This is a genomic window from Paenibacillus sp. ov031, from assembly GCF_900143165.1.
Lineage (GTDB): Bacteria > Bacillota > Bacilli > Paenibacillales > Paenibacillaceae > Paenibacillus > Paenibacillus marchantiae.
The window spans coordinates 115343-173013 of record NZ_FRDO01000006.1 but is presented as its reverse complement, the minus strand read 5'-3'; the positions used below and the strand labels follow the sequence as shown (position 1 = coordinate 173013).

The following is a 57671-nucleotide window of genomic DNA, read 5'->3' as shown; positions in this document are numbered from 1 at the left end:
CTGTTCCAGCAGGTGCATCGCCTTTTGCTTACGCCGTGATGGGCGAATGCCCTGAAACACGAGCGGCAGCTCCACATTTTCCCGAATTGTCAGGTTCGCCAGCAGCTCATACGCCTGAAAAATAAAGCCAATATGTGTCCGGCGGAATTCCGCCAGTCGGTTCTCACTCATACGCACAATATCCTGATCTGCAATAAGGATCTTGCCTGTGTCCGGCTTCATCAGACCTGCCATCAGATGCAATAACGTCGATTTGCCTGAACCGGAGCTTCCCAGCAGTGCAACCATCTCACCCTTACCCACGGATATGTTAATGTCCTGCAATACGGGAACAATCCCTTGTGCATTGCGGAACGTGTGTGATACCTGTTCAACTCGCAGCATGAATCCGGCTTCCTCTCATCGATGTAATAGAGGTAATTATAGCCATCAGATGTATCGGTCCAATCTGGACTTGTATCCAATTTGTAAAATCAGCCTTTTACACCATTGGATCGAATGGCCTTCTTTGGATTTATGCAACATGTTCAAATCACAAAAAGACCCTATGGGTTCAGTCCTTAACATAGCGACTTCATTCCATAGGGCCTAATTTCTGAGCATTCCATATTCACATCTTTACCAAGCTCGGAAGCTAAACCGATATAACTCGCTTTTTTCCATAGAGCTCCCGACAACAAAGAGATTGCTGTCATTCCATTTCAACTTGATAAAGTAATCGATATTCCGGTAAATAACCGTATCGGACCCCAGCTTCCGGTCATTCAGATAGGCAATGTGCACCTCATTCTTCTGTCCTTCGAGTGTCAAAAAATAGGCAATGCGGGACTCCTCCTCATCCAGATCGAAGCTCCAGATAGGCCCTTTGACCAGCAGCTCAAACTTTTTGGTATCCGCTCGATATCTGTACAATCCCTGTTCGTTGTTGATCATGCCTTGAATCAGCATGTCCCCATTCTTCAATACCTTAAACTGCTGTATATCCTGGGCAGGGGTGTATGCAGTGATATCATTTTTGTCGTTCAGAGAGAAGCTATAGACGGCGTAATTTTCTTTCAGTTTGACCAGCACATACACCCGTGATAAATCCCGACTGATCTCATATGAATCCAGCATAATCAGGGTATCATCCGGACTGGAAATGTTGCTCGTCTGTGCGACCTTGGCAACTAACTCATCATAACTGTACAATTCATGTTTCTTTCCTGTCTTTAGCTCCACCATGTTGAACACCAGGTCATCATATCCGATGTAGGATTCATTACCTACAAAGACGCGTGAATAGGAGTTGTCATTCTTCAGCTTGAGATGTTCTCCTGTTTTCAAATCATATTCATAGGTTGTCTTCTGCGCCTGAGTCGATCGGTACTGTGAATAAATCAGCTTGCTCTGATCCGGACTCAGAGTAATGCCATACTCTGTATTCGTGGCGATGTCCTTCAAGAGATTATCATCCATATGCAGCTGTGACAGCTTGATCCCGGTATAGGAACGATCCGGCCGATTCAATATGACCGTGTTGGGATCAGCTACCTCAAAATCATAGATGGCAAAGTCATTGGGCAGCTTGGTAGCCGACTCAATCTGAATGGTGCTGCTTGGCGGCGGGGCGAGGCGGCTATTGAACTGTTTATCCGGCAGAATGACGGTCCTGGGCTTCCCATGTCCAATGCTGAACAGACTACCAATGCCAAAGATACCTCCGACAAATACAATCAGCAAACCGGATAACATAAGCATATCGCGATGTCTGCTCCAAAATCCTCGTTTCTTCATACGTCCGATTCTCCAGGCAGACTGATATTCACCTGTGTTCCCTTGTTCAATATACTCTTCATTTCCACCGTTCCCCCATGCTGCTCCACCGTGTTTTTCACAATTGACAAGCCCAGCCCGGCGCTTCCCTTCTCTGTCCTGATCATCCCGTTATCCCGGTAAAAGGGTTCAAATACATGCTTCAGCGCTTCCTCCGGAATGCCTTCTCCTTCATCACGAATCAGTATGGCTACCGAATCCCCCAGCCGAAACGATTGGACCTGAATGATGGAATTCACATTCCCGTATTTGACCGAGTTATCCAGCACATTCAAAAAAACTTCCTTGAGCTTATTCCAGTCCCCCTGGACATACAGCAATTCTTCCAGCTCATAGCGAATGCCAATATTGTACTTGCCCGCCTTGATGGACATGTCTTCGCAGGCTTCCCGAATAATATTCGATACATTCACCCGCTCAAAACGGAAGGTCTGAATCGGTGTGGACGATACGGTCACTTCCAGGATATCCGCAACCATGACGTTGAGGCGTTGGCTCTCGTTGATAATATATTTCAACCCTTTATCGAAGAACGCTTGATCCGTAAATCCATTATCCCGCAGAATCTGGGCATACCCCAGTATCGTGGTCAGCGGTGTCTTTAATTCATGCGTCACATTGTCAAAAAAAACCTTGTTGCGTGCCTGTAAATGCTTGACCTCATCCCGTTCTCTCTCAATCACGTCAATCTGCTCCTTTACCCGAGCAATCATAACGGTAAAGCTGGAAGCCAGCTCTCCAATCTCATCCTTCGTTGAGATGTGGATGTCTGCATTCAGGCTGCCTTGTGCAACTTCGGCTGAACGTTTTGTCAGCACACGAATCGGCTTCGTAATCTGGCGTGAAATAAAGACAGATCCAATGAAAACAAACACAAAAATGACGGCTGCAAAGCCCTTGATGGTGTTCTGAAATCGCAGATGCCGTTTGAACAGATCCGTATAATCCCTTTCCAGCTGGATAATGCCAAGGATGCTCCCCTCCGACAGCACAGGAAAGGACAGATTCCCTGTTACTCTGCCTTTGTCCACCACGGTTGTAAAGGCGATCTTTGATTTCATGGCAGCCTGTAGATCAGAGGTTTGAGCAGCAGCCAGCTTCGCCTCCGCACCCACGTTGCTAAACGGAGTGCCATCAGACCGATAGACTATGACCTTGCCGCCTACTGCGGAGCCGATCTGTTCTGCGAGGTCCCGATTCCCTGTTCCCAGGGAGTCCTCACTAATCCGTTTATTATGAATCAGGAAGTATTGATTGAGCGCGATATCCAGATTTTTTTTGGATTGCACCATGTCCTCCTGCACTTCCCTGTACATGTTCTCCTCACCCACTTTATTCGAAATAATGAGCAAGGCCGAAAAACCAATAAATACGATGACCGAGAAAAGAACGACCATTTTGAACTGGATCGTCCACTTCATGTATGCACCTGAATATTCAGTTTGTAACCCACGCCGAAGACCGTCTCAATAAGTGAAATCCCCTGCTCCCCGCTATCCAGCTTCTTGCGGATACGCTGAATATGAATGTCTACCGTCCGGGTATCTCCGGGAAAATCAAATCCCCACACTTTATCCAGCAACTCGGACCTTGTATGTACTTTGCGGTGATGGTTGACCAAATATAAGAGCAGATCATACTCCTTATTGGTCAGTCCGGCTCGTTCCCCATCTTTCCAGACTTCACGCTCATCCTTGCGGATCTCAATGTGTCTACCAAGCCGTACCACTTCATAGGACTGATTCTCCAGCGTCTCGCTGATTAGATCAATCCGGCGGAAAATGGCCCGAATGCGCACAACTACCTCACGAATGTCGAATGGCTTGGTAATATAATCGTCCGCCCCCAGCTCCATGCCGAGCACCTTGTCCAGCATATCGGACTTCGCCGTAATCATAATTACAGGAATCTTCGAATTCACGGAAAGTTGTCTGCATACATCGAACCCGCTCATGTCCGGCAGCATCAGGTCGAGCAGGATCAAGTCTGGTCTAGACTCCCTGAGCAGATCCAAGCCCTCTCTGCCTGTTGCTGCTTCGGTCATCTCAAATCCTTCCTTACGCAACGAATAGGATAGGATGTCGCGAATGGACTCTTCGTCTTCAATAATCAAAATCTGTTTCGGTCTCATGATGAATCTTAATCTCCCTGCTCTATGAATTTCATCTGCCTTATATTCTGTATCTCTGCTCCTGGATTGAACAGAGGTTCACCGGAAATGTTACAACTCGGATACAAGTCTGGCGTCTTTGGAAACATCATCCCGATATACTTGGAACACAGAGAACAAACCAGACCGGACAAAGCCAGATCGGTATCCAAAGGGGAAAACATCACGTGAACAAAACAACCATTCATGATGCTTATGTAAACTATAAATCAGAAGTGACACGGTATCTATCTCAGATCGTCAAAAATCAACAGGATGCAGAGGATCTCACGCAGGAGTGTTTCATTCGAATGATGAATGTATCGGCAGACATTCCGGAAGAACGACTTCTCTACTACCTCAAAAGAATTGCCCGTAACCTCGCCATGGATACATTCCGCAAGCGGACCCGTACACTGAAGCGGGACAGTAAGTTGGAGATGCAGACGTATCACTGTGATACATCCGAATTGGAGATCTCTGAAGGTGTTAACGACCTTGTGTCGATCATTAACAATACAGAGCATCGCAAAATTCTTGAATTACGCGTGATTCACGGGTACAGCATCAAAGAAACCGCCCAGCTCGTTAACCGTAGTGAAGGCATGATCAAATCCTCGGTATTCCATGCTGTCAATCGGATTCGGGCCAAAGTCATCTCATAAGAGATGGCTTTTTTTCATGAGCAGAAATGACGTGAAATCAACATCTGATGTTAGAAAGTATCAAAATTTGTTAGATGGAGCATGACAAAGGACTCATTTTTACAAAAGTCGAGTTCGTTTTTACAAATTGTTATGACTATGTGAGATTTTGGTGTGTTAGAATATGGACGAACTCATGTTTCAACTAATATTTGGGAGGGATTTGGTTGGGTAAATTGACACGTATGCGAGGAGTATGGGTAAAATCACTCCTGGCATTGTCCATGGCATTGCCGCTTCAGATTGGATTGTGGAATGGAGATGCATCGGTTCAGGCCGAATGGGCAACAGACCCTGCACCGTTCATTCAGGCAAAGGTTGTTAACGGAAATGCAGGCAAGAAAGTATTGTTCGACAATACTCATGCACAGACAGCTGGAGCAGCTGACTGGGTCATTGACGGAGGCTTCTCAGACTTCGGCAATGCACTCGCGAATGATGGATATTATGTAAAGGAACTGCGCAAGACGACTCCTTTTACCTATGACGATCTGAAAGAATATAACGTGTTTGTCATTGCTGAACCCAATGTTCCCTTCAAAACGACAGAACAGGCAGCCTTGAAAGAGTATGTAGAAAAAGGCGGCAGCATCTTCTTCATTGGAGATCACTACAATGCTGACCGTAACAAAAACCGCTGGGACGGTTCTGAAGCGATTAACGGCTATCGTCGTGGCGCATTCGAAGATCCAGCCAAAGGCATGAGCACAGAGGAACGTAACTCTGAGGCTATGCAAAATGTAACTAGCAGCGACTGGCTGTCCGATAATTTCGGAGTACGCTTCCGTTACAACGCATTAGGCGATATTAACGCTACTAACATTGTGCCTGCTGGACAGGCATTTGGCATTACAGAAGGTGTATCTGCTGTAGCCATGCACGCAGGGTCCACTCTTGCGATCACTGATCCAACAAAGGCTAAAGGTATTGTATACCTGCCGAAAACGAATGACGCTTGGCCGAACGCTGTCGACCAGGGCGTATACAATGGCGGTGGAGTTGAGGAAGGTCCTTACGTAGCCGTTTCCAAGCTGGGTGCAGGTAAAGCAGCATTTATCGGCGATTCCTCTCCGGTTGAAGATGCTTCACCGAAGTATCTTCGCGAAGAGACTGGCGCTCGCAAAACAACGTATGACGGCTTCAAAGAAGTTGATGACGGCAAATTGCTGGTCAATACCGTTAACTGGCTTGCTAATCAAGAAAATTACACTAGCTTGACTCAAGTGAACGGACTTCAACTGGATAATGCAACAGCATTGCTTCCGTTCGAACAACCTGCTGCTTCCACAGAACCACAGGCTGAACCTTGGGCTGCACCAGCTGCAGGATACAAGTGGTATGATCGTTCCACGTTCAAAGCAGGTTCTTATGGTGGACCAGCTTCAAGCGCGAACGCTTCCTACAGCATCGTGAAGCAGGAAACCCTGCCTAATGCGGAGGATTTCCAGATCCGTGTGGTTGTAGAGAACATGCCTGCTAACACAACCGTTTCCGGTTACAGTGCAGGAATTTACCTGACTGGCGGAACACAGGTCGCCATGATTCAGAATGAAGGTGGTACATGGCCGACTTCGTACGGTTATAGCTCCAACTTTAGCGTAACTTCCGACAGCAAAGGTCGCGCAATCAAAGACCTGAATGTCCGCATTAAATCAGGTACAACGGGCGCTGCCAGCCTGCGTCTGCGTCTGAACGGCAGCAACCTGATCACGACTGCAGTTACCGTCGGCAATGTTCCGGCTGAGCAGCTTCCGGAAGAAGAAGGACCAATCCCGGCAACGATCAGCATTGCTGATGCACGCACCAAAGCAGCTGGTTCAACGGTTACAGTTGAGGGTGTAGTTACTACAGAGCCAGGTGCTTTTGGTGGACAATCCTTCTATCTTCAAGACACCACCGGTGGCCTTTATGTTTTCCAAAGTACTGCCGGCTTCCACGCTGGAGATGTGGTTAAAGTAACCGCAGCAACGGCGCTATACAACAGTGAATTTGAGCTTACGGATATCGTAGCGATCGAGAAAACGGGTACAGCCTCCATCCCTGCTGCCATTGAAGTGCCAGCAGTTACGGCTGCAAACCAGGGTCAACTCGTTCAATTGAAAGAAGTAACTGTTCAGAACATCATCAGTGCAACACCGGTAGGTTCGTTTGAATTCGATGCAGTTGCAGCGGACGGAACAAGCACGCATGTACGTGTGGATACACGCACAGGTGTAACGCAAACGACCTTCCCTTATGCAGCAGGCGATAAAATCAGCGTGACAGGTGTTGCCGCTATTTTCAAAGATGTATTTCAACTGAAGCCTAGAAGCTTGAACGATTTCGTAGCCGTTGAAGAAGGCGGCGAAGAAGGACCTTCGACGCCAGCTGTTGGCGCACCAGGTAAACCAGCGCTTACATCCAACAATGGTTACAGCAACGGTCTCTCTGAAGGGTCTTATACCGTTACTATGAACCTCTGGTGGGGTGACAATGGCACAAGCTATAAGCTGTATGAAGATGGCGTGCTGATTGACACACAAAAGCTGACAGACGCTACACCAGCGGCGCAATCGGCCCAAACAACGATCAATGGTAAAGCTAACGGTACTTATACCTACGTAGCTGAGCTGTCGAACTCCAAGGGTACAACTCGCAGTGAAGTACTCACGGTGCAAGTTGCGAATGCTGCCCCTGGCAAAGCAGTTCTCTCCCAAGACAATTGGGATGGGGACGGCAACTACAAAGTGACGATGAATCTGTGGTGGGGAACAAACGCATCAGAATACCGTCTCTATGAGAATGGTCAACTGATCGATACCAAAGCACTGAACGCAGTAACACCTAATGCACAAAGCGCTGTGACAGATGTATCCGGTCACGCGAATGGAACGTACACGTATCGTGCTGAGCTGATCAATGCAGCGGGTGTGACAAGCACTGAAACGATTACGGTACAAGTAACGAAATCCGCTGTATCTTTGCCAGCAGCAAGCTAAGTCTCAATAAGGAATGCCTAACGTTTAACCAAGCATTGAAAAACCGAAGCAAGTTTGCCGGGACTCCAGGCACTCGCTTCGGTTTTTTTTGGGTTATTTTTCTGATAAGATCAGTTTCTCTTCAAAATTGTTACCATTCATATCTGTCCACTCAATGACAATAGTTTGGTCTTCATTCCTACTAACCATTGAACCTTTTGTACTCGTTATAGGGAACTCTATAGATTTCGAAGTTAAATCGCTCTCCTTTCTAATTATTCTTCCTTCATTAATGTTAATTTTATATTCTTTAATATCTTCCAAATTATCTTTTTTATAAAATATAGTATATTCTCCATTTTCCGCTCTTTCATTTGTTACTGTCGTATCTAGCTCGCCTCTCCAATGTTCACTCTCTCCCATGAGATTAATTCTTGTTTGCATTTTGGAACAACCAGTGAGAGACATCGCGACTATTAAAATAAGTATAGATATAGACACCCATAATACGTTATTGTTTTTTCTCACAATTTACCTCCATTACTAAATTTATAACTATACAGTATCATAGTATGAGTCTACTTCTAAAACAGTAATTTCATATAGGCTCAACATTTTGCTGATATTAACTTCCTATAAAATACAAAAAGCAGCACCTGCTATTGCATGGGCTGCTCTTCCGATAGATCAACAATGGATTGAAACATATCCATCATGTTCTTTATTTTATTCGTCTTTATTAGCAAACAATCTTACCCTTTCTTCCTATACAAGCTTCTTGCGAATGTATCCAGAGATCAGATCAATGATCGTGATCATCACGATAATCCCCAGCAAGATAATCCCTACTCGCGGCCAGTTCCGAGTACTGAGTGCAAAGATCAGCGGTGTACCGATCCCTCCTGCCCCGATAACCCCCAGAATGGTTGCGGAACGCACATTAATCTCGAACCGATACAACGTGTAGTTAAGGAATCCGGGCAAAACCTGTGGCAGTACAGCAAACCACAACTGCTGCATACGAGTCGCCCCAGAAGCGAGCAACGCTTCAGAAGGACCATAATCAATATTTTCCACTTCGTCAGCGAACAGTTTACCAAGCATCCCGATGGAATGCAGCCCAAGGGCGAGTACACCCGCGAAGGAACCCGGACCCACCGCCTTGATGAACAGCAAAGCCATAATAATCTCCGGGAACGTACGGATAAAGCTGAGCACCATTTTGCCCGTACCCGATACAGGACGGAAGCTGCTCATATTTCGGGCAGACCAGAATGCAAACGGGATACACAGTACAGCGGAAATGACGGTACCCAGTACGGAGATCGCCAGTGTATCCAGTAATCCTCGCAGCAAATCCTCACCCTCAGGCAGATAAACAAAATCCCAATCCGGGGAGAAAATCCCGGCGACAATCGCCTTCATGATCTGGCCAGCCGTTTCCTTCAAACCGGTAAACGGTACACCGGCAAGTGCCCAAGCGTACACAAGTATAAGCAAGATTACAATGACCCAGCGAAGCGGGTTCTTCCGTGGTTTGCGCCGGATTACGCTTGTTTCATTTTTCATCATAACAATTTCTCCCGCAGCTTAGTACTTACATAATCAATGATCAGAACAATGACAAGGGTAAACAGAATGATTACACTCGTTTTGTCATATTCCAGGAATCCAAGTGTTGCTTCATAATACAGTCCGATGCCCCCAGCTCCAACCAATCCGAGAATCGCAGCGGCACGTACATTAATCTCAAAGGCATACAGTACATAGGAAGTAAACTGGGCAGCCAGTTGTGGCACCACGCCATAAACAATCAGTTGAATCCGGTTCATGCCGACAGCCGTCATCGCTTCAAGCGGTCCCTGATCAATCGTTTCCAGCGTTTCGTAGGTCAGCTTGGCAATCAGTCCCACCGAGAATACAGCGAGTGCCAATATACCAGGAATCGGTCCCAGTCCAAACACAGCAACGAACAACGCCGCAAGTAGCAGGTCAGGCACGGTACGGATTAGGTTCAGTACAAAACGCGCTGGATAGTAGATCCAACGGCTAGGCATTAAGTTGCCTGCACAGATAATCGAGACCGGAATTGCGATGATCGCACCGATCGTTGTACCGATTAGAGCCATACGGATCGTCTCCAGCATGCCCTGAACGATGTTGTCAAAGTAAGTCCACCGCGGCGGGAACATCTCACGCAGCAGATCCAGCATGTTGGGTAAACCTTCAAACAGCTCACTGAAGCTGGCATCAGTCTGTCTCGCACTTGCCCACAAAAGCAGCAGAATGATCACTAGCGTGAGCAGATGTTTGGTACGCCCTGGTGGTTTGGGACGATGGACAGCCGAACCTGAACCTGTGTCAGGACGCTTTCCCTTTCCTGATTCATTCTGCAATGATCCATCTATCGATACGTCTACGGGTTGCTTCATACCAGAACTTCTCCCCGCTGTTCCTGTACAGCCTGTTTATCCAGCAGCTCGTCTGCCAGAATAGGTCTGCCATAAATTTCTGCAAAACGCTCATCCGTTGCTTCGGATACCGGACCATCAAACACCACTTCGCCGGCACGCAATCCTACAATACGGGTCGCATACTCTCTGGCTAGGTCGATAAAGTGAAGGTTCACGATCGTGGTAATACCAAGATCCTGGTTGATGCGTTTCAGATCATCCATTACCTGCTTCGTTGTTAGTGGATCGAGTGAAGCGACAGGCTCGTCTGCCAGAATGATTTTGGCTTCCTGTGCAAGTACTCGCGCTATGGCCACACGTTGCTGTTGCCCACCGGACAGCTGATCAGCACGGGAATAGGCTTTTTCTGCGATATTTACCCGTTCCAGTGCTCCAAATGCGAGTTCTGTATCTTCTTTGGGAAAACGGCCCAGAATGGTACGCATCGTGGAATGATATCCCACGCGTCCAGCAAGCACGTTACGAAGCACACTGGAACGTTTCACAAGATTGAAACTCTGAAAGATCATACCGATATCCCGGCGAATCATGCGAAGTGACTTGCCATGAGCTTTCGTGATCGACTTGCCATTGATCAAAATCTCACCGTCACTGATATCATGAAGTCGGTTAATGGAACGCAGAAGCGTCGATTTTCCCGCACCAGACAAACCAACTACGGCAATGAATTCCCCTTGTTTAAATTTCAGATTAATATTATTCAGGCCCTTGGTGCCGTTAGCATATGTTTTCGTTACGTTGTGAAGCTCAATCATGGCTGTAATCCTTCTTTCATTAATATGGTATTTCGTAGGGTCACGCTGTAATGGGACAAGCCAGCGCAGCGTGTATCACGCTGAACTGGCCTGCCCGCTGAACCGATGAAGTTATCCAATGAAAAGATAATCAATGCAATACAATGCGATCAATCCATCACGATATTTCTTGAACAGAGAACTACTCGGTTTTTACTTTCTCCCCGTACTCACGAACGATATCAAACTTGCTGTCATCAGACTCTACATAACCTTCGTGTGTGTAGATTTCTTTGATAATTTCGTGACCTTGTGGATCTTTACCGATGTCGATGAATGCTTGTTTGATCTTCGCTGTCCAATCTGCATTCATGTCTGTACGTACTGTGATGGTATCGTTAGGAATCGGCTCAGTGAACGCCAGTACACGCGTATCTTCAAATACAGTCGGGTAGTCTTTCACTACAGTGTTACGAGCATCCTGGAAAATCGCTGCGGCATCAACGTCGCCGTTCAGCACTGCCAGCACACCTTGGTCATGGCCTTTAACCGTGATTGCCTGTACATCTTTCAAAGGATTAATGCCTCTGTCGAGCAACAGGGCTGCCGGCCATACATAACCTGCAGAAGAAGTTACGTTCTGGTAAGCGATTTTTTTGCCTTTCAGATCCTCAACGGATTGGATCGGCGAGTCTTTTTTCACAATAATCATGGATTTATACGAATCTGCCAGTTCCTCAGTTGGAGCGCCAGTCTCATCATTTACACCAAAACGTTGTGCCTGAAGAATAACTTCAGCTGCGCCTTTTTCTTTGGCAAGTACATAAGCCGTCGGAGGCAGGAAACCTACGTCCACTTTATTGGAAGCCATTGCTTCAATAATTGTGTTGTAGTCTGTGGATACGCTGACCTTCACCGGGATACCCAATTTGTCACCCAGCAGCTTCTCGAGCGGTTTTGCTTTGGCTTCGAGTGTATCTGCATTTTGTGATGGAACGAATTGTACAGTCAGCTCAGTCGGCACATAACCTTCAGCGGCTTTGTCTGTCTCTGCCGTGTCAGTACTGGATGAATCCGAGCTCGTATCAGCCCCGTTAGCCGAACCTGTTGTACTACTGTTAGACCCACAAGCACTTAGAAACAGAACCAAAATCAACAATGGTAAAAATAAAGCAGACTTCTTCAAGCGAACACCCTCCAAAGAGTTTCTATTTTTCATTACTTGTCTACTATAGTCGTCAATTATTTGCGCGATGTGAAACGAAATTTGGAGTTTTGTAAAGTTTCCTGTCAGGCTGTCAGAGCGGCTTTGATCTGTTAGAATAGCCTCATTACAGTTGATAATACAAGTAGAAATGGTGAATTCCCTTGTACTCTGCCGCTAGAATGACCTGTGATTTGATATGTTTAAACTTATATATTTAGAGGAGATTGTAAAATGACATCCATAACAACTACGGCAAACTTCGACATCATGGTAACCAGTGACCTTCATGGGGCCATTCGTCCCATACATTACAACACCAATGCCTATCGTCCAGCCGGACTTGCTTTGCTTGCTTCGCTGATCCGGCGTGAACGGGATCGTTCACCCGAACTGCTGCTCGTGGATAACGGTGATCTGTTGCAGGGCTCTCCTTTGGCCTCGTATGCTGCTTCCTTTGTTTCGAATCACGAAGTGCATCCCTTCATTAATGTTCTGAATGAACTGGGCTATGATGCTGCCGTAATGGGCAACCATGAATTCAACTACGGCCAGGACTTGCTGCGTAAAGCAATTGAAGATTCCCATTTCCCTTGGCTATCTGCAAATATTGTTAATGAAGGAAAGCCTGACGAAGATGTTCTACACACTGCACCTACTGGAGCAGCCATTCCCGCCTTCGGTCCTCCCTATCTGATCAAAACCTTGTCTTCAGGCGTTAAAATTGCTTTGCTGGGCGCAACGACGCACTATATTCCGAATTGGGAGCATCCGAAAAATATAGAAGGTTTACAGTTCCTTGATGCTATGGAGACTATTCGAGGGTGGGTTGGTTATATTCGTGAACATGAACAGCCGGATGTGCTCGTGGTCAGTTACCATGGTGGTTTTGAGAGTGACCTGGAGACAGGCGAACCTGCTGAGCGGTTAACCGGGGAAAATCAGGCGTACGCGATCTGCCGTGACATTGAAGGGATTGACGTTCTGCTTACCGGACATCAACACCGTCAGCTTACCGCTGAAATACATGGTGTGACCGTGGTTCAGCCTGGATTTAGTGGGAACGGTGTGGGTCATGTATCCGCCCAGTTGGAGCGGTTATCGAATGGAAAGTGGCAGATTGCCGGAAAACAGGCTCGCTTGTTGCTCTTGGATGAAGATAGTGATGTACAGCCCGATGCGGCTGTTATGAAACTGACGGACGAGTTGGAAGCAAAAGCACAGGCATGGCTGGACCAGCCGATTGGCGAGGTAGCCGGAGACTTATCCATCACCGATCCTGCCGCATTGCGGCTCGCGGCGCATCCCTTTATTTCTTTTGTACATCAGGTGCAGATGGAAGCAACGGGAGCACAAATATCGAATACCGCATTACTCAGTGAAGAGGCCCGTGGGTTCGGTTCCCTCATTACCGTCCGGGATGTGTTGTCTAACTTTATCTATCCCAATACACTAACGGTGCTGGAGCTTCGTGGTCAGGAAATTCGGGATGCATTAGAGCAAACGGCGCGTTACTTTGAAGTGGAGACATCAGGCGAAGTTGTCGTTAATCCTGCTTACATGCAGCCGAAACCACAGCATTATAATTATGACATGTGGGCGGGCGTCGAATATGAGCTGAATATCTCCAAACCTGTGGGAAGTCGTGTGGTGAAGCTGGAACGTGAGGGCATACCTGTTGCTGTGGACGCGACGTACTCTGTAGTGATGAACAGTTATCGCGCAGCAGGTGGCGGTGATTATGCGATGTATCCAGGCAAAAAGGTACTTCATGAAGGCGCCACGGATATGGCGGCACTGGTGGAGGATTATATTCGCAGACATCAACCACTAACAGTGGAGCAGGCGAATAACTGGCGGGTTGTTGGATAGTACGGAGTAATTACTGTAATTGAAGAAGTATAATCATTACCAACAAGATCATAAAATTAATTTTCTCATCGTACGCCTCCCAAATTATGTATAATTATAGTTAATCAACAGAAATTCGGGAGGTGTACGAATGAGCTTTATATGGTCTGCAACTATAATTCAATTCGTTTTTATTATAGGCATTATATCTCTAGTTTACTTTTTGATTACTATGAATAATAAGATCAAGAGAATTAATAGTAGACTTGCCGAAATTGAACGCACAATGAATAACGAAAGTTTAAAAGAATATAAATAAATTCATAAATCCTCTCTTTTCAAAGACCGTACTACTTCAGAAATGCAAAGAGCAGAACCTGCATCACAGGTTCTGCTCTTTCTATTATAATGAAACCAATGCCCCCCGCTCATCCGCCGAGCGCATCTCGGCTTCAATTAACTCAAGTGTACCTGTTGCACTTTCCGGTGTACATACAGATACAGGCGTACCTGCTTGAACAGACTGGATAAAATATTTGAGTTGGTGGTAATATCCCGAGTCGGGTGACAGCTCAGCGACGAAACCGGGAGCATCGTTCGGATTTACTTTCAGCTCACCATTCTCAAAGACCAGATTCCCCTGCTCCAAATTAACGCGATAGGTCATCGAGAAACCGTAGTCTCCCCCCAGCGTCCAGTCCGCTTGGGCATTCAGTACTTTTCCGTCAGGGTATACATAATTGGTCGACACGGTATCATAGCCGCTTCCCGGAATGACGTTGCGAGCCAGCGTGGATACTTGATCCGGTTTGCCAAACACCCAGTGAATAATATCCGCATCATGGATGTGCATATCTAATATGCAGCCACCGCTTTTCTCCCCATCCAAAAACCACTCTTGAGGCAAACCTGAACCCCTGAAGAAATAACCTGCGTTGACCGCTCCATAACGCCCGTCTTCTACTACGGATTTCAGATACGCATAGGCTGGCCAGAAGCGTAAACATTGACCAATCATCAGTGTTTTCCCGGTCGCTTTGGCCGTCTGTGCCATCTTCCAGCCTTCCGCCGAATGGCGCGCAACCGGCTTCTCACACAGCACATGAAAGCCTTTCTCCAGCAAGGAACACGTTAGTTCAGCATGCAGTGGCGTAGGCAGCGTAATATCAATGATATCCAGTTCTTCTTGTTCCAGCATTGCGTCGATGTTGTCGTACAAACGATAAGGTGTGAGATCATATACCTCTTGCTCCGTCGCCATATTGCCGGCTGCTTTACCGTTCTTCAGTTCCTCTATTCTCAGATCGCAGATGGCTACCAATTCCACGGGTTCCCCTTCTGAGGCAAGGCGTACATAGTTGTCAAAATGCATACGTCCCATAAACCCAAAACCGATCAATCCCACTTTTAACATGTTTTTACCTCCCATAAAAATAGATTTTATATCGAATAAACGTTGTTATCTGTACTTAACCCTGAGAACGTCCAAGAATAGCATCCATCGCTTTGGATGTATTGAATATGATCTGTTTCGAATGATGGGTGTATGGCGGAATCATCTCGGCAGTCACGTAGTTGTCATAACCAATATCCTGTAATGCCTGCATAACCGCCGGATAATTCACATCTCCAGCCAGCAGATCCACAAATCCATGAAGTCCTCCCGCTTGACGCCGGTAATCCTTGAAGTGCACTTTCTTGATCCGGTGACCCAGAATGCGAACCCACTGCTCTGGGTAACCATTCTGCACCACATTGCCCACATCGAAATACGAACCTATATAATCTGAGCTAAAAGAATCAATAAAGGTACGCAGCTCAAGCGGTGACACCAAGAATTTGTTCCATACGTTCTCAATACCAATCGATACTCCAGCACTTTCCGCGTACGGCAGCAGATGCGCAAGGGCTTCTTGCGCTCGTTCGTAAGCAACTTCATAATCCGTCACTTCGCTATCTGGAATAAAGTCCACACCAACCGCACCCGGAATGACCAGAATGGTATCCACACCAAATGCTGCGGCAAGCTCCAGCTGTTTTTTACACACATCCAGAGCTTTCGTTCGGATCTCTGGACGAGCGCTCGTCATCGGGTAATCCCAGTACAATCCGGTTGCTAGTCCCGCGATTTCGAGTTCGGCCTCTTCGAGACGTCCCTGAATATCACGAACCTCCTGATCCGTGGCAGACAGACTCAGCTCGCCTTCTCCATTAAGCGAAAGTTCAATCCCCTCAAAGCCAGCTTGCTTCGCCGTCTGAATACAATCCGCAATAGATGCCTCTCCTGGAAACGACCATATGTTAATCCCTTTTTTCATCCGAATACCCTCCTTCAAAATATGAATACCTGTTCAGCATCGCGTAGCTATCCTAATTGAAAATGACCAAACCGGGCAGGTAAATGAAAGTTTACAGCCCCCGTGGGCTGCCATGCCTGATACTCCCGATCTCCCTGCACATTCTCATCAATGCGGTAAACATTGATCCTCCAGCATACGCCTTTAGTCAGGGGCGACTTGAAGTTACTCGCTGGAATATGGATCAAATACACCCGATGGCCCTGACGATCCACTTCTACAGCCGTTTGCAACCCCTCCAGCTGCCAGGTTACATCTGCCTTCAATTCGGAACCTTCGCTGTTATTGTGAATGAGTGCATCAAATATTACGTTGTGCGGACTGACCTCCAGTTCGATGTAATTCCTGCCATCGCCCTGTTCATCAATGAACAGTTCAACCACATCCTGCTCATACAATGGCTGATCCCTTTCCGTGAAATCAGATACAACGTGATCATCCTGGCATACAAACCGAATATGCAAATATTCGGGACTCCAGCCAAAACGGACTTCTGTGGATTGATGAGGTGGTCTGCCTGTTACCGTGTCCACCAGTTCCACTGGAACACATCGTTCCCAATCCGCAGTCGAGGGGAATCCACTCTGTGCAACTGACCTAAGTGGTTCGCAGCAATAACTCGTGCTCCGGTCCACAGGGAGAGAGTCCATCTGAATCCTCTCCTTTTTTAGCTTAATCCGTGATATTGTCACTCTCGTAAGAACATGTGATAATACATATATTATAAATAAATTACCTGATTATTTATTTAGGAGATAAAGAGATTATTTGCACAATTCCGTTCAGTTTTAATTAAATCTGTTTGTGCCAATCTCATTGAAAAAGGAGATGGAATTTATGTCTCTCCAGCAAGCGGTATATCCTCTGCAACGAACCGTCACTTACAAAGAATGGTCTCCCAACGTGCATTATGCTCAGTTCCAGAGTCTTCCTCCCGGCAAGCTGGCAAAGCGGCGTTTGTATGATTTTGAACTTCTGTACGTCTCTCAAGGTGAAGCTGCAACTTATATGAAGGATAAACACCATATTTTGAAGGCAGGTCAGCTAATCTTGCTATCTGCCGGTGTCTATCATCAGAATGAGGTGGTTTCGAGCCCGGAAGCACGTTTCATTGGCATTCATTTTGATTTCTTCAACGAATTGACCATTCAGACCGAGGCAGATATGGTTGTTAACGAAGAGACTGTTCTGCACCATAAATTTGCAGTGGAAGCTTGCGCAGAGGGCATGACGCCGCTATCTATCAACCCGGTGTATACCCCTTCTCCAGCTACCGTGCAGCTTATGGAGCAATTGGTACATGAATTTACGATGCGCCTACCGGGATATGAACTGGTATGTAAAGCCTTGATGCTGCAAATATTGACCCATCTCCTGCGTTCATCCTGGCGAAGTTCGTCACGCCATGATTCGGTACACGGAGAGAAGCTGCTCGAACTCATGAAACGTATAGAGGCCGCCCCTTCCGACCCGTGGACCAATTCGGGCATCGCCAAACAATTGAACCTGAGTGTGGATCATATGGCCAAATTGTTCAAACAGATTGCGGGTATGCCTCCCAACGAATACATTCAATCCATCCGCCTGAGTGAGGCACGCAAACTATTGCGAGAAACCGATCATTCCATTGAGGCTGTCGGTGTACAAAGTGGTTACCCGGACATTCATTATTTCAGCCGCATGTTCCGCAGATATGAGGGCATTTCCCCCCGGGAATACCGGAAATTGTCCAGAATGTTATAAAAAAAGAGCAGCCTGCCAATGTGCAGTCTGCTCCATGCTTTTTGAAATAACGTTAAGACAAATGGTTCATTTTCCCATGTCAAACCATAACCTTTAATTCAGCTTATATAGGTAATTTTCGCTCAATATCGTTCCCTCTACTTAGATTATACCTTTATTTTTATGTTTTTTATAGACTGTTTTTTTGGCGATTCCTACACTATACTGCTTAATACAAATCTAAAAAAAGAGGTGCATCAGTATGGATGACCAAAAAAATGTCTTAGATAATGGACCCTTTTTTCATGGTACTAAAGCAGAACTGAACATTGGAGATGTATTAGAACCGCTATACTTATCCAATTACCAAGATAAAAAATCTAACCATATTTACTTTACGGCAACATTAAATGCTGCCAAGTGGGGTGCTGAATTAGCAAAAACGAATGCAAAAGAAAGAATCTACATTGTAGAACCACTAGGAGATTTTGAAAATGATCCTAACTTAACGGATAAAAAATTTCCCGGCAACCCAACACGCTCATACAGATCTAAATCACCTCTAAAAATAGTAGCTGAATTAGCTTTATGGGAGAGACACTCCGATGAAGAGATCAATCATATGCTTACATCTTTAAAAAAATTAAGTGAAGAAGGGAAAAATGTGATCTACGATTAATTTATAACCAAAGAGTTCCTTTCGTCCAAGTCTGGACAAGGGAACTCTTTGGTTAAAAGCTATTCTATTTTGCCATTGGAAGACTGGCGGAATATGCAGCGGTACGGGACGATCATTTTGACAGCCACTTCATACGGATGATCCAGATAATCGAGCAGCTGTTTAACCGCGAACATACCCATCTCCAGCTTGGGTACATGAATGGTCGACAACGGGGGAGAAGTGAATTCGGATATTTCAATATTATCTACCCCAAAAAAGGCGATATCCTCCGGAATGCGGAGCCCTTGTTCGGTTGCAGCACGCATGGCCGCAATTGCCATCATATCACTGGCTGCAAAGATGGCTGTAGGTCTGTTCGCATTGTTGGTAAATGCCTGCTTGGTCAATTCATAACTCAGAGAAACATCCCATTTCACATCGATCACCCAATCATGATCAATAGGTAATCCCGCATCCGTCATGGCACGCCGGTAACCAAGAAATCGTTTTTCCTCCAGAAAATCATTCTTGAATTCTGCTCCGCCAATGTAAGCAATGATCCGATGACCTTGGGCAATCAGATGATTCGTTGCCTCCCTCGCAGCCTCTTCACGATCATAACCGACGACCGGAATGTCCGGGTCCGTAATATCCACACCCACAACAGTCCTTACATTGGTCTTAAGCCAGCGATAGGCTTCCGGATCAATCCGTTCCACCACAATCATGCCATCAATCTGATGTTCCTTCACCAGAGACTGCAACTGAACAATATCCCCATCGTTTTCGATGCTATACACAAATTCCAGGCGCATGCCTGCTTCAGCAAGCTGCTTCTCAATCCCTTCCATAATGACTGAAAAATAAGGACTGTTGTATTTATTTTGGGGAATAGCCACCACACAGCCGATCGCATATGCCGTTTTGGGCTGGACCTTCTTCTTCTTGGCCGGACGCTGTGAACGATAGCCCAGTTCCTCAGCGGTGTCCCATATTTTTTTGCGGGTTTCATCGCTGACTGATCGATTGACATCGTTCTTCATCACACGTGAAACGGTAGAGATCGATACACCAACGCGGTCTGCAATATCCTTCAATTTTGCCATGTGAAGTCCCCCACCTTTCTCAACCTATGTATTTAAACCCCATTCGTATTGGGGCAATTTCATCTCTGCAAACACAAATTTGCGGCAAATATAATTCTATATTTCTACTGGACAGAAGTCAATGAAATGGTGCACAGGCGCAGTCTTTTATAAAATAATAGCGGCAGTCAGGGAGCTTGCTGTCCCCCATAACTGCCGCAATTTTAATTCTTTTTAAGAAAACGTATGAAGCTTTGCCACCTCTTTATCTGCTTATTGCATCTTGGAGGCCAAATCCTTAAGCGCTGCGTTCAGATCACCATCTCCGGCAAGTGGAAGTTTGAGTGATTGCTCACCATACGTCCAGACCAGATCGGTTTTCTTGGTTGTAAAGGGAGATACAATGCCATACTGCTGCGCATCCAGGAAGATTTTATTATCTTCACCTACAGTGGCAATATAAGCATCCGCTGCGGCCTTGTTCGCGGGAATCGAGTATCCCTGTTTCGCCAGTTCTGTCTGTCCTTCCGGACCTGCTAGCCAAGCGAGCAGCTTGTAAGCTGCCTCTTCATGCTTTGTATTGGAGCTGATGGCAAGACCTGCTGGCTGAACAACGGTTTGGTTGGTTTTGAATTTCGGCAGATAGGAGATACCGTAATCCACGCCCGCCTCCTGGTAGTTGGTTGTATTCCAGCTGCCACCCGGATTCATCGCTACTTTGGATGTAGTGATCGCAAGATTCACCTGTCCACCTAAACCTTCAATCTGTGCAGGTGTGGTGTTAATCTTTTTGTTTTTGGTCATATCGATAAAATAGTTTAGCACTTCCATCGCTTCAGGTGTCTCAAGCGCAAGGGAACCATCGTCATTCACCAGCTTCGCTCCGTTGGACCACAGCTCTGGCTCCAGAAACCAATCCATCGTTGATCCCGGTGAAATGGACAAGCCCCACTGCACAATGTTTCCGGCATCAAAACCCGCTTCGTCTGCGCTTTTCCCGTTCTTATCCAGCGTCAGCTTGGTTGCAATGTCGGTAATTTCATCCCAAGTTGGCTCAAGCGATGGAACGGGAGCTTTATGAGGGTTCGTGGCTTCATTCTCAAAGATCGCTTTGTTGTAATACCATACGATGACGTTGGCATCGATAGGCAAGGATACTTGTTTGCCCTGATATTGGTGAAGACCGAGCAGACTTTTGTCCACATTGTTCAGATCAAACTGATTTTCCGCGAGCAAGCCGTCCAATTCCTTGAAAATGCCCAGCTCGGCGTATTTCTCCACGTATGCATAACTCGTTTTGAACACGTCCGGAAGTGTGCCCCCTGCTGCATTCGCTGTCAGTCCGTCCCAGTAGCTGCCCCAATCCTTGCCTTCGAGTTTGACTTTAATATCGGTATTGGCCTTCATGAACTGATCCAACAGTTCCTGTGTACGATGAAGCTCTTCTGCCGTCCCCCACTGGGAGTATGTGATTGTTACAGGTTCACTCTGGCTGCCGCCGGAACCAGAAGAGTCGGCGTTTTCGGACGATCCCCCGTTTCCACATCCACTGATCACCACCATTGTAGCAAGTACAAGTGCCCAAACATTGAATAGCCGTTTACTCTTCGCTCTCATATACACAGCTCCCCTTTAAGTCATATCAATAAGTCCTGTTCACCTGAAAACCGGAAAGCAGGCAGCCACTCTACCCTTTGGTGCCCGTAAGCACCACCCCCTCGACGATATAACGTTGTGCAAACAGATACAGCAGACCGATAGGTACAATACTGATAAATGCACCCGCAGCGAGCGCCGGCAAATCCTGGCTCGTCTGACCAATCAGCAGCTGCAAGCCCACACTCAGCGTGAACATTTCTGGGTTTTTGATATACAGGAACGGCCCCAGAAAATCGAGCCAAGAGTTCACAAAGGCAAAAATAATGGTCGTCATAATAATCGGTTTGGACAGCGGCATAATGATTCGTGCATATACCGTCCAACGATTGCCGCCGTCCAGATATGTAGCCTCGTCCAGCTCCTGGGGAATGGTCATGAAAAACTGTCGGAACAGGAAGATATAATAGGCGCCTCCGAGCCAGGCTGGCACAATGAGAGGCAACCAGGTATCAATCCAGTTCAGTTTAGAAAAAAGAACGTACGAGGGAATCATCATAATGGATGGAGGGATCATTAAGGTAACAAGTACAACCGGGAACAGAATATTCCGATACTTGGTTGCAAAACGGGAGAAACCGTAAGCGACAAGTGAACTGGACACCACCGCTCCCGCCGCAACAAAAAAGGAAATGATAAATGAGTTCTGAATCCACTGCCACATCATCGGCTGCACAGCGAACAACCGTTCAAAGGCTTCCAGACTGAATGTGTCTGGCAGGATGGTTGGAGGTACCTTGTAGGTTTCCGCTTTGGTTTTCAACATGGTCGAGAGCATCCATACAAGAGGCCCTGCGAACAGCATTAATGCTACGATCAGCATGGTATATTGGGACGCTTTTACCGCTATTTTTCGGCTGTTCATGTAACTCTCCTCCTATCGTTCTCCCTCGTAATACACAAAGCGGTTTGATACTTTCATCAGGATCAGGGTGACAAGCGAGATCACGGCGAACAGGAAAATCGACTGCGTCATCGCCATGCTGAATTTCAGATCGGTAAAGGCCGACTTGTAAATATTGTAGACAAATGTATAAGCAGAGTAGTTCGGACCACCCTTGGATAGCAGCAGCGCTTCCGTAAACATCTGAAAGTTATACATCGTCTGAATAATGATGACAAACAGGATGGAAGGACTGATCATCGGCAGTGTAATCTGGAAAAATCGGCGAATCCCGCTTGCACCGTCAATGGCAGCAGCTTCATACAAATGTCTGGGTACATTTTTCAGTGCAGCCAGGAAGATCAGAACCCCACTGCCCGAGATCCAGACCTGAAGCATGATGATGACTGGCTTGATCGTATGCTCCCCGCCAATCCAGTCCACTTTGCCTATACCCAGCGCGCCAAGTCCGGCGTTCAGGATGCCGAATTCGGAGTTGAACACCAGCCGCCAGATAATAACTGTTGCCACAATGGGCACCAGGGTCGGTAAATAGAAGAAGGTGCGGAACAAGGCAATACCTTTGACATTGAAATTAAGCAGCATCGCCAGACCCAGCATACCTGCCGTTACGATCGGAACACCGAATACAACGAAAAACATCGTGTTCATCAAGCTTTTCAAGAAGATGGGATCATCCATCATGTGCGTAAAATTATCAATGCCGACAAAGTTGAAGTTGGTCGCTCCCGGAAGTCTCGCATCCGTAAAGGCGTAGAAAACCGAAGTCCCAAAAGGAAATAGGAAAAAGGTGATAAATCCGATAATCCAAGGCAAAATGAAGAGAAAAAACAGCAGTGTGTCATATTTTCTCAACCTGTTCATGATGACACCCCTCAGCCTGAAATTTCTTCTAAATAGACGTACCGTTCTTCCAAAATGGATTTCTCTGCCGCCAGGGCAATAAGCAACGCGTTACGACCAACCTGCGCACTAGCAAAAGGCTTTCTGCCTTCCTGTACACATTTCAGAAAATCAATACGTTGGGTCTGTCCACCCGTGTGTCCACCCATAATGGAATCCGAGGTCACATCAATCTCCAGATGGTCCTTCGTCCAGTCCTGCCCGCCAACGATATCAATCGTCTTGTCATTACGGGCAACCATCTGGCCACCGTTCTCTCCGATCAGGCCAATCTCAAGCCCTTCTCCCATCAGATTGCGCGGTTTTAAATACATGCACAAGCCCAGATTGGCCTTACTGCCGTTATCATAATCAATGGTGATAAATGCATGGTCGACGATGGAGGTATCCGAAATTTCTTTCGTCGGATAGTGACTGTATGAATTCTGAATCCGATTGGGCTCTCCTTGCTTCATGACATGCTGGCCTCCAGAGGCAAACACGCGGACAGGCTTCGCCTGGATCATCCAGTTGAAAATATCGAAGTGATGACAATCCTTCTCTACAATCGCTCCCCCAGACTTGGTCTTGTCATAGAACCAATCCGCAGGCGGGAACGGGTCACGGAATTCCTTGCACCACATCAATTTCACATCACCAAGACGTCCGTTCTCCAATTCCTTCTCCATTCGGCGATACAGATTCGAATATCGATAAACCAATCCGATCTGCAATACCCCTCCCGAGGCTTCCGCTGCTTCTATAATGGCATCACAGTCCTCAATGGTATGGGCGACCGGTTTCTCCAGAAATACATGCTTGCCAGCTTCCAGAAAAGCGACTGACACTTCGCGATGCAAATAGTTCGGAACACTGATAACCACCGCATCCAAATCTTCCTTAGCAAGCAGTTCACGATAATCACTAACTATGGTGGGGTTGCTATTCTTGAGTTCAGCCAGCGTACGTGCCACATTGGCTTCATTCATATCACAGATATAACGAACCTCACTATCCTCGAGCAAATCAAAACCAATGCAATGATGTGACCCCATGTCTCCTACACCGATAAAAGCCATTTTTATCTTCCCCATGCTTACACTCTCCGTTGCTCGTAAATTTGCGGCAAATGCCATGAAGCCAATTCGATGTTAATAAATCTAACAGGACTGTGACTATGTAACGATAGTAAAATAGTTTTTATTCCTTGTCAATTGATTTTGGCTAAATTTTAAATTATTTTGCGGCAACATATTTGCACTCTATTTTATATACTACTAAACAGTATAACTCTTTATTCATCATAAATTAAGCGTTTACATTTTTGTTGTATTATCATATAATTTAATTTGTATTTATTTTATTTGCGGCAAATATTTTATTCCAGTTATGAATAATCATGTTCAAAATTCAATGAAACAAGCCTATTTTCAATAGAAAACACAATAAATCCTGGAAAAATATCTGTTGAATCTCCTGTATTCATCCCCTATAATGCAATTTAGACACGGAATCCAAGAACCAAAAACACATTTTATATTTGCCGCAAACCAAATTCACACCTTTTTAGTTGTTTATTTCCCAATTACTAACATGACTCTTACATAAAACGTTACTATTCCGCTACTTCATGTGGATCAGAAAGGAGTTGAGCTCTCCTAACTCTCCCCTCATAACGAAATTCGGGGTGGGCAGAACGAGTTATCATTCAAAATCCATTATTCAGGAGGTATACCATGACAAGATTATTTGATAGAAGCAAGCGGAGCTTTGGATTGTTTTTGGCTTTTGTCCTCATGATTACCCTGCTATTGCCTGCAGCAGCCTTACCCAAAGCCTCTGCTGCAACCATCACCATTGATGGCAATGTCAGCGACTGGAGCAGCGTTAGTGCTCTCACCACCAATAGCGGCACTGCCCAGACGCTCAAAGTAACCAATGATGGAACTAACCTCTATCTGCTTATTCAAGGCTCAGGCCTGAGTACAACGATGGGCAACTTCTGGATCAACACCGATAACAATACTTCAACCGGTTACCAGGCTGCGGGCTGGGGAGTTACAGGTGTGGAGTGGCTGCTTGAAAATACGGGTTTATATCGCTATGGCGGCAGCGGAACCGACTGGGTCTGGAACTTCAACAGCACGTTGACCAGCTCCCAATTCTACCGCAGCTCCACCGTCATTGAGATCGCTATTCCTCTCGCCACACTGCAAATCAGTGCAGGCAGCACAGTGCGGGTCGGGTATATTGACAACAGCTCGGATTCGTCGAGATTGCCCGCGTCTGGACAAACACTGCCAGCTTACCTTCTGACCTCGGGTGGATCAGGTGGTGGTACGGGGAACAATACCGTAGTGAATCCCGTAGAGCTGGACAGCCCACTCAACAATCCATTCAAAGGCTGGGCCCCTTCGGCCAAGAGCACAACTTATGCACAGCCACACAGGCTCGTATATGCCGGAGTGACTTGGAAGGAGCTCGAGTCCACCAAAGGCACATTTGATTTTAGTGCGATTGAAGCCGCCAACAATTTTGCCTACTGGAAAAGTAAAGGCGTCAAAGTGGTGTTCCGCTTCATTCTGGACAGCCCGACAGGACAGGCTCACAGAGATATTCCCGACTGGCTCTACAATGACATGATTGCCCGTGGAGAATCACCTGGAACCGTATATAACGATACAACCGGAGGCATGGGTACTGGGAACAACATGGGCTTCTCTCCCAACTACAACTCCACCTATCTGCAAGAACGGCACAAATTAGCCATCGAAGCCATTGCGGCAAGATACAACACCAATGATCGTCCGGTCGCCTTTGTTCAGATCGGTTCACTCGGACACTGGGGCGAGTTCCATACATGGCCTTATGTCGGACCAAATGGTGAAACCAATTACACAGGCTCTTTCCCTACCAATGACATCTCGAACAAGTATGTTCAGCATTATATTGATGCCTTTGCTGGCAAAGAGGACAAAATGCAGGTTCTGATCCGGCGCAGTATCGCCCTCGCCAAAACCAATAATAAAGGCATGGTCATGGGCATGTTCAACGATGTGTTTGGACATAAAGACAGCTTCGATGCGGATTGGGGCTGGTACACAGGCACCCAGAATGGCTATTGGGATGATATCGGTCAACAGCAGCCAGCACATGCGAACTTCTGGGAGACACGTATCTCAGGCGGCGAATTTTACGGGGGAGCTTCCGGCATGCTTGCGGCATTAACCACCGGTAGTGGATTTACGGAAACGTTGCGTCAGACGGAGCTTAGTAAACCAAGCTGGCTGGGGCCGAATTCCCCTGCCTCGCTTCCTCTGAATCACGCCTTACAGGCCAATATCGATGCACTCAAGAAACGAATGGGTTACCACTTTGTGGTGAAGGAAATCTCGCACCCATCCACCATTAGCGGAAGCACATTTACAACAACCATTAAAGTGGAGAATAAAGGCGTACAGCACTTCCCGTTTGCCTGGCCGGTTGAAATTCAACTGCGCAGCGGCAATACCGTGGTCGCCAAGAAAACAACAACCGTTAATCTGACTACGTGGAAAACGGGTACCTACACCCTGACCGATTCCATTCCGGTCTCCGGTCTTGCTGCCGGAACCTATGATATCGCGATTGCGATCATTGACCCGGAAACGAATAAACCTGGTGTAGATTTTGCCAATACAAATAAATTGACCGACGGCTCGTTCAAACTGAGCAGTGTAACAAAGTAATCTCAGGTTGCTTCGACTAGTGAAAATGAAAAAGAGCAGGAATGAGGGCACTATGCTCTCCTTCCTGCTTTGTATGGACATAACGTTGAAACTCTGAATTTTTGGGACCAGGAAGGTATATAATTTGAAACCTTTTCTAATTATGCTAAAGAAGAGAGACTCAGATTTTTTTCCGAGTCCCTCTTCTTATATTAAATTAATGATAAATTGACCATTTTCAGCTTTTACCTCGAAGTAGTACTGCTGATCCTTATTTAAATCCTTTAAGCTTGTACTTGTTCCTGGAAACACTTCGAACTCAGCTATTACAATATTACCCTTTTCATCTTTAACTCTCATCCGTATTTTACCCGCACTGTTTGCATCATTAATGATTGTTTTATCCCAGAATACAGTATCAAATTTAACAGAGTCATTCCCATTAAATTTAACACTGTTCCATTCATCATTTTCTACATTAAGAGCGAGAATTGAAGTCGTTTTAGGAGAAAAATAATTATGTACCGTTTCAACATTTTGATAAACTTGATACGAACAAACAAAAATCATGGTTAACGTAACAGAAATTGCACCAAACAGACTTATCTTCTTCACTTTACTATTAACCATAGTTTTATCAGCCCCTTAATTCATTGAGATATTATAATTTCCCGTTTTAATACCTTTTTTTATAATCTTGTTATTCTATATATTGCGATACAACACCTGTTGAATTATTGATTTTTTTCAAAAAAATTTATAGATACATTACATCTCACATTCCTGAGGAGAAGCCTCAGAATCTGGAAAGAACACTAAACCAAATTATGGACCATGTTATACAAAGAGAAATGCTCTCAAAAAACGACGACCTTTCCCCGATAGAGATCTGGGAACAAGTCGTCAATTAAGAGCATTTCTTTTTTTTATTGTGATTACTTGATGCAGCTATGGCTGCTTAAGATTCAGGTAATTCCTCTTTTTTACTACTGTGCCTTGTTCCGCAGCTGACTGTAATACAGTTCGCTGTAGAAGCCGCCTTGTTCCAGCAATGCATCATGCGAACCCTGCTCCAGTAGCTGACCATCCTTCAGGACAAGAATGCGATCGGCTTGGCGGATCGTGTTCAGCCTGTGAGCGATAACAAAGCTGGTGCGGCCTTGCATCAGGCGCTGCAGCCCTTCCTGGATTTTAATCTCCGTGACGGTATCGATACTGCTGGTCGCCTCGTCCAATACAAGGATGGACGGATCGGCCAGAATTGCCCGGGCAATCGCAAGCAGCTGCTTCTGTCCCTGACTGATGCCACTTCCGTCGGCCTGAAGCACTTTGTCGTATCCGTCCTTCATCCGTATGATGAACGAATGGGCATTCGCCAGCCTCGAAGCAGCTTCCACCTCTTCATCGGTCGCATCCAAGCGGCCGAAACGGATATTTTCACGAATCGTGCCCTGGAACAGGAATGAATCCTGAAGGACAAATGCCATGTGCGAGCGCAAATTCTCACGCCGAATGGTCGTGATGTCACGTCCATCCACCGTTAGTGTACCGGATGTAGGATCATAGAAGCGGGATAACAGCTGAATCAATGTTGTTTTCCCTGCCCCGGTCGGACCTACAAGAGCAATCATCTCGCCCGGCTTTGCTTCAAAGTTAATTTCATGCAAAATATTGCGTCCTTCATCGTATCCAAAGGATACCTTGTCGAAGCGAACGGCTCCCTCCACCTTTTCAAGGGATACTGCTGCGCCTTCATCCTTCGCTTCCTCATCCTCATCCAATACCTCGAACACGCGCTCTGCCCCGGCAATCGCAGACAGCAACGTATTCCACTGGTTGGCCAGATCGTTGAGCGGACGGGTAAACTGACGGGCATATTCTACGAAGATGATAATCACGCCGACTGTAATGGAACCTTGAATCGCCAAGATCCCGCCGATGCCTGCGACAATCGCAAAGCTCAGGTTGTTCAGGCCATTCATCAGCTTTGGAATAAAACCGGAGATGGTCTGCGCCCAGAAACCGGACAACCGGATTTTCGTATTTCGTTCCTCAAAACCGCGAATGACCCGCTCCTCCTGAGAAAACGCCTTGATAATCTTCTGTCCAGACAATGTTTCCTCAATGTACCCATTGAGTTCGCCGAGATTACGCTGACGTTGTTTGAACAACGGCCCGGTTCTACGCGTAATCCAGCGCATGCCAATAGCCATCAGTGGTACCACGATAAATGTAAGCAAGGTCAGCAGCGGACTTAACCAGAGCATTACGCCAAACGTTCCGATCAGTGTTAACACACTGGAGAAAATCTGGATGGCCGAGCTGTTCAGTGTACCGCTGACATTCTCAATGTCGTTGGTAACCCGGCTCATGATCTCCCCCTGCTGACGCTTGCCGAAGAATGGAATCGGCAATTTGTGCAGATGGGAGAACAGATCATACCGCATGCGGAATACGGTCTCCTGTGCAATTTCAATCATCCAGATATTTTGAAGCCATGACGACAAGGAGAAGAGAACATAGACTGCCAACAGGCCCAATAAAAATGTCGTCCAGCTGGAACTCGTTGCTTCTCCATCAATGAATTTATCCACAGCTACACCGACCATATAAGGTCCAAGCAAAGCGAGCGCGGAACTGGCAAATACCATCAACAGCACCATCGTCAGCTTGACCTTGCGACGGGCCAGATACGCCCAGATCCGGCCTAACGTACCGGACCAGTTCTTCGCCCGTACCTTCGGCTTACGACCTCCACCTGCCTTCAGCGTCTCGGGATCAATCGGCGGTGGGGGCTGACGGAAAGGTTCAATGAATGCTTTGAACATGTGGTGTACCCTCCCCGTATTGTGATTCATAGATTCGGCGATACAATTCAGATGAATCCATCAGATCCTCATGTTTCCCCTGTCCAATCAGACGCCCGTCATCCAACAACAGAATCAGATCGGCAGAGGTGGTTGAACTGATCTTCTGCGTAATGATAAACGTTGTACACGATAAATCTTCCAGTGCACCCAGCAGCCTTGCTTCCGTGGCGACATCAAGAGCACTTGTACTGTCATCCAGAATCAAGATGCTTGGACGACGAATCAATGCACGAGCAATCGAGAGCCGCTGCTTCTGTCCACCTGACAGATTGACTCCCCGCTGACCTAGCTGTGTATCATAGCCATTCGGCAGGTTCTCAATGGTCTCGTGTATCTGGGCACGCCGCGCTGCTTCCTTAATCTCTTCGAGCGTTGCGTCCTCCCGTCCCCAGGCGATGTTATCCCGTACCGATCCGGTAAAGAGGACCACTTCCTGCGGCACATAACCGATAGCTCCGCGCAATGTGGCTATGTCCAACCGTTCTGCATCATTACCATCTATACGAACCTCGCCTTGATCTTCGGAATAGAGCCTTGGAATGAGCTGTACCAGTGAGGATTTACCCGAGCCTGTTGCTCCCATGATGGCGATACGCTCGCCTCGTTTGGCTGAGAATGTAATATCCTCCAGCACGGTAATTTCACTGCCCGGATAGCTGAATCCTACACCCTGAAAATCAACTGCACCCTGGATAACAGGATTCCCTTTCCCAGCTTGTGCAGAACGATCTGTATTCAATGTTTGAGCTGATTCCGAGACTTCCTCCGTGTCAAAAACTTCGTTAAGCCGCTGTGCCGAAGCACTCGCTCTGGAGAAGGTCACCAGAATCCAGGACAGTGCAGACATGGCGCCAATGGTGCGAAGCAGATAGTTAATAACTGCGACGACTTCACCCACGGTTGCACTCCCGGTAGTAATGTCACGTCGTCCAAACCATAGCACGGCGATGATACAACCATTCATCATGAGCAGCATGAATGGCATCGTCGTCTCCGTCAAGCGCAGCGCGGAGATCGTGCCCTTCATCAGCTTGCCGCTATAACCGGCAAAGCGTTCAATCTCGTGGCCCATCCGGACGAAGACACGGATCAGCCGAATGCCTGTCAGATTTTCCTGGATGACTCCGTTGACGGCATCCAGTCTGCGCTGCACATTGCGGAACAGCAGCGCTGCCTTTTTGATCATCCAGATGACAAACACGAGCAGTACAGGCACCATCACAACGAGAAGCAGACCCAGCTTCGGATTCACCACAACCGCCATAATCATGCTCCCAATCACCACTAGCGGCACACGTGTCATGAATCGCAGACTCATAAACACCGTATCCTGCACCTGTGTGACGTCCCCGGTCAATCGGGTAATCAGGGATGATGTAGCAAAACGGTTAAACACCGAATAAGAGAACGCTTGCACTTTATCATACAGCTTCTCCCGCAGATCGTAACCGAAGCCGAGACTCGCATGTGACGCAAAAAAAGAACTCGCAATACCCGCGACAAACGCCACGACAGCACTGCCCACAAGCACCCCACCCCATAGCCAAACCACTGACAGATCTCCTTGCTGGATACCGTTATCAATGATTTTCGAGATCAAATAGGGTTGAGCCAATTCGACCGTCAATTCAATCAGCATCATGACCAGTGCTGCGATGGCGGCGACTCGATACTTCTTCAAGTAGTACAACAACTTGATCATAACCATTCCTCCGGCCCAGAGCGTTTAATCTTCGTGACGATTTGGTATGTTCACGCAGCCAGCTCCGTTAGTCTCATTCCATAACTCTATGTAAAATTTCACGTATCCAATACGCTTATTATATCGCATTTTGAACCTTCAAATCGCTAATATCTTCTTTCCTTCTGATTATTAACCTGAAATAGGCGGTGAGAGAACATGCATCTGCAACAAAAAAAACTGGGCAGACTGCCCAGGTGCGATGATTTTGTTTTCGATTGAAATGTTCCAGTTACAGCAAACTTACTCTTACAACGACAGATCACATTTATTTGCCATACGTCTGTTCCAAACGTTCTTCTTCATTGGTGGACAGCAAAATGTTCAGCAGCCCCATCACGTTATTCGCTTCTGTTCTGGCTTCCGTATACTTCTCGGCAAATGCAGCTTCGTCCTGTTCCGGATCTATTGCAGCCAGTTTGGCCCACGACTCGCGGGCTTTATCGTAAAGTTTCGTTAAAGTGATGTCATACGTATGCTGCGCGACAGGTGCCATGGAGTCAAACTCCGCTGCATTCTTGAAAAATACCATCGAGTCCTTAAAGGACTGACTGGTGTAATCCTTGTTCTTCATGGCATCCTCCGTGAGTAACAGCGCCTGACGAGAGATAAACAACGTCTTCACCATGGCACGCTCCAGATTGGTTGCTTCTTCCCATGACACATAGGACACTTCCGGTGCCTGAACGGTTGTGAAAAAAGGAAAGGCATCATCGATCAAACGCTGTGAATCGGAATGGATTGGAATACCTGTGTTCATATTCACTACCGCATCACTGTAGTTGGCGATATTAATATTTTTGGAGCCTTCTTCACTTACCCTGCGTACCGGATGATCATTAAGCGGCACACGGATATAGCCAAGCTTGTCCGCATACTTCTGCTTCAATTCCTCCAGTGTAGAGTCCACTCCGATCTTGCCTTCTTCAGATGAAGCCCCTGTTGTATCGGAAGTTGAGGAGGTGTCCGCAGAGTCTTCTGCATTCGTATCTGCAGCCGACGAGTCAGCCGTCGATGTGTCCGAGCTATTGGTCGCTGTTGCTACTGTACCAGCATCCTGGAATGGCTCCTTCGTTGTTGCTTCCTTCGCCCCACCGCCACATGCGGTCAGAACGGCAACCAAGCTGAAAATGGCCGTAAACATTTTGATTCTATGATTCCATCTCATATCGTATAATCTTCCCCTTATCTTCTGTATGTACCTGTATTACATCCACCTCTACTTCAATCCATGAACAGTTCACTCCATAAATATCCTTTCGGATAACATAGATAGATCACTATGAAATCTGGTCTTTATTTTATCATAAGTTAAATACTGGGTGTATAAGACAATGTGCCTGCATGCTCATGCTCATGCTACATTTCTGCCTGTCCTATTCTCACTTACGGAGAGAACAAAAAAACACGGTCATCCATGAAGGACAACCGTGTTGATAAGTCTGACTGGCTATGTTGCATTATTCGTTTCAATTCATCGCGCATGGATGTTGCCACAGATTCAGATTCCTCTTATTTAATGCCTTTCGCCTTCTCCATATGATCAGCCCGAATCTGGGGATCCGTGGAATTGACTGCGGACAGCATGTTGTAGATCGCCTGAATATCCTGTTCTTTATACAACGTTTCGGGGACTTCGGTCTCAAGCCTTTCCGTTTTGCGCAGAATGGTCTCCACCAATTCATGATCATAGATAATCAGTTCATCCGAATTGACATATCTCACAGCGGGATCAACACTGATCCGGCAGCGATTGGTGAAGGTCACCATGGAGACGAGACGAACCCTTTTATAATCGCCGAGGTGTGCCTGAATGGCCTCCACATGCCCTCGGTGCTGCATCAATGGGTTGTACATCTTGATTCGGCTGCTGCTGACTGTCCAGTTGGCCTCTCTTCGACCACCACGAATCTCACCCGTCGTCAGGTTTCGTGTCTCAATCACGAAGATACCCCGCGGACCGATGACGACATGATCAATCGATGAGTAACCCGAGCGGGACTTGGTATTGGCAACAAGCAAGTCGTTCAGCACTTTGTATTCACCCGGAAGAGCATGCAGCTGCTGGGCAGTGCTTGGTTCCTCTGGCTGACGGGTCCAATCTCCATCTGATTTCGTTTTTTTGCGTCTACTGCGTACCATACGCGTGGGAATGGGAGCCGTTGACGGTAAAGATGAAGCGGAAGCTGTGATCTGGTTCGCGAGCTCTGGCTGTGACTTGAACAGAGACAGGATTTTTTTGAACATGGGCAAGCTCCGTTCTATGTAGTGTGGGTTTCGCACATCCATTATGTATACTTCTATTACTTATGTCGGATAAAGAGGGGCAAAAATAAAGGGAAGAGGACCAAAAATCCATTGTTCAACTAAAGTATCTACCAATATTTAACCAATACTGTGACTTTAGACGCATACGGGAAGGAGAATTTTTATAAAAACAGCGTATTCCTTTCTATTGAAGAAAAAGAACACGCTGTTGTCATGGTTGTGAGGATTAAGCCTGTAAATAATATGTGTAAAGCACCTGTGTACCCTTCTCATCCAGACCGTTGCTGGATATTTCCTGATACAAGGATTCAGCCAGCGCCAGCCCTGGCGTCTTCATGCCCATGGCTTTGGCAGATTCGAGAGCGATACCCATGTCTTTGATAAAATGTTTCACATAGAATCCAGGCTCATAATCGCCTGCGATCATGCGCGGACCGAGATTGCTAAGCGACCAGCTTCCGGCTGCACCGGTAGCGATGCTCTTGAGCACATTCTCCGCGTCCAGACCGGATGTCTTGGCATAAGCGAGTGCCTCGCAAACACCCATCATGCCTGAAGCAATGGCGATCTGGTTGCACATTTTGGTATGCTGTCCTGCCCCCGCCTTGCCTTGCAGCACAATATTGGTGCCCATTTGCTCGAACAACGGACGAACCGCTTCAAAGGCCTCCGTACTACCACCTACCATAATGGAAAGTTTGGCATCCCTTGCTCCGATATCCCCACCGGAAACCGGTGCATCCAATGCATGCAGTCCTTTCGCTTCCGCGGCTTCATAGATCCGAGCAGCCAGCAATGGACTGGACGTGGTCATATCAATCAGGTACGAGCCCGGTTTGGCGTTTGCCACGAGACCATCCTCACCAAGATAAATCTCCTCGACATCCTTCGGATACCCCACCATCGTGATGATGACATCACACTCGGCTGCCAGTTTACCTGGTGTGTCATGCCATACGGCACCTTCCTTCACCAACGCTTCCGCTTTGGCGGCCGTGCGCGTATAGACATAGAGCGGATAGCCTGCCTGCTGGATGTGCCCTGCCATGCTTTTGCCCATTACGCCTGTACCGATAAAGCCAACTTTCGTCTCTCCAGGTGCCTTCGTTGTATTTGTCATCGTAGGTTTCCTCCTATTTCTCTATACTTCGTTTGGAGCCTGTCTTCTAAACTTGCTATATCTGTATGTTAATGCTTTCTGTCTCTTGCGTCTATCTTGTTTCGTCTTCTATTGTTCAAAAAAATAAAATAGGAATCGAAAATCCATTTCCTGTACAACCTAACGGAAACTTCCTTGAACGGAAAGGAGGATCCCCATGAGCCGTGAAAAGGGAGAAATCACGATATGGCTGTCCTTTTCCATCATTTTGTTAAGTGCAGGCCTCGTGTGCCATGTTCTGTCCATTCCAGCGATTCTGGATTATGCAGGCAGAGACGGCTGGCTATCCGTAGTCGCTGCTGCTCCCTTCTTTTTGTTATTTCTATGTATGATGTTCGTTATTATCCGGCGGGTACGCGGACAGCGCTTAACTGACTGGATCACGCGGGAATTTGGCGCAATTCCTTCATGGATATTCCGTATTACTGCCTCACTCATGCTGCTTGCACTTGGCTCACATACCTTATATGAAACAACGAACTGGACGGTATCCACCTATCTGCAATTCACCCCACCCTATGTGCTCGCAGGCGTGGGTGCTCTGGTTGCTGCCTGGGCGGCTGCCAAAGGTATCCGTTCCATTGCCATGACTTCAAGTCTGCTACTTCCATTCGTGATCCTGCTTGGATATTTCGTGATGTCAGCCAACATGAAATACAAGGACTATGGTCAGTTGTTTCCCATCATGGAATATGGTTCCGGTCCCGTCTTAAGGGGCATGATCTATTCGCTTGCCGGACTGATGGAAATCTGGATATTGATGCTGTTCCAACACGATATCAAAAGTAAAATTCGCTGGTGGCATCTTCTGCTGCTCGGGTTATTCATGCTCAGTATGGCGATTGGTCCAACGCTGGGAGCCATCGTTGAGTTCGGTCCGGAGGAAGCAGCAAAACAGCGAAATAGCCCCTATGAGCAATGGAAGCTGGTGAATATAGGAAAATTGCTCCAGCACGTGGACTTCTTGTCCATCTATCAATGGCTAAGCGGTTCATTTGCCAGAATGGCGATCTCCATCTATCTTATCGTCGATCTGCTCGATTTTCGCAGACCCAAGAAAAGGTACGTTGCCGTTCTAATTGTCACCTTCATCATGTGTGGCATAGCTGTACAGTGGTGGAGAATTGATTACGTTGACTATTATGTAAACCATATTCAATTCCCCGTGATGCTGACCTATGTATCCACGGTAACAATCCTGTTAACCCTCGCCGCATTCATACACAAAAAAGACAAGGAGGCTCCCGCCCATGCCGCTCACAACCTCACCAAAGAAAAACCCCCATCTGGCTGAACCATTCCGAATCAATGAGCATAATCTGACGACGTTTTTTACAGGTTCAGACGATGTGATCATCAGCAGCCATATGATTGGGGAGTCTCCGCAGCAGATTGTCATCGTGTATTGCAGCGGTATGGTCGACAGCAAATCCATATATGATATTATTCTTCCCGAATTGACGCGAACGTACGAGAGTACTCACTTTGTTCGTGCATCGGATATCGAGAAGTCCATTACCCTGCAATGGACAAGTATAGACATACAGAACAATCCGTTGGGAAAGGAACTCATGTCCTTACGGGTGTTTGAGGGACACATGCTCATCTGCATTCCTTCCATCCAGAAGATGTGGAGCATAGATATATCCAACATTCCTACACGGTCGCCGGATGAATCCACTACGGAAGTATCGATCCGCGGGGCACGAGATGGCTTTATCGAACGACTATCAGTCAATATTGCGTTAATTCGTACACGCCTGCGTACGGCCGAATTAGCCTGTAATATTGAATTAATTGGTTCTCGCTCCGTGACCAAAGTCGCCCTGATGTATATTAAGGACATTGCCAATCCTGAGCTGATTGATGATGTGAAGAATAGGCTGCGCAAAATCGATATCGAACGCATTATGACCGCCAATGAACTAGAGGAATTATTGTCCCCTTCCAAAGTCACATTGTTTCCGGTAACCCACTACACGGGCAGACCTGATTTTGCGGCGGAATGTCTTCTGAACGGACGTTTCGTCATTATCGTGGATGGCAATCCCAGCGTCATCATCGGACCCGTCAATTTGTTTCTGCTTCTCAAATCCCCTGAGGATGCCAGCTTCCCGTTTCTTCCGGTGAATGTGGGGCGTATGCTGCGTTTTATCGGGCTATTAATAACCGTGTTCTTGCCTGGTTTCTATATTGCGCTGACTTCTTTTCACATGGACCAGCTACCCTTTCCGCTCGTAGCCACGATTTCGGTTGGGCGCATGGGTTTACCTATGGAGTCTGGTGTGGAAATGTTTCTCATTATGCTTCTGATGGAGCTATTCCGGGAAGCAGGGGTGAGGCTTCCCAGCGCTATTGGTCAGACGCTGACCGTTGTTGGCGGATTGATTATTGGGGATTCCGCCATCCGTGCAGGCATGGTTTCCCCGCTCATGATTGTCGTCATTGCCGTAACCGTAGTGGCCGGCGCAACGATTGTGAATCAGGTCATGACCAGTTCTGTTCTGATTCTGCGTTTTTTCTGTTTTGTACTGGGGGCATCCCTTGGCATCTATGGGTTCATTCTGTCCATTATCCTGTTCCTGATCTATCTGACCGATCTGAAATCGTTTGGTATTCCTTATCTGACCCCGCTCAGTCCGCTTAATTTCAAACAGGCGCTGGCCTCGTTGTTCAAACTTCCGAAAGGATGGATGAAACGCAGACCTGTCTATTTGGAAACGCAGGAGCCGCGCAAAGAAGGGAATGAGCGATGAAGCGGCTTGTACAACGATGGTTGCTAGGACTGCTAAGTCTCTCTCTTTGTTTTGTGACCAGCGGGTGCTGGAGTGCCTATGAGATCCAACAGGTGGACTATGCCAAAGCGATCGGGATCGATTACAAGGACGGGATGTATCACATGTATGTTCAAAGCATGGACTTTGCCAGTGTAGCCAAGAGCGAAAATTCAACCAAAACTGCGGAAGCTCCACCCGTATGGGTTGGACATGCATCGGGGAGAACATTGAATCTGGCGGTAAACGAACTGTTCCGAAGTTCCCAGCTCCATATCGCTTGGGGCCATGTGACGGCCATTGTCATGGCCGAAAATGTCCTGACAAGCAAGCATATTACGGAAGTGTTCGACATGCTTGGACGTTTCCCTGAATCACGTTATACAACTTGGGTATACGGCACTCGCGATCCATTGGAAAATATTCTGAGCGCCACGTCCATATACAATATGTCGCCGCTGGACAGTATTCTGCATAACCCTCTTCCCTCATTCCTGGAAGAATCGCTGTTTCCTCCAGTGCTTAGTTTCAAACTCATTGCCACCCATAATGATGCGTCCACGACAACTTATCTGCCTTGCATCACCTTGAACAAGGAGCACTGGTCTCAGAACAAAAAAAATTATGAACTGTTTATGATTGACGGTGCTTTTTTTGAAAGAACCGGGGATAAATTTGAATATTTGCCCCATAGCACAATTCCTGGATTTCATTGGTTACTTAAGGATATGCGGCGTGCGCCATTGATTATTGAAAACGAAGGAACCATCTATGGCGCGCTCAGCGTTGGTTTGCCCAACGTCAAAATTGTGCCTGTCATTCGTGGGAATGAGGTTTATTTCAACATCGATGCCAAGTACCTGACCGCCTTGTATGAATATATCACCCCTGTTTCCTATGACGAGATGGTCCAATTCAGCGAGAAGACATTGCGGGAGCAAATTTTGCAAACGTATCGCGAAGGTCTGAAACGTGGGGTCGATGTCTATGGACTTCAGGAGAAGGTTTATCGCAAAAATCCAAGCCTATGGCGCAAGCTGTCCAACAACGGTACAAAGATGATCCTGACGGAAGATTCCATTCAGAAGCTGGACATTCATATTACGATTCCATATACGGGTAAATTCCGTAGGAAAGTGTAGCCATAACAAATCCCCTGCCGTATGAAACGGATAGGGGATTGTTTGGTTTGATGCTGCGATTACTTTGTGTAGGGGTTGAAACGTTTCATAACATTCGTCAGATCATCTAATCTTCGTTGTCCAGGGATGAGTAAATCATATTGCCAGCATTATCGAGCCCTCGGATGTCCATCTGCATTTCCGTTATTGGCTGATGAATTACGGCAAACCATAATCTCCCTTGATTAGAGGGATCAAGGATACCTGCCTCCACTTCCTCAACCGAAGAATTCGGCTCATGGCGGATAAGTAATCTGGTTATGTCTGGATTGTGGATATATCCGTATACAATATAGCACGTGTTATCATTAGAATACTGATATCCCGTCAGACGATAAGATATTGGCCCATCTTTATTGTCATCAAGGACACTTCCTGATTTTGCAACCTCTGAAGACCACTTCCTATCCTGGATCAAGGCAGAAGCAATACCCTCAGTTTGGGTGTCCTGATATAAAACCAAGTGAGTTCTTGAATCGACGGGTGCTACCACCATCACCTGTTCAGGTTGAATGTTATTTCTGGTTAGTAGGGGGGCGAACTCTTCTGTCTTGCATGATCGGATCAAGAGGAGAAAACCTACAAGTACTATAATAAATAACACATATGCTCCCCGTTTTCGATTACGTGTCATATGCATTCCTCTTTTCTTTAAAAGCTAAATTTTAATCCTAAATATTCGACTACGATCCATGAAACAGGCCAAAGTAATGGAACATGAACGACCCAGTAAGGGGCTTTATATCGCCCGTTCTCGTAACTAATCCCACAATAAAAAATCGCGAATAATACACCCAAAGGATATGTGAAAAGAATTTTACCCATTAGATCACGGGAAGTATCATATGTGTGTGGATACGGTGCCGATAAGGACATACCAAGTCCAAAAAGAGCCATAGGCCAAATGAACAAAGTAACTCCATACAAAATCAAAAATAATAATAAATAATTGTATAACTTCTCATTCTTCCTCTTGCTCATATGCCCTCCTGATTGCCTAAACGTAATCGCCCAACGTGAATAACCTTATCAGAAGATTTTACAGGATGGATATGGAAATATAAATAGTTTATTCCTTGCTGATTAATAAAAAGACCTCCAACCATTCAGGTTAAGAGGTCATTAGTGATTCTAATTTATCGTAATCTTCACCAGGCAACGACAACGACCGTCTATCAGACTATTTTCCATTCTGCCTATAGTACTCCATTATTCGCATACGTGTGGTCAAAATCAGGGTCTGTGGCAGTAGCACCACAAATATAAAAAGCGGCACGATCATCACCAGATGAGCGGCAAAATTCTCTGCGCCAAACGATGGTTTGGGAAGCTCAATGAAGTACCACCAGCACGGGATGGCAACAAACCAGGTCAGTCCGGTAGAGATGAATAAATCCTTTACATCACTCCACAGAAAACAGAACACAATGGAAATGGTTAACAGATACCACATTTGAAGTGGAACCATCCAGCTCCAAACTAAGAATATTAGCAGTGGATACAACAGCGTCGTGCTCCATTTCCAGATGTTGTTAGTGTACAGTCTCATAAGCTTCCCCCTTTGTAACAAACAACCCTTTTACTCTATAAACAATACCTATGCTAAAAAGTTGGACCTTCTGATCCATTGGTTTGCATGCATAATTACCAATTTACGGCTCATACTACCATAAGGAAATTATATAAGGAGTGACAACATGAGGTTAAAAAGCATCATCGCCGTTGGAACGGTGTTAACTTGCTCGACTCTGTTATGGGGCTGTGGCAATGCCAATATGAACCATGCTTCACAGCAGAAGGATACTGTTCAAACCGAGAGCTGGAGCGATCCCAAACGACTGGAGGCTTCCCATCTGGAAGCGCTGGAACGGATGGAAAAGGATCATATTCATCGCATGGTTTCGCTAAATGCGAGCATGGATGAAGACAAAGTAATGACCACCCTTGAACGATCCACCCAGAAGCTGGAGGAAATGAGACCTCTCGCTGAAATGCTGCAACATGAGGGCCATCCAACGTTATTACAACGAATTCAGGAGATGGCTGGAGATATTCAAGGCTCGAAAGAAGTGGTTGCTGAGATGAAAAAACTGCCTCAGGACGGCAAAATTAAGATTCAGTCTGAAAATTCCGATTCCTTGCACCACATTGGCAGTTTTCGCGATTACCGCCAGTACATGCTAGAGAAAATTCAGACTTTAAACAAGGCTAAGTCTGCCACACATTAATCTGTATCGGCTACTCGGATAGCATTGCTCCACTGTATAAAAAAACAAACCATAATAGTTAGGTGGGAAGGTTCATTCCTATCTAACTATTTTCTTGTAAAGAGGTATTACTGTACCCTGCTGCGATCCCTGCGATCTTCTCTGTCCGCTTCCTCCATTTTACGAATATATCGCATCAGTTCTTCTTTATGAGCTTCGAGTTCATTCAGCTTTGCAGATGCCCCATCCATAAATGACTGCATCTTATGTGTCAGCTCTGTTGCAGATGTACCGATCCAGTCTTGCTTCAATCGGCCATGAATGGAGCGCATTTTCTGTTCCTGCTGCATGAGCCGTTGCTGCAACTGCTCACATTGCTGAACAGCCCTTCTTAAATCAGACAAGGATACGGATATTCTGCCCATTTCTCATTTCCTCCTGTTAGTCCTTCTATGTAGAAATGCATTAGTTTTGGTCTGCGATTACAAAATCTTCTCTTTTACGTTCAATATATTCAGCAATTTCGCTGATGGATTCCTGATACCAACGATTGATTGCTTGTAACGTTGCTGTTGCGTTATAGGCGATGGGTGTAAAGGACTGACTTTCGCTGGTAGATATATGTGTCTGAAACATCTGAATCGAAGCCTGGGCATCATTCGAGAAGCCACTTAAACTTAGCCTCATCTCCCTAGCAGCCTGCGCTAACTCTTCCGGTGTTAATTGAATCTTGCCCCCGCCTTTACCACTAACAATTCCTGTAGCTGCTGCGATCAACGGAGGAACAATACCTGCCATCAAATTGGAGAAGGTGGCTAATGCCTCCTGATGGGCCGTCCACCTAGGAGAAATATCAATGGTTTCACCAGTGTTCCGGTCTATTAGTGGTCCTTTTAGATTTCCATTCTCATCAAACTCATATTGATCCATGGAATGATACCCTTTGCCTTCGTCCTTCGAGAATGAATCAAAAAATCTTATAATATCACCAACATGAAGCTTGTCCAGATCCACACCTATTCTTACGTCATGAACTAACATGGGCGAGCCTGCACCCAGAGGCTGAAAAGGAACCTTTAACTGAAACTGAAATTTCCAATTCTGATACATCGCATTAGCGGTGTCAAAGTCCTGACCCTTATACACGGTACTTCCTACGTGCCTGTCATATTCACTTATTCCCCCAGCCCCTACAGAATCATTGGGATGAACCACGTTAACCATTTTGTTATCAAACTGACCCTCATTCACCTTGGACAAACTGACATCATCCAGGAGATTCGTTACACTAGGAGCACTATACGTCATCCCAGACACATCCTGACGAGCAGCTACATATTGAGCTAAACCGCCACCCAGGGAATGACCCGTCAATGAAATGTCTGAATCAGGGTACGCCTCCTTCACCGCCTCATACAATTCCTCAGCTTGGTGAAACTGATTATTTTCCCAATCCATGTTATCCTTCATAAGCTTGAAGGGACTATTTTTAAATATATTATGACGTTCTGGATCGGTTATCGCATCTTCAAGCCTTCTGGTTCTGCCACCTACGACATCGAAGGCATCTGTCTCAATATCAGCTGCTTTTCCAATAATACCTTCAGGTTCAGTACCTCTATAACCGATGATAACTTGATTTGTTTCTTCATTTCGAAAGATAATTGAATCGAAGCCCGAATATTTTTTATGCAGCGTGGCTCCTTCTGGTTCAACTGCTTTCCAATCTTTATATTTAGCATCTTCCGAGATAACGGTACCCACAGAAATGTCATTTTGGTAAGCAATTGTCGATATTTTATGATATAGTTCATCACTGATGTAATCCTGCATAACCAACCTCCTAATTCAATGCATTTTTATTCTTATATGTAATCTGGTTTAAATTAAGTGTCTATAGTATATTTATACCATCATATGAAAGCCGAGGTGCTAATGATTTGAAAAAAAGATTACTTTTCTTTTTAACCTTGGGACTAATTTTTACTATTCTAGGAGGGTGTATGTCTACTCAAGAGAAAGAAATTCTTGCTGATGCAGAGCAGTTTGCCCATAAATACATATTGGATAATTATGGGTTGGAGGTTGATTTTACTGATCATAAGTTTTCACCAGTTGATCTCGATAAATCTGTAGGAATACATGGCCATGTCAAGGGAGACGATGACCAAAAAGTATTTGTACTTGTAAAATACGATCCTCTGAAGGTAGAAACGCTTTCTCTCCCTGAAGGAACGGACAAGAAATAATACATCACATTTCATTGGTACGGCAAGGAGTAATGAAGTGAATATTCCTAATAGAAAATATCTTACATTAGCGTTCTTGTTTATATGGTTCATTTTTGCTTTCATCGTATTAAGCGGATGTATGTCAAGTGAACAAAAAGACATCCTTCAAAAAGCCGAAGAAGCAAGTCTCACTTACTTTAAAGAAAACTATGGAATTGATGTAGAATTCACAAATCATAAATTCATTCCGGCTGACTTATCTCAAACGGTATCATTGACGGGATATGTGAAAGGCAACAAAGATCAAGAAGTATTCGCTATGGTGGATTATGATACCTATGAAGTCAACCTCGAAGGATAAGTAATAGAAGTATAGATATCATAGATAAACATTTAAGCTTTTTAAAAATATTATTCACCCCCTATATATGTGAACTTATACCAAAAGAAGTAGAATCATTATAGTGCATCTTTGGCCTAATGAAGTTATTAGGCAGTGAATGTACACATAATTCCTCCATACCCACTGCCCTCACTTTAACATGCTAATCATTCAAAGGTATTTACCCTAATCTTCCATTGTTCATTCCACCCACAAGGATACCCATATAAAAATGCTGAACAACATTACTGGCATAAGCGCCCCAGTGGCTAACATGATCCCAAGTGTTACTGGCCTTACATTCAGGAAGTATTGATCAAACCAGTGAAATCTTTCTTTCCGCCATTTGGCAAACTTGAGTTGCCTGATCATACGCTTCAACATTTTCTGCCGCTGCTTTCCTTCTTCCACTTCTTCCAGTGTACGTCGCAACTCGTCATACAATCGTGCATCTTCCTGCTCAGCCATTGCGGTTGTCGTCATTCTGCATCCCCTCCTTTACCTAATTAACAACGGAAACGCGTCCAAAGTTTGGAATTATATAGAGAACTGAACTTAAGATTGCTTACGTTCCACAATCATCTTCACCAACTCCTGATCTGAAGTTTTTAATAACGGACCGTTCCCTCAAAAAAAGTCCGGAGCGAGCTATCTCTCCTAATGTAGACAGCAAAAAGCGATCCTCTTCCATGACCAGTGTCAAGTTGGAGAACCGCTATAATGTAACGTTTAATACTATTTGTACAGGTTATACAACGCAGTGTGTTACAACGACAAGATTAACCCACGTTTTCGATTAATGTGTTCAAACATACCGCACCATGCGCACGCACATTAACCACAATAATTGGCGTATCCAACATGCCGTGCATCCAGGACATATACTCCTCAACCTTTTCGTTGGGAAGAATCGTCAGAATGACCCCTGCAAATCCACCGCCGTGTATACGGCAAGCGCCATCCCCCAGCTTTTGCAGATAATTTTCAGTTAACGCCAGTGCGATACCAATCTCCTGTTCCTTCACCGAACCACTCTGATATACATTCTGGAGCCACTTCCAGGAAGAGTTCCCGGATGCCGTAATCAAACTCAGGAAATCAGCAAAACGCCCTTCCCGCAAGGCCTGCACCTGACCGTCCACCCGATTGTTTTCCTCCAAGAAATGAAGTGCACGCAGTACCGCACGATCCCCTGCTACTTCACGTACATGTTTGAGATTGGCGTAGATCGCCTCGGCCGTAATTTCCCGGACATATTCGCTGCCCAGCGCTTTAGCAACCGCTCTCATCTCATAAGGAACTGCAGCGTAGTCTTCTGTCAAATCCGCGTGATTCCCACCTGTGTTTACAATAACCAAGGAGTAACCATTTTGTTGGAAATCCCATTGTACAGGCTCGATCACAGGCTCGGCCGGGTTCTCAAAATCAATCGCAATCAGCCCACCGTAGGCACAAGCCATCTGATCCAACAGACCGGATGGTTTATTCCAATAGTTGTTCTCCGCATACTGACCAATCTTGGACATAACCACCACATCCAGTGATCCATCATTGTAGAAATGATTCAGAATCGTACAAATCAGCATCTCGAACGATGCCGACGAGCTCAGCCCGGACGCTGAGAACACGTTACTGGAGATGTACGCCTGGAAGCCGCCCACTTTGTATCCGAACTGCCCAAATCCCGCAGCCATACCACGGATCAACGCCGTAGTGCCGTCGTCCTCAGCCTTCGGTGCCAAATCTGTGAGATCGATTACATATTTCTGTTCATAGCCTTCTGAATAAAAGGTAATTACCGAATCCGTAGTTGGCGCAGCCACCGCTATCGTATCCAGCGTAATACTTCCCGCGAGCACCTTGCCATGATTATGATCCGTGTGGTTGCCACCAATTTCGCTACGTCCAGCCGCGCTGAACAATTTGCTGCCCTCTTGTACGCCAAAATACTGTTCGAATGATTCATTGAGCTTTGTGTAACGTGCTGTCTGTTCTTCTAGTTGTTGCTGACCATACATTTGGGCAAGCAGCACTTGGCCTGAAGTGGATTGGATCAGTTCCAGTGGTTGAGTATTCATTGATAATCCTCCTATGGATATGCAGCATTTATTTTTTTGACGTAGATGATAAACAATACGGGAAACGACTCATGCCCGTTTACTATCCCATTATCTCAGCTTCGTTTCGTAAAAGGTAGGGTAGAATTGAAAGTTTGTAAGCGTTTTTTGAAGACATTTTATCTTATTTAATAGGTTTAAATTTAATCTGATCAACAACAAATTCATTGTCGGCTTTATCGAAGGTATACGTGATATTGAAGTCACACACATATGTAGGAGATATGCCAATAGAGCCTGGAAGACTTAATTTTATTTTGTGATTATCCAATGTATAAATAACCACACCGCCGAAAGCAAGCTCATCTTGATGGTAGTCTGGTGCTGGATCAAAATCATAATTGAAGTTACCTACTTGCCCTTGTGAAATCACTGTAATCGCTAATGTGCCATCACCATTTTTAGAAACACGCGATTCAATATGCTCAGCAACAATATCCTCATAACGCTGTACTTTAATTTCAGATAAATTATCGGAGTTAACGACATGAATTTCATAGTTATCCAAGTCTGTCCCTCGACCAGTCTGAATGATTATTACAGCCTCTTCCTTACCATCACCGGTAAGATCAGTATAAAATAACTGCGGCTTCGTTCCCGAATGATGAGAAATGCTCCAATCAAAATCTTTTGTGCGCCCATTTATATCTAGAGTTACTCTTTCAATTGCATCTTCCGTTTCTATAATTGCATAAAGTTTTACTTGTTCATCCTCAGAAGATCCGATTAATTTCAATTTTGAATTTGTTTCTTGTTCCGGTTTCGTTGTTACCTGCTTGGTGGGAGACACAACCCGTTCCTGCTGTATAGAAACTAACGAATCTGATTGGCATCCTCCAAAAAGAACTGCACTCAACAATATCAATGAAGCTATTTCTTTTTTCAAATCCATGCCCCTCTCACTAAATAGCTAAAATTAATCCAATGAATTTAACCGAATGGTTACCTTCCTCGTTTCACGATCATTAGAATCAAACCAGTCTTTAAGTACGTTATATTCACTTGTTTCTAATGCTGCTGTTTCAATCGTGAAATGGTTATTGTCTATCCATTCATAAGAGATGATGGGCCAGGTTGGTTTCAACATGAATGCTTCTTCCAAATCAGTTGATGTATATGGGATGATTTCTAATTTTTTGAGATCCACGGCAACAAGGATTTGTCTCTTAACCAGACCGCCTTCATCATAAGCATATCGAATTAACACCTGCTGATAGTCAGAGGAAAGTTTATAATCTTGTAAAATGCCCTCAGGCATCGGCAAGCTATGGGTCTCTCTACCATCAATTTTCACCAAAAGGGTAGAGCAGGCTTTGGTTCCACATCCATACTTTAGCATCGAATATGTTTCCGAAGAAGGCACCTCCAATACTTCCACATGTGTACGATCTATTTCAGTTTGGAAGTCCGGTTCGTTCATCAGGTAGCGCCTATACTCTGGGACGTCGTTAAGAGGTAATTGTAGGGTTGCTTCTTCATTCATGATTTCAATGATATTGGGTAATGAAGATGCCTTGTTATACAAGCCTGAAGAGTTGGTATCGTTATCATTTTCCACCTGATATGCGGGAGGTTCTAACCCAGAAAACCATATCATAATTACCGCTGAAGTAACGAGTACTATAACTAGTAGCAAAAAAAACATTTTCTTTTTCATAGCACTCCTCCTTCGTGCATGGTTTCGATCCGGAACCAAATGGATTATAATACAAAGATATCCATTTTTGGTGTCAGATCGGTTCAATGTTATTTTCATGAGATAACCCACTATTCAGGTTAAGAGGTGAATCTATGAACGTTATTTTAAACAAAGAACCAGATAAACGTCGTATAAACGTAGCGATGCTTATGTATCTCGTACTAATGATTTTATTTTATGGCATTTATGTTTCCTTGGAATCGGATCGGATAGCTCAATCACAACAGTGGACTTCCGGTGGTTCCATAAGCGACCAAGCGATCGAGTCAATGAGTCAGCTGGGAAAAGGGACGTCTATCACTGAATCGCTGTTCCTCGTTCTCTTCACACTGGTGATGATCACGATGATTACCCGGTACCGAAGAAATGTAGAAAGATTACTCCCTTTTGCCTTGTGGAATCTCGCTTTGTTTGTTGGGGTTGGCGCGGTCAGTTTGGTTGGTTCACAGGTCACGTCAATGTCCGTTGGCAACCTGGCACAACCTATCTTCGTACCTGCATTTCTATTGGTAGCGTTGTTCATATATGTGGTTTGGGGATTAATGAAACGTGGATAATAACGTGTGTGAGGCGATTATAAACGTTCAAAAACTTTGGTTGTTTTCTCCATAGATATCTGGATTGCAGCCAAAGTTTTTTACATCTTATCTCAGAATCGGATCGATTAATGCACTTAAACGTATCGCAACTTCCTCCTTGACTGTTACGTAAGGTCATACTTGATAATGGGCTCAAGTTCACCTAAAGGAGAGATTAATGATGAAGATTACCGCGTTACGCTCAGATAAAATCTATAAAGAGATCATCAAGGCTGCACCTGATGACAAATTGGAGTTATACCGCGAGCGAATGATGAGTCCATTCATGAACAAATGGAACATTCAACAGATTCCGTTTCGCTCTCATGAGCCTCACGGCTTCGACGTGATCATGATGAATAACTTGTTGAATATCGCTCCCGCAGATATCACACCTGAGATTAAAGAATCGTTAGCAGCGATCTCGTCTGAAGCATTTTGGCAACAGTGTCATGAAGCTGTTTGTACGAGTCTATCTACGTTTACAGATCATGGAATTGAACTATCGGTCTCCGAATATCTATATACGATTTTATTAGGCGATAAGAACAGCCCTTCACTCACCATGAACGAAGGCATCAGCGGAGATGGTGGAATTCCGGGTTATATTATTGCGAACCTGATCCCGAATAGATATACTCTACCTCGTATGCAATCCGTGTTAGCCCATGAATGCAATCATAACGTGAGGTATCAATATATCCAGTGGAATCCACAGATTACGCTTGGCGAGATGGTTGTTAGCGAGGGGTTGGCTGAGAGCTTTGCGACATCCCTCTATGGAGAAGAGTTGTTAGGCCCCTGGGTAGCCAAAACGGATATGGAGACATTGAATAAAGTAATTAAACCAAAGATGAAAGACCAGCTGCATGTCACCGGTTTTGACCAAATTAATCCGTATCTATACGGCGATGAACTTGCCATCATTCAAAACTTCACGCCCGTAGGTATGCCCTATGCGGCTGGCTATGCCTGCGGTTATCACTTAATCCAATATTATCTGAACAAAACAGGTACACCGATTACCGAAGCAACCATCACTCCGGCAAGTGTTATCCTTGCTGAAACAAAGGACTTTTGGAATGAAGACATCCTATTTCACCGTTAAAGATATCATTCAGATCACTGGCATCACGAAACGCGCATTACATTATTACGATAAAACGGATCTCTTAAAACCGAGCAGAGTCGAGGACAATGGCTATCGATATTACGATCAAGAGGCACTGGGGAATCTGCAAATGATTCTGTTGTTCAAAGAAATGAATTTCTCCTTGAAAGACATTGCAGCCATGATGCAACTTTCCAAAGAAGAACAAAAAGATATCCTAAGAGAGCACCGCAGTACACTCATTCAACGCAAACAAAAGCTCGAAACCATCATCGACCAGTTGGATGAGTATGTGGATGGGACGGATATCTCTCATCTTCATCTGTTTGACGACTCTTCCATTCTATCCATTCAAAAGCAATATGAATCCGAGGCGAAGTTCATCTATGGAGACACCGAGAAATATCAGGAATTCGAAACCAATGTGAATCAACTGTCTGCGGAAGAGCAAGAAAAAGCCTACCAGCAGTTCTCGGCCAACATGGAGCAGGTGTTTCGGGAATTGGGGAAACATCAGGATCTGTCTCCTGCTTCTGGTGAGGTGCAAGCGTTAGTGCGTGACTGGAAGGGTTGTCTGGAGCAGTTTATGGTCTGTGATGCTGAGATTTTGAGATGTATCGCAGAAGCCTATACGACAGATCGCCGCTATGCGGGTTATTTTGATCAGTTTGGCGATGAGGATTTTTTGAGGTTTTTGTATCAAGCGATTATGGTTTATGTGGAGGGTGGGGAAAAGTAAGTCTCTCCTGTGCTTCTTCAGATGCGGGGTAAAACGACAACTATTACTTACATCTCTTCCTGAACCCACCTTACCTTGGCTTTGTTTAACCATATACTTGTCGAGCTTAATAGATGTGCGGGGGCTGTCTGACACAGAGGAACAAGAATATAATCAGAAGGCGATTGCACTTTCTAGTCGCCTTTTTTATGAATTTAAACTATTTTTTAAATATTTCTGAAACTTCCCTTGATTATTTTTGTTATATATTATGAGAGTTGGAAAATGATTTCATATATATTGTGTTACATACAATCATTTTTCTGCTTAAAAAATTATAGGAGAGTGAAGAAATGTCTAAGGGTACGGTGAAATTGTTTGGATTAAGTTTGGCTGCATCTTTAATATTTACAGTGACAAGTTCATCATTGTATGCAGCTCCTGTTGCACAAAACGAAGGATTATTTTTCGCTACAACTGAAGAGGTTAACAAAAACGTAGCACAGTCAAACATTGCAGTCGAGAAACCTAGCTCTGATTTACCTAATCTTAATGACTACAGTTCTTTCGCCTATGATGTAAAAGAAGTTGAAAGCAGCTCAGAACTTAGATCGTTCTTACAAAAAGCGCTTCAAAGTGGTAAAAAAGTTTACTTATATGGTGGACTGACTCCGGGGAAATATGAAGAGCTTTTAAACCAACCGTTAGAGTTTAAAGTAACAAATGAAGCTGAAGGGGAAGTAAGATCGCTCTTCATTAATGATGTCCAACAAAACGAAGGGGAACTAAAAGGTGATCTAAAAGAAACAACCGAACAGGAGATTGTGGGTTACACTCTGGAGGACAAAAATTATAATTTATTGATGCTTAACTATCAAAACATGGATGAGAACGGAAATGAAATACCTACGGATGCATCCATCATATTGAATCAAATAGTCAATCACGAAGAAAGAGCAAATCAGATTACTCCTTTCTCTACTATCGTAAAAAGTAACACAGCTGATATTAGGACTGTAGGTGGTCTTTATGGACAAGATAACGCGGAAATGACTACTCAATGGCTGCTATACAAAGAACAGAATGAGTCAGATACAAAATTTGATTATTTTGCAATTAAAGATATTATACGGATCAAAAAACTTGGTGGCTCTACCGATGCCAAGAAGTTAACTGTCACTCACGATGTTATGTACTCAAAAGACGATTTATACGATGCTGCCCCTGGTGACACTAGTAGTGGTCCTTATGAAGTTATATTTACGTATCCGTGGGCACTAGAGTGGACATTTAGTTATGACGGTAATCCAAACATCGATCTCACAGAAAATACAAGCACAGACACAGCAAAATGGGTAATTACATCCGATTTCTTACAGAATCTTCAGTCAACAGATAACTTTCAACTCGGCACCAGTTGGAAGGCAGCTTCTGCATACCCTTATACAGGACTACAAATAAGCCATGTCACGGAATGGCACAGTGCCGTTCAACACATGTTTGATTTAAGTAACACATTTAACGTAGGATATAATTGGTAATGAATAATTATCAAAAAATTGTTTCTGTTTTACTGGTGCTTATAACTGTCTTACTGAGTCTTATCTATTCGGAAATGAGGCATAGCAACAAAGTACAAGATGGTATTCATAAATATTTGTATAATGCTGATTAACATAATCCCCATTAAATTTCTGTTTTCAAGGAAGCTTAGTTAACACTAGGCTTCCTTTCCTTTGTCCTTAAAGATATGTCTTAGGGATAGTTCTGCGAAGAGATTACAAGTCAGAAAAAATTCCATTTGGATTTTTTGATGGGCACCATACCTACTACAGTGTAAGGAACAATGGAGATCACATTTCTTGCTATAAAGTTATATTTCTTGATAGCGAAATGGTTCCTATTGCTACGTGTATCCTTTCAAAAAAAGATAGGGATATAATCAAGGAATACCATTGATGAATAATTTAGTTATTAAAATATTGAAAGACACTCTTAGACTAAGAGTGTCTTTCAATATCTTTTCTATATTACTAAAACTCTTAATGTAATCGCTAATGTCCCCGCTCAAAATACGCATGCAACCGATACAGACAAATCTCTTTCGTCCAGCGATACAGTAGCACCTGTTCCTCTGTATCCTGAACCTGCACATTCAGTGAGAACACACCATCCTCGAATCGCGTCATACTGCCCTTCGCGCCGCTCCACATAGACATCGGCATGTCGATAATCAGTTTCTCAATTCGTGTTGCAGTCTTCTCATTCCATTCCCAGAACGCTAGCTTGTCCTTGTCTGAAAAGTCCTTCCGTTTCCGGTACTCCTTCTCCGTCAGATACGTATGAAAAAACCTTGCCATCTCGCCCGGCGTGATCGGGTCCAGCCAGTTCGCTTCGCCTCGCTCCAGCATGTACAGCAGCACGATCATTTTATAGCTTTTGTTCATGACCGTCTTCTCCACATCGCGCAGCCAAACCTCATGCCGGACGTACATCTCTCCCTCATATGGGGACAGCAGCTCCGCCCAATACAGAAACCCAACATACGAACCAAATTCACTCCGGTACCCGATACTCTTCGAACGTCCCATCAGATGCAGCTCCAGATACGTCGGAATATGCCCCAGCTCTCGTTTCACATCCAGAAAATCCTGATGCAACTTCTCACGACGGGGCAGCCGTTTGCGGCTTAGCTCCTGAAGCAGGTTCACCACTCGGGTCTCCAGATGAATCCCGCAGTTGTCTGGAACTTCCGGCACAGCCGAATCCCGGTCTTTCGCAGTTCCCTCCAGCTCCCCGCGCACATCCAGCAGACTCAGTTTCACATCCGCATTGCGGTAGTTCCCGATCAGATCGATGATGACACAATACGATTTGCCTTCCGCCAGCCGCAGACCGCGACCTACCTGCTGGGTGAACACCGTAAGCGACTCCGTTGGACGCACAAAAAGCAACGTGTCCACACGCGGAATATCCGTACCTTCATTGAACAGATCCACCGTCAACACAACCTCCAGTTCACCCGCATCAAGCTGCCGAATGGCTTCCTCCCGCGACATCTCCGATGTGCGCGAATGCAGACTGAGCACCTTCACTCCCTGACTGCGAAAATACGCAGCCCAATAGTCCGCCTGCCGGATCGATGAGCAAAATCCAATCGTTCTCGTCTGCTTGTGCCGCAGCCAGGCCGCATAGATCGTCTCCACATGCTCCTCTTGCAACTGAACAGCCATGAGCTGTTCTTCATCATACTTCGTCCCGATCCAGCGGATCTGCGAATAGTCCGTATCGTCGAATACTCCGTAATATTGAAATGGCGCCAGCCAACCTCGCCGGATCGCTTCAATAAAATGCATCTGGTAAGCCACATTCCCACCACAGAGCGCATACACATCCTTGCCATCCAGCCGATCCGGGGTAGCCGTGATGCCCAGAAGGAACTTAGGTTGAAAATGCTCAATCACCGACATGTACGTCTTCGCCGCCGCATGATGGAACTCATCCACCACAATCAGATCAAAGGCATCCACCGCAAATCCATCCCGGTGCTTCTGCATACTCAGCGTAAAGATTGAAGCATACACACAATCCGCGGTTCCATCCTTGTACTGTCCGTTATATATCCCATGACTGCGCTCGGGCATGATCCGCTGAAAAGATTTCTTCGCCTGGAACAAAATCTCTTCCCGATGCGCCACAAATAGCACCCGCTTGAACCGCTGCGCGAAGAAGCCCGCCAGATATGTTTTACCAAGCCCGGTCGCCATGACGACCATCGCTTTGTCGTACTGCTCCTCCATCGTGCCATGGAGTGCTTCAAGCGCATCCAATTGCGCAAAGCGCGGCTGGATCGGGACAAGCGACAGCTCGGCGGCGGTTTCTTCCTCTTTTTCCCCGGGTAGCCCCGTACCGAACTCCGCTTCTTCCATCTCCATGATCCGCTGGATCATCTCCGGGTTCTTCTGGTGATATTTGCGGTACTCTTCCTCATACAGCGCAATTGAATCCGGGTTCACCGGCAAGGTTGTCTCGTGGTAGAAGCTCTGCATGAACTTGTCCAAAGCTGACTGAAACGTATACGGCTCCGCCTCCGCATTCATCGCCAGATTCCATTCATACCCTGTCTTCAGCGCCGTGAACGAAAAGTTCGACGAACCAACGATCAGCAGTCCTTCCCCATTGTCATGATCGAACAGATACGCTTTTGGATGAAAAGAAGTACCCATACTTCGCCACAGACGTGTCTCAATTCGTGGATCAACCTCACAGAGCGCCCGCAAACCTTCAGGCTGTGTGATATACAGATAATCTCCTGTGAGCATTCGTACCTCTGCTCCACGTTCTGCTGCCCGTTTCAAATGCGGAGCAAGCAGCTTCACACCAGACTGCATAATAAAGGACGTCATAATATAAATCCCGGATGCATGCTGCATCCGGGCAATCAGTTCGTCTGCCAAGTTATCTGTAATGAGTTTAACGTTAAGCTTCGTCGACATCGATCAGATACACTCTTTCCTGAAATCCACCGCGTGCCTCAGCCTTATCCGCCCGTAGCTTATCCAGCTGCGCCGCATTCGCTCTATGCACCTCAGCCAGCGCCCGGATCACTTCGAGCATGTCGGCCAGTTCTTCTAGCGCTTCCTGATCGCTTCCTGCACTCATGTATTCTTCCGATTCTTCTTGCAGCTTTGTTCTTAATTCTTGCTTATACTCCTCCGGGTCCAGAATGCGTGTGCGGCATTCCTTACCACTGGATGTGATAATATGCGGAATTTTGTCCCGCACCAATTTGTTGTATGTAGGCATGCGGTATAACATCCTTTCTGCTCTGGAAGCTCTCCAGCTTCACGCCAGAATCTCCCTTTTTGCCATTATACCACTTGCCATGGATGGGGAGAGGTGGATTTTGTAAAGTGGTGGGAGCAAATGAGGGGTAAGAAAAGCCCGTAACTACTCGTTTAGGAGTCGATATGGGCCTACTTTCGAAATTCTTGTTACTTATAAGGAGTTCGGGTTTACATAACACCAATCAGACAGATTAGAAGTTTTCAATGCTTTCTCCAGATCAGAAAATGTATACACCCAATCTTCCTCTATCCAAACTATCATCTGTGGGTGTCTCGCAAGAAAATGATACAGAAAGGTTAGCGTGACCTCTTCATTTTGATAAATCTCATCAATAATAAGTGTGTTAAAGTATATCTGCCCATCCTCTCTCCATTCCAATTCTCTGTATTGATGTAGGGCAGGTTCGTCATACACATCAACTCTAATCATATCATTCGCCACACTATTGTCTGAATCTTGTTGGTTTGGACGTGCAATACCCAAGGCACAATGTTTCATGTTCTGTTCTGAATCTACATCTTGAATTCCATCAATTAAATGTAGATTTGATTCCAGACAAACTTGTCGGATATCCACAGCCAAACGATCTATGGGTATATTACTGTTCTCTTCTACTAATACAAAAGCCGATGCCATTATTTTAGTACCTCCCTTAATTCATCCAACGAGTTAACCACTTTGACGCCCTTACTTTTTACATAATTGATTTTCTCAGATGCAATTGTACCCGTATTTTCTAGCGGTGCGTCAATATACAAAACAAATTCCTTCTTATTATGATTTAAAAAACTCTTTATGATTTATATCCACGAGTCTATCGATTTGGTCCGTTTTCACTGCTTCCGCTGATTTTTTCACTTCAACAATTTGCGAGTTCGCAACAACATCCAGATCCGTAACTCTTTGAGCAGAACTTAGTTGACAACAATCACATGAATAATGTATTGTTTGTGCAAAAGTTGGTTGGAGGACAAAATGATAGAATTCGCAGGCTCGGCTGCATCGCAAGCCGATTTTATTTGGAAGAACGCAGAAGATCTTTGGGGCGACTTTAAGCATACCGATTTCGGTAAAATTATCCTCCCTTTTACTTTGTTACGTCGGTTGGAATGTGCTCTTGAATCTACAAGAGACGCTGTAAATGAAACTTATCACAACTTTAAGGATGCCAAAATTGAGATTGATCCGATTTTACGCCAAACCGCTGGTTACCCATTTTATAATACTTCTGAGTATTCGCTTGCCACGCTTGGCAGCACTAAAACACGCCGCAATTTAGAAGATTACATTGCCCAATTTTCCGATAATTCTAGAGCCATTTTTGAAGAGTTTGAATTCGGGAATACGATAATCCGGCTTGAGAAAGCTGGTCTACTCTACACCATCTGTAAGAATTTCGCTAGCATTAATTTACACCCTGACACAGTCCCTGATAGAGTGATGAGTAATATCTACGAGCATCTGATCCGGCGCTTTGGTGCTGAGGTTAATGAAGGCGCTGAGGACTTCATGACACCCCGCGACATCGTGCATTTAGCTACTGCACTATTGCTTGATCCCGATGATGCGTTGTTTGAAGAAAATCCTGGTCTTATCAGAACCCTATATGATCCTACCTGTGGGACTGGTGGATTTTTAACCGATGCCATGAACCATGTTGCTGATTACGGTAGCCACTATAAAATCCCACCAGTATTGGTTCCACATGGGCAAGAACTTGAAACTGAGACTCATGCGGTTTGTGTAGCAGGTATGCTGATTCGTCGTTTGGAGTCAGATCCAGGTCGTGATCTATCCAAAAACATACTTCAGGGCAGTACGCTCTCAAATGATAAATTTGCTGGTGAACGATTTCATTACTGCCTCTCCAACCCACCTTTCGGAAAAAGGTGGGAAAAAGATAAAACTGCCGTTGAAAAAGAGCACAAGCAGGGTGCCTTAGGCCGTTTCGGACCGGGGCTACCCAAGATTAGCGATGGCTCAATGCTTTTCCTAATGCACTTGGCAAGCAAATTAGAACTACCAGAGAATGGAGGTGGTCGTGCTGCTATTGTATTGTCTGGCTCCCCACTGTTCAATGGTAGTGCTGGTTCTGGTGAGTCTGAAATACGTCGCTGGTTGCTTGAAAATGACCTTGTTGAAGCCATTATCGCACTGCCTACAGACATTTTCTTCAGAACCGATATCGCCACTTACCTGTGGATTCTATCCAACAAAAAAAATAAAAATCGAAAAGATAAAGTCCAGCTTATCAACGCAACTGAACTGTGGACTTCTATCAAGAATGAAGGTAATAAACGCCGAATCGTGAGTGATGATCAGCGTCGTCAGATTTTGGATATCTATGCCGCTGCCGAGAATGATAAAATTTCAAAAATGGTTGATTACCGTGCATTTGGGTATCGTCGAATCAAAGTGCTCCGCCCGCTGCGAATGACGCTGTTACTCGATGAGCAAGGGCTGTCTAGGCTTGAGTCTAATAGTACTTGGCTAAAACTCTCCCCGGAACATCAATCGTTCTGGCTTACAGCCATCAAACCTCTTATCGGTAAAACCAAGGAGTATAGTTGGGCTGAAACCTTCACTAAAGAGGCAGTGAGAAGCTCTGAAGCTAAGTCCCTGAAGGTAAAAGCTAGCAAGACTTTAGTCACAATGTTGCTTAACGCCTTCGGTCACAAAGATCCTGAAGCCAAACCTGTTACAGATGCTCAAGGCAATGTCGTAGCCGATACGAATTTAATCGATTACGAAAATGTGCCTTTCTTAGAATCTATAGAAGAATATTTTGCCCGTGAAGTGCTACCTCATGTGCCGGATGCATACATCGATGAATCTTTTACTGACAATAAGGACAAGAAGCTTGGCCGCGTAGGCTATGAAATTAACTTTAACCGCTTCTTCTATCAATACCAGCCGCCGCGTAAA

General features: G+C 45.5%; 51 protein-coding genes (2 of these 51 running past the window's edge). 17 read left to right on the top strand and 34 right to left on the bottom strand.

The window, feature by feature from the left end:
* The 4 genes from BUA17_RS22935 to BUA17_RS22920 all read right to left on the bottom strand — a co-directional run.
* Positions 1-384: the 5' portion of an ABC transporter ATP-binding protein gene (locus BUA17_RS22935; RefSeq protein ID WP_063565941.1), read on the bottom strand. It extends 321 nt beyond the left edge of the window; 384 of the gene's 705 nt are visible here — the first part of the coding sequence; it begins with the start codon at positions 382-384; its stop codon lies beyond the left edge, outside the window.
* Positions 385-618: 234 nt separating this feature from the next.
* On the bottom strand, positions 619-1776 hold the full coding sequence (locus BUA17_RS22930; protein ID WP_072735131.1) for a hypothetical protein: 1158 nt from the start codon (positions 1774-1776) through the stop codon (positions 619-621).
* Positions 1773-3236: a sensor histidine kinase gene (locus tag BUA17_RS22925; RefSeq protein WP_072735130.1), complete on the bottom strand. Its 1464-nt coding sequence runs from the start codon at positions 3234-3236 to the stop codon at positions 1773-1775. Before BUA17_RS22925 ends, BUA17_RS22930 begins: the two co-directional genes overlap by 4 nt.
* Entirely contained in the window at positions 3233-3946 is a 714-nt protein-coding gene (locus BUA17_RS22920; RefSeq protein ID WP_024628875.1) for a response regulator transcription factor, read from the bottom strand. The genes BUA17_RS22925 and BUA17_RS22920 overlap by 4 nt, the downstream gene beginning before the upstream one ends.
* Positions 3947-4152: 206 nt before the next feature.
* Between BUA17_RS22920 and BUA17_RS22915 the strand changes: the two genes are divergently transcribed.
* Together BUA17_RS22915 and BUA17_RS22910 are read left to right on the top strand one after the other, a co-directional pair.
* Positions 4153-4629 (top strand): RNA polymerase sigma factor, encoded by a 477-nt coding sequence (locus BUA17_RS22915; protein ID WP_063565944.1) that lies wholly within the window; start codon positions 4153-4155, stop codon positions 4627-4629.
* A gap of 224 nt (positions 4630-4853) precedes the next feature.
* Positions 4854-7646, top strand: coding sequence for a chitinase N-terminal domain-containing protein (locus BUA17_RS22910; RefSeq protein WP_063566059.1), 2793 nt, complete (start codon positions 4854-4856; stop codon positions 7644-7646).
* 93 nt (positions 7647-7739) lie between these two features.
* On the opposite strand, the gene BUA17_RS22905 is transcribed toward BUA17_RS22910, so the two are convergent.
* The 5 genes from BUA17_RS22905 to BUA17_RS22885 form a co-directional block, all read right to left on the bottom strand.
* The gene (locus BUA17_RS22905) at positions 7740-8153 is read right to left on the bottom strand and encodes a hypothetical protein (protein WP_063565945.1); all 414 of its coding nucleotides are present in this window, start codon (positions 8151-8153) and stop codon (positions 7740-7742) included.
* Between the two features lie 237 nt (positions 8154-8390).
* The gene (phnE, locus tag BUA17_RS22900) at positions 8391-9197 is read right to left on the bottom strand and encodes a phosphonate ABC transporter, permease protein PhnE (RefSeq protein ID WP_063565946.1); all 807 of its coding nucleotides are present in this window, start codon (positions 9195-9197) and stop codon (positions 8391-8393) included.
* A complete protein-coding gene (phnE, locus tag BUA17_RS22895) occupies positions 9194-10057 on the bottom strand; it encodes a phosphonate ABC transporter, permease protein PhnE (protein WP_083584827.1) in 864 nt (287 codons plus the stop codon). The genes phnE (BUA17_RS22900) and phnE (BUA17_RS22895) overlap by 4 nt, the downstream gene beginning before the upstream one ends.
* Positions 10054-10854, bottom strand: a complete 801-nt coding sequence (phnC, locus tag BUA17_RS22890; RefSeq protein ID WP_063565947.1) for a phosphonate ABC transporter ATP-binding protein — start codon at positions 10852-10854, stop codon at positions 10054-10056. Before phnC ends, phnE (BUA17_RS22895) begins: the two co-directional genes overlap by 4 nt.
* Positions 10855-11035: 181 nt before the next feature.
* The gene (locus tag BUA17_RS22885; RefSeq protein WP_072735129.1) at positions 11036-12019 is read right to left on the bottom strand and encodes a phosphate/phosphite/phosphonate ABC transporter substrate-binding protein; all 984 of its coding nucleotides are present in this window, start codon (positions 12017-12019) and stop codon (positions 11036-11038) included.
* A 252-nt stretch (positions 12020-12271) separates the two neighbouring features.
* Between BUA17_RS22885 and BUA17_RS22880 the strand changes: the two genes are divergently transcribed.
* Positions 12272-13909 carry a bifunctional metallophosphatase/5'-nucleotidase gene (locus BUA17_RS22880; protein WP_072735128.1) on the top strand — a complete coding sequence of 546 codons (1638 nt, stop codon included), beginning with the start codon at positions 12272-12274 and terminating at the stop codon, positions 13907-13909.
* 382 nt (positions 13910-14291) lie between these two features.
* Here BUA17_RS22880 and BUA17_RS22875 read toward each other — a convergent pair whose 3' ends face one another.
* From BUA17_RS22875 to BUA17_RS22865, 3 genes are read right to left on the bottom strand one after another with little or no spacing between them, the layout of a single operon-like run.
* Positions 14292-15302 carry a Gfo/Idh/MocA family protein gene (locus BUA17_RS22875; RefSeq protein WP_072735127.1) on the bottom strand — a complete coding sequence of 337 codons (1011 nt, stop codon included), beginning with the start codon at positions 15300-15302 and terminating at the stop codon, positions 14292-14294.
* 55 nt (positions 15303-15357) lie between these two features.
* Positions 15358-16206 (bottom strand): sugar phosphate isomerase/epimerase family protein, encoded by an 849-nt coding sequence (locus tag BUA17_RS22870; protein ID WP_072735126.1) that lies wholly within the window; start codon positions 16204-16206, stop codon positions 15358-15360.
* Between the two features lie 47 nt (positions 16207-16253).
* Complete coding sequence (locus tag BUA17_RS22865) at positions 16254-16895, bottom strand: carbohydrate-binding family 9-like protein (RefSeq protein ID WP_072735125.1); 642 nt, start codon at positions 16893-16895, stop codon at positions 16254-16256.
* A gap of 187 nt (positions 16896-17082) precedes the next feature.
* On the opposite strand from BUA17_RS22865, the gene BUA17_RS22860 reads away from it, so the two are divergent.
* Both BUA17_RS22860 and arr read left to right on the top strand, forming a co-directional pair.
* A complete protein-coding gene (locus BUA17_RS22860) occupies positions 17083-17988 on the top strand; it encodes a helix-turn-helix transcriptional regulator (RefSeq protein WP_072735124.1) in 906 nt (301 codons plus the stop codon).
* Between the two features lie 241 nt (positions 17989-18229).
* Positions 18230-18646, top strand: a complete 417-nt coding sequence (gene arr / locus BUA17_RS22855) for an NAD(+)--rifampin ADP-ribosyltransferase (RefSeq protein WP_072735123.1) — start codon at positions 18230-18232, stop codon at positions 18644-18646.
* 59 nt (positions 18647-18705) lie between these two features.
* Here arr and BUA17_RS22850 read toward each other — a convergent pair whose 3' ends face one another.
* From BUA17_RS22850 to BUA17_RS22830, 5 genes are all read right to left on the bottom strand, one after another.
* Complete coding sequence (locus BUA17_RS22850; RefSeq protein WP_063565955.1) at positions 18706-19734, bottom strand: LacI family DNA-binding transcriptional regulator; 1029 nt, start codon at positions 19732-19734, stop codon at positions 18706-18708.
* A gap of 252 nt (positions 19735-19986) precedes the next feature.
* Entirely contained in the window at positions 19987-21330 is a 1344-nt protein-coding gene (locus BUA17_RS22845) for an ABC transporter substrate-binding protein (RefSeq protein WP_064640458.1), read from the bottom strand.
* Between the two features lie 70 nt (positions 21331-21400).
* Positions 21401-22234, bottom strand: a complete 834-nt coding sequence (locus BUA17_RS22840; protein ID WP_072735122.1) for a carbohydrate ABC transporter permease — start codon at positions 22232-22234, stop codon at positions 21401-21403.
* A 12-nt stretch (positions 22235-22246) separates the two neighbouring features.
* Positions 22247-23137 carry a carbohydrate ABC transporter permease gene (locus BUA17_RS22835; protein WP_072735121.1) on the bottom strand — a complete coding sequence of 297 codons (891 nt, stop codon included), beginning with the start codon at positions 23135-23137 and terminating at the stop codon, positions 22247-22249.
* 11 nt (positions 23138-23148) lie between these two features.
* Entirely contained in the window at positions 23149-24249 is a 1101-nt protein-coding gene (locus tag BUA17_RS22830) for a Gfo/Idh/MocA family protein (protein ID WP_072735120.1), read from the bottom strand.
* 642 nt (positions 24250-24891) lie between these two features.
* Between BUA17_RS22830 and BUA17_RS22825 the strand changes: the two genes are divergently transcribed.
* On the top strand, positions 24892-26883 hold the full coding sequence (locus BUA17_RS22825) for a DUF4832 domain-containing protein (protein ID WP_072735119.1): 1992 nt from the start codon (positions 24892-24894) through the stop codon (positions 26881-26883).
* Positions 26884-27069: 186 nt separating this feature from the next.
* Here the strand turns inward: BUA17_RS22825 and BUA17_RS22820 are convergent, their stop codons facing one another.
* From BUA17_RS22820 to BUA17_RS22795, 6 genes are all read right to left on the bottom strand, one after another.
* Positions 27070-27492 carry a fibronectin type III domain-containing protein gene (locus tag BUA17_RS22820; RefSeq protein WP_072735118.1) on the bottom strand — a complete coding sequence of 141 codons (423 nt, stop codon included), beginning with the start codon at positions 27490-27492 and terminating at the stop codon, positions 27070-27072.
* Positions 27493-27848: 356 nt separating this feature from the next.
* Complete coding sequence (locus BUA17_RS22815) at positions 27849-29690, bottom strand: ABC transporter ATP-binding protein (protein ID WP_072735117.1); 1842 nt, start codon at positions 29688-29690, stop codon at positions 27849-27851.
* Positions 29671-31434: an ABC transporter ATP-binding protein gene (locus BUA17_RS22810; RefSeq protein ID WP_072735116.1), complete on the bottom strand. Its 1764-nt coding sequence runs from the start codon at positions 31432-31434 to the stop codon at positions 29671-29673. Before BUA17_RS22810 ends, BUA17_RS22815 begins: the two co-directional genes overlap by 20 nt.
* Positions 31435-31741: 307 nt before the next feature.
* Positions 31742-32641: a hypothetical protein gene (locus BUA17_RS22805; protein ID WP_072735115.1), complete on the bottom strand. Its 900-nt coding sequence runs from the start codon at positions 32639-32641 to the stop codon at positions 31742-31744.
* Positions 32642-32985: 344 nt separating this feature from the next.
* Positions 32986-33720, bottom strand: coding sequence for a nuclease-related domain-containing protein (locus BUA17_RS22800; RefSeq protein ID WP_063565963.1), 735 nt, complete (start codon positions 33718-33720; stop codon positions 32986-32988).
* A gap of 247 nt (positions 33721-33967) precedes the next feature.
* The gene (locus BUA17_RS22795; protein WP_072735114.1) at positions 33968-34861 is read right to left on the bottom strand and encodes an NAD(P)-dependent oxidoreductase; all 894 of its coding nucleotides are present in this window, start codon (positions 34859-34861) and stop codon (positions 33968-33970) included.
* 196 nt (positions 34862-35057) lie between these two features.
* On the opposite strand from BUA17_RS22795, the gene BUA17_RS22790 reads away from it, so the two are divergent.
* Genes BUA17_RS22790 through BUA17_RS22780 form a run of 3 tightly spaced genes read left to right on the top strand, consistent with a single transcriptional unit; the run spans position 35058 to position 38816 of the window.
* Entirely contained in the window at positions 35058-36194 is a 1137-nt protein-coding gene (locus BUA17_RS22790; protein ID WP_072735113.1) for an endospore germination permease, read from the top strand.
* Complete coding sequence (locus BUA17_RS22785; RefSeq protein WP_072735112.1) at positions 36151-37656, top strand: spore germination protein; 1506 nt, start codon at positions 36151-36153, stop codon at positions 37654-37656. Before BUA17_RS22790 ends, BUA17_RS22785 begins: the two co-directional genes overlap by 44 nt.
* Positions 37653-38816, top strand: coding sequence for a Ger(x)C family spore germination protein (locus BUA17_RS22780; protein ID WP_072735111.1), 1164 nt, complete (start codon positions 37653-37655; stop codon positions 38814-38816). The genes BUA17_RS22785 and BUA17_RS22780 overlap by 4 nt, the downstream gene beginning before the upstream one ends.
* Positions 38817-38922: 106 nt before the next feature.
* On the opposite strand, the gene BUA17_RS22775 is transcribed toward BUA17_RS22780, so the two are convergent.
* The gene (locus BUA17_RS22775; protein ID WP_072735110.1) at positions 38923-39489 is read right to left on the bottom strand and encodes a hypothetical protein; all 567 of its coding nucleotides are present in this window, start codon (positions 39487-39489) and stop codon (positions 38923-38925) included.
* A gap of 546 nt (positions 39490-40035) precedes the next feature.
* Positions 40036-40404, bottom strand: a complete 369-nt coding sequence (locus tag BUA17_RS22765; RefSeq protein WP_072735109.1) for a hypothetical protein — start codon at positions 40402-40404, stop codon at positions 40036-40038.
* 148 nt (positions 40405-40552) lie between these two features.
* Here BUA17_RS22765 and BUA17_RS22760 point away from each other — a divergent pair, with 148 nt between their 5' ends.
* On the top strand, positions 40553-41083 hold the full coding sequence (locus BUA17_RS22760; RefSeq protein ID WP_072735108.1) for a hypothetical protein: 531 nt from the start codon (positions 40553-40555) through the stop codon (positions 41081-41083).
* Between the two features lie 107 nt (positions 41084-41190).
* On the opposite strand, the gene BUA17_RS22755 is transcribed toward BUA17_RS22760, so the two are convergent.
* Both BUA17_RS22755 and BUA17_RS22750 read right to left on the bottom strand, forming a co-directional pair.
* Positions 41191-41487 (bottom strand): WXG100 family type VII secretion target, encoded by a 297-nt coding sequence (locus tag BUA17_RS22755; protein WP_063565971.1) that lies wholly within the window; start codon positions 41485-41487, stop codon positions 41191-41193.
* Positions 41488-41527: 40 nt separating this feature from the next.
* A complete protein-coding gene (locus BUA17_RS22750; protein ID WP_072735107.1) occupies positions 41528-42895 on the bottom strand; it encodes a Tle-like phospholipase domain-containing protein in 1368 nt (455 codons plus the stop codon).
* A gap of 170 nt (positions 42896-43065) precedes the next feature.
* On the opposite strand from BUA17_RS22750, the gene BUA17_RS22745 reads away from it, so the two are divergent.
* Together BUA17_RS22745 and BUA17_RS22740 are read left to right on the top strand one after the other, a co-directional pair.
* Complete coding sequence (locus tag BUA17_RS22745) at positions 43066-43311, top strand: hypothetical protein (RefSeq protein ID WP_072735106.1); 246 nt, start codon at positions 43066-43068, stop codon at positions 43309-43311.
* A 37-nt stretch (positions 43312-43348) separates the two neighbouring features.
* A complete protein-coding gene (locus BUA17_RS22740; RefSeq protein WP_083584826.1) occupies positions 43349-43654 on the top strand; it encodes a hypothetical protein in 306 nt (101 codons plus the stop codon).
* Between the two features lie 222 nt (positions 43655-43876).
* Here the strand turns inward: BUA17_RS22740 and BUA17_RS22735 are convergent, their stop codons facing one another.
* From BUA17_RS22735 to BUA17_RS22720, 4 genes are all read right to left on the bottom strand, one after another.
* On the bottom strand, positions 43877-44158 hold the full coding sequence (locus BUA17_RS22735; protein ID WP_072735105.1) for a hypothetical protein: 282 nt from the start codon (positions 44156-44158) through the stop codon (positions 43877-43879).
* A gap of 296 nt (positions 44159-44454) precedes the next feature.
* A complete protein-coding gene (locus tag BUA17_RS22730; protein WP_072735104.1) occupies positions 44455-45753 on the bottom strand; it encodes a galactokinase in 1299 nt (432 codons plus the stop codon).
* Between the two features lie 163 nt (positions 45754-45916).
* The gene (locus BUA17_RS22725) at positions 45917-46678 is read right to left on the bottom strand and encodes a hypothetical protein (RefSeq protein WP_072735217.1); all 762 of its coding nucleotides are present in this window, start codon (positions 46676-46678) and stop codon (positions 45917-45919) included.
* Positions 46679-46708: 30 nt separating this feature from the next.
* On the bottom strand, positions 46709-47449 hold the full coding sequence (locus BUA17_RS22720) for a hypothetical protein (protein WP_072735103.1): 741 nt from the start codon (positions 47447-47449) through the stop codon (positions 46709-46711).
* A 134-nt stretch (positions 47450-47583) separates the two neighbouring features.
* On the opposite strand from BUA17_RS22720, the gene BUA17_RS22715 reads away from it, so the two are divergent.
* The 4 genes from BUA17_RS22715 (at position 47584) to BUA17_RS22700 (ending at position 51439) form a co-directional block, all read left to right on the top strand.
* Positions 47584-48048, top strand: coding sequence for a hypothetical protein (locus BUA17_RS22715; protein ID WP_072735102.1), 465 nt, complete (start codon positions 47584-47586; stop codon positions 48046-48048).
* Between the two features lie 202 nt (positions 48049-48250).
* On the top strand, positions 48251-49177 hold the full coding sequence (locus tag BUA17_RS22710) for a DUF2268 domain-containing putative Zn-dependent protease (RefSeq protein WP_072735101.1): 927 nt from the start codon (positions 48251-48253) through the stop codon (positions 49175-49177).
* Positions 49152-49919: a MerR family transcriptional regulator gene (locus BUA17_RS22705; RefSeq protein WP_072735100.1), complete on the top strand. Its 768-nt coding sequence runs from the start codon at positions 49152-49154 to the stop codon at positions 49917-49919. Before BUA17_RS22710 ends, BUA17_RS22705 begins: the two co-directional genes overlap by 26 nt.
* 332 nt (positions 49920-50251) lie before the next feature.
* A complete protein-coding gene (locus BUA17_RS22700) occupies positions 50252-51439 on the top strand; it encodes a hypothetical protein (RefSeq protein WP_072735099.1) in 1188 nt (395 codons plus the stop codon).
* A 513-nt stretch (positions 51440-51952) separates the two neighbouring features.
* Here BUA17_RS22700 and BUA17_RS22695 read toward each other — a convergent pair.
* The 3 genes from BUA17_RS22695 to BUA17_RS22685 all read right to left on the bottom strand — a co-directional run bounded on the left by BUA17_RS22695 (position 51953) and on the right by BUA17_RS22685 (position 55382).
* Complete coding sequence (locus BUA17_RS22695; protein ID WP_072735098.1) at positions 51953-54394, bottom strand: DEAD/DEAH box helicase family protein; 2442 nt, start codon at positions 54392-54394, stop codon at positions 51953-51955.
* Complete coding sequence (locus BUA17_RS22690; protein ID WP_072735097.1) at positions 54378-54704, bottom strand: nucleoside triphosphate pyrophosphohydrolase; 327 nt, start codon at positions 54702-54704, stop codon at positions 54378-54380. The genes BUA17_RS22695 and BUA17_RS22690 overlap by 17 nt, the downstream gene beginning before the upstream one ends.
* Positions 54705-54896: 192 nt before the next feature.
* Positions 54897-55382: a hypothetical protein gene (locus BUA17_RS22685; protein ID WP_072735096.1), complete on the bottom strand. Its 486-nt coding sequence runs from the start codon at positions 55380-55382 to the stop codon at positions 54897-54899.
* Positions 55383-55721: 339 nt separating this feature from the next.
* Here BUA17_RS22685 and BUA17_RS22680 point away from each other — a divergent pair, with 339 nt between their 5' ends.
* A protein-coding gene (locus tag BUA17_RS22680) for a type I restriction-modification system subunit M (protein ID WP_072735095.1) crosses the window boundary here: on the top strand, positions 55722-57671 show its 5' portion. 78 nt of this gene lie beyond the right edge of the window; 1950 of the gene's 2028 nt are visible here — the first part of the coding sequence; the start codon lies at positions 55722-55724; its stop codon lies off the right edge, out of view.

Bases quoted from the DNA above. Each gene is read 5' to 3' on its own strand.
- BUA17_RS22930 (WP_072735131.1), bottom strand. From the start codon at position 1,776: ATGAAGAAACGAGGATTTTGGAGCAGACATCGCGATATGCTTATGTTA.
- BUA17_RS22925 (WP_072735130.1), bottom strand. From the start codon at position 3,236: ATGAAGTGGACGATCCAGTTCAAAATGGTCGTTCTTTTCTCGGTCATC.
- BUA17_RS22920 (WP_024628875.1), bottom strand. From the start codon at position 3,946: ATGAGACCGAAACAGATTTTGATTATTGAAGACGAAGAGTCCATTCGC.
- BUA17_RS22910 (WP_063566059.1), top strand. From the start codon at position 4,854: ATGCGAGGAGTATGGGTAAAATCACTCCTGGCATTGTCCATGGCATTG.
- phnE (WP_063565946.1), bottom strand. From the start codon at position 9,197: ATGATGAAAAATGAAACAAGCGTAATCCGGCGCAAACCACGGAAGAAC.
- phnE (WP_083584827.1), bottom strand. From the start codon at position 10,057: ATGAAGCAACCCGTAGACGTATCGATAGATGGATCATTGCAGAATGAA.
- phnC (WP_063565947.1), bottom strand. From the start codon at position 10,854: ATGATTGAGCTTCACAACGTAACGAAAACATATGCTAACGGCACCAAG.
- BUA17_RS22880 (WP_072735128.1), top strand. From the start codon at position 12,272: ATGACATCCATAACAACTACGGCAAACTTCGACATCATGGTAACCAGT.
- BUA17_RS22875 (WP_072735127.1), bottom strand. From the start codon at position 15,302: ATGTTAAAAGTGGGATTGATCGGTTTTGGGTTTATGGGACGTATGCAT.
- BUA17_RS22870 (WP_072735126.1), bottom strand. From the start codon at position 16,206: ATGAAAAAAGGGATTAACATATGGTCGTTTCCAGGAGAGGCATCTATT.
- BUA17_RS22865 (WP_072735125.1), bottom strand. From the start codon at position 16,895: ATGGACTCTCTCCCTGTGGACCGGAGCACGAGTTATTGCTGCGAACCA.
- BUA17_RS22860 (WP_072735124.1), top strand. From the start codon at position 17,083: ATGTCTCTCCAGCAAGCGGTATATCCTCTGCAACGAACCGTCACTTAC.
- arr (WP_072735123.1), top strand. From the start codon at position 18,230: ATGGATGACCAAAAAAATGTCTTAGATAATGGACCCTTTTTTCATGGT.
- BUA17_RS22850 (WP_063565955.1), bottom strand. From the start codon at position 19,734: ATGGCAAAATTGAAGGATATTGCAGACCGCGTTGGTGTATCGATCTCT.
- BUA17_RS22845 (WP_064640458.1), bottom strand. From the start codon at position 21,330: ATGAGAGCGAAGAGTAAACGGCTATTCAATGTTTGGGCACTTGTACTT.
- BUA17_RS22840 (WP_072735122.1), bottom strand. From the start codon at position 22,234: ATGAACAGCCGAAAAATAGCGGTAAAAGCGTCCCAATATACCATGCTG.
- BUA17_RS22835 (WP_072735121.1), bottom strand. From the start codon at position 23,137: ATGAACAGGTTGAGAAAATATGACACACTGCTGTTTTTTCTCTTCATT.
- BUA17_RS22830 (WP_072735120.1), bottom strand. From the start codon at position 24,249: ATGGGGAAGATAAAAATGGCTTTTATCGGTGTAGGAGACATGGGGTCA.
- BUA17_RS22825 (WP_072735119.1), top strand. From the start codon at position 24,892: ATGACAAGATTATTTGATAGAAGCAAGCGGAGCTTTGGATTGTTTTTG.
- BUA17_RS22820 (WP_072735118.1), bottom strand. From the start codon at position 27,492: ATGGTTAATAGTAAAGTGAAGAAGATAAGTCTGTTTGGTGCAATTTCT.
- BUA17_RS22815 (WP_072735117.1), bottom strand. From the start codon at position 29,690: ATGTTCAAAGCATTCATTGAACCTTTCCGTCAGCCCCCACCGCCGATT.
- BUA17_RS22810 (WP_072735116.1), bottom strand. From the start codon at position 31,434: ATGATCAAGTTGTTGTACTACTTGAAGAAGTATCGAGTCGCCGCCATC.
- BUA17_RS22805 (WP_072735115.1), bottom strand. From the start codon at position 32,641: ATGAGATGGAATCATAGAATCAAAATGTTTACGGCCATTTTCAGCTTG.
- BUA17_RS22800 (WP_063565963.1), bottom strand. From the start codon at position 33,720: ATGTTCAAAAAAATCCTGTCTCTGTTCAAGTCACAGCCAGAGCTCGCG.
- BUA17_RS22795 (WP_072735114.1), bottom strand. From the start codon at position 34,861: ATGACAAATACAACGAAGGCACCTGGAGAGACGAAAGTTGGCTTTATC.
- BUA17_RS22790 (WP_072735113.1), top strand. From the start codon at position 35,058: ATGAGCCGTGAAAAGGGAGAAATCACGATATGGCTGTCCTTTTCCATC.
- BUA17_RS22785 (WP_072735112.1), top strand. From the start codon at position 36,151: ATGCCGCTCACAACCTCACCAAAGAAAAACCCCCATCTGGCTGAACCA.
- BUA17_RS22780 (WP_072735111.1), top strand. From the start codon at position 37,653: ATGAAGCGGCTTGTACAACGATGGTTGCTAGGACTGCTAAGTCTCTCT.
- BUA17_RS22775 (WP_072735110.1), bottom strand. From the start codon at position 39,489: ATGACACGTAATCGAAAACGGGGAGCATATGTGTTATTTATTATAGTA.
- BUA17_RS22765 (WP_072735109.1), bottom strand. From the start codon at position 40,404: ATGAGACTGTACACTAACAACATCTGGAAATGGAGCACGACGCTGTTG.
- BUA17_RS22760 (WP_072735108.1), top strand. From the start codon at position 40,553: ATGAGGTTAAAAAGCATCATCGCCGTTGGAACGGTGTTAACTTGCTCG.
- BUA17_RS22755 (WP_063565971.1), bottom strand. From the start codon at position 41,487: ATGGGCAGAATATCCGTATCCTTGTCTGATTTAAGAAGGGCTGTTCAG.
- BUA17_RS22750 (WP_072735107.1), bottom strand. From the start codon at position 42,895: ATGCAGGATTACATCAGTGATGAACTATATCATAAAATATCGACAATT.
- BUA17_RS22745 (WP_072735106.1), top strand. From the start codon at position 43,066: ATGTCTACTCAAGAGAAAGAAATTCTTGCTGATGCAGAGCAGTTTGCC.
- BUA17_RS22735 (WP_072735105.1), bottom strand. From the start codon at position 44,158: ATGACGACAACCGCAATGGCTGAGCAGGAAGATGCACGATTGTATGAC.
- BUA17_RS22730 (WP_072735104.1), bottom strand. From the start codon at position 45,753: ATGAATACTCAACCACTGGAACTGATCCAATCCACTTCAGGCCAAGTG.
- BUA17_RS22720 (WP_072735103.1), bottom strand. From the start codon at position 47,449: ATGAAAAAGAAAATGTTTTTTTTGCTACTAGTTATAGTACTCGTTACT.
- BUA17_RS22715 (WP_072735102.1), top strand. From the start codon at position 47,584: ATGAACGTTATTTTAAACAAAGAACCAGATAAACGTCGTATAAACGTA.
- BUA17_RS22710 (WP_072735101.1), top strand. From the start codon at position 48,251: ATGAAGATTACCGCGTTACGCTCAGATAAAATCTATAAAGAGATCATC.
- BUA17_RS22705 (WP_072735100.1), top strand. From the start codon at position 49,152: ATGAAGACATCCTATTTCACCGTTAAAGATATCATTCAGATCACTGGC.
- BUA17_RS22700 (WP_072735099.1), top strand. From the start codon at position 50,252: ATGTCTAAGGGTACGGTGAAATTGTTTGGATTAAGTTTGGCTGCATCT.
- BUA17_RS22695 (WP_072735098.1), bottom strand. From the start codon at position 54,394: ATGTCGACGAAGCTTAACGTTAAACTCATTACAGATAACTTGGCAGAC.
- BUA17_RS22690 (WP_072735097.1), bottom strand. From the start codon at position 54,704: ATGCCTACATACAACAAATTGGTGCGGGACAAAATTCCGCATATTATC.
- BUA17_RS22685 (WP_072735096.1), bottom strand. From the start codon at position 55,382: ATGGCATCGGCTTTTGTATTAGTAGAAGAGAACAGTAATATACCCATA.